Below are 44,916 nucleotides of genomic sequence, written 5' to 3' on the forward strand. Positions count from 1 at the left end.
GGTGTCACGCGCCCCGGTGTCCGGCACGCCGTTCAGCAGCACGTCCGGCACCACCTCGTCGGAGGCCACGTCGCGCACCCGCCCCCGGCCGTCGGACGCGGCGGTGACCACGGAGGTGCACAGGGCGGGCAGCCGGGTGGTGAGCACCAGGGCGCCGCAGCGCAGGGTCCGGTCGGCGAGCAGGTCCCGCAGCGGGCAGGGCCGGCCCTCCAGCAGGGTGGCGCCGTCCACGACCACCAGCAGCACCGGTCCGGCGTTGTCCTCCGTACGCCTGGGCGCGGCGGCGCGCAGGGCGCGGGCCAGCGTGTCCGCCTGCTCCGGTCCGGCCGCCACCAGCCGTGTGGTCCCCGACTGCGGATCCGCGCCGTGCGGCAGCCACTTCGTCCAGTCCCAGTCGGCCAGCCGCTCCGGGTCCACGAACACCGCGAGCGTCACATCCGCCGGCCCGCTGCCCACCACCGCCTGGCACAGCAGGGACCGGGCGACGGCGAGGGCCGCCCGCCGGTCCCCCTCGAACCCCACCGCCTCGCCCGCCGACATCCCGACCACCACCGGCACCTGCGGCAGCACACACCGTGCCGCCAGGATGCCCGCCACCTCCGGGGCGGGCCCCGCGGAGTCGGTGTCCAGGGGCGGGGCCCAGGGGAGATCGGCTGTGCCCACCACCGCCTTGAGGAAGTCCGGCGCGCCGGGGCGCCGCTCCCACAGGGCGACCCCCGGCACGGTCGCCCGGTGGACCACCTCCGCGGGGTCGGGGTGGGCGGCCCGGCGGTGACGGATCTCGGACGCGTGGCGCGCGGCCACGGTCTCCTCGAACTGTTCGACCCGGGCGGCGTGGTCCCGCATCCCGCGCCGGAAGCCGACCCGGCCCCGCAGGCGCTCCTCGGCGAAGTTGCCCACGAACATCAGGGGGGTGAGCGCCGCGATGGCCGCGTAGCGGACGTCGTGGGTGAGGGCGACGATCACCCCGGCGAGGACGAGCGGGCCGAGCATGCTGGAGATGGAGAACGGGGCCTTGTTGGCGCGCGGCGGCGGCGAGGGGGCGGCGAGCCGCGGCGGCTCGGCCGGCCTGCCGCCGCGTGGCGCGCGGTTGAACGGCAGGGTGCCGCCGGGCCCCACCTCGCGGACGGGGTTGACCCGCTGCACGGGGCCGAGGCGGTCCGGCGGCAGGACGCGCAGCAGCACCTCGCCGCCCAGCGAGACCAGGTCGTCCGGCTGCACCCGGGCGGCCTTGGAGATCCGCTCGCCGGACACGTCGGTGCCGTTGGCCGAGCCGAGGTCGGTGATGTGCGCCTGCCCGTCGGCCGACACCTCGAGCGCGGCGTGCAGCCGCGACACCCCCGTGGCCACGACCCGCACATCCGCCTCGGCGCCCCGGCCGATGACCGTCCTGCCCACCCGCAGCGGAATGCTCCGCCCGGCCTCCAGCCCGCCGACCACCCGCAGCACGGCCGCCGCCACGCGCGGCGCGCCGGCGGAGCCCCAGCCGGCGCGGGCCACCCGCGATCCATGGGCGAGACCGGACTCGGCCAACCCCGTCTCCGGCGGGGCCGTCCGCCCGTCGACGCTCAGGCCGCTCGCGGGGATGTCCAGGGCCGCGGCGAGATCGGCCAGCGTGGCGTTCGGCCGGCCGACGCGCAGTTCCATCTCCCGCTCGGTCTCGCCGTCGGCGTAGACGATCCGCACCGCGCAGTCCCTCCAGGGTGGGTCAGGGGACGAAGGGGCGCGTCGAGTCTGCCGCAGACCGGGCCGTCAGGCATTGACACCGGGTGCAGACCCGTTGACCGAGCGCGCAATGGCCGCACGCCGCGCCCCCGCCGGGGCCTCCGGGTTCGCGTGCGCCGGCCTCAGCGGGGTCTTGCCGGGTGGGTGAATCTCTCCTTCAATGAGGGGCCTCACCGTCCGTAGAAAGGGCTTTCCATGAGAACTCGCTTACGCGCTTCGGGGGTTGCGGCGGTCGTGGCGGTCGGGCTCGCGCTCGCCGTGGGGCCGGCGGCGGCCGCTCCGCACGTCGGGGCCAGTGGCTCCGCCGTCATGGACTACTACCAGTACCACGACCACTACGCGACGCATGAGGCGTGCGTGGCCGTCGGGGAGGAGTACCTGGAGCTGGGGGCCGACAACTACGAGTGCCGGGCCAAGGACGGCGGCTGGGACCTCTGGCTGATCTTCGCGACCTGATCCCCGCCGCCTGATCTCCGCCACCTGATCTTCGCCACCAGGGCGTACGGGGCCGCGGCGTACCGGGCCAGGTGGTGCGGGCACGGGGAGTGGATGCACGCTGGGGAGTGGATACGCGCAGGCACAGTCCGGAGGTGATCGTCATGCCACAGTCCACCGTGGGTTGGCATGTCGAATTGGAGTTTGACGAGGACAGCCGCCACACCCGCGCCGCCGCCCTGGTCCGGCTCGCCGACGGGAGCGAGGTACGGGGCCACGGCTCCGCCAGCCGGGCCCCCGCCGACTCCAACCAGCCGCGGGTCGGCGAGGAGATCGCGGGCGCCCGGGCGCTCAGCGAACTGGCGACGAAACTGCTCGACAAGGCACACGGCGAGATCGACGCGGCCTCCGGCCGCACGTCACACCCGCTGCACCTGAACCAGTGAAACGGCGGGCGCGCGGCGGCCGGTCAGCGCCCGGTCAGTGGGTGGCCTTCGGAGGCTCGACGCCCAGGGTGTGGCTGAAGATGTTCTTCGGGTCCCAGGCGGCCTTGACCTTCCGCAGCCTCGGGTAGTTGTCCTTGAAGTACAGCGTGGACCAGGGGACGCCCGAGGTGTTCACGGCGGGGTCGGCCAGGTCGTCGTCCGGGTAGTTGATGTAGGCGCCGTCCTTCGGGTCCGGCACCCCGTGGGTGTCGGCGTAGATCTCGCGGTACAGCCTGCGCAACCAGTCGACCTGCGCGGCGTCCCGGTCGGCGGCGGCCCACGCCGCCGTGTACTGGACGCGCATCACCGCGTCCCGGTGCGGGAAGGCGGTGGCGTCGGGGGCCACCGCGCTGATCCGCCCGCCGTAGCTGGCGATGCCCACCGAGCCGAAGAGCAGGGTCGGGTCCTGCTCGCGGGTCAGGTTCTCGTAGATCGCGGAGAGCTGGGCGTCGGAGAAGCCCTTGCGGAGATAGCCCGACTTGATCTTGAGCCGGTAGCTGTCGGAGTTCGGGCCGTCCAGCGCCGCCGCCAGCCACGGCTGCTCGGTCTTCACCACGTTGACCGGGGCGCCCACCCCGGCGCCGACGGCGCTCAGATAGTCCTCCAGCAGATCGGCGGCGTCGGCTCCGAACACCTGCCCGCTGGCCAGATTGAGGTCGTTGGCCTTGCGGCCCACCGTCAGGTCGGCGTACAGCCGGGTGGCGGGGGCGCCGACCGCGCTGTTGCGCTCGCACCAGTCCATGTGGTTGCGGATCAGCCGGGTGAACTTGGTCTTGTCCAGGTCCAGGGCCTGCCACGGCCACTGGGCGGAGAAGGCGATCGCGCTCTTGGGCGCCCGGGGCAGCAATTGCCCCGGGTCGGTGCCCTCCGCGCCCGGTGTGCGCAGCCAATAGCGGGTCACCACGCCGAAGTTCCCACCGCCGCCCCCGGTGTGGCCCCACCACAGCTCGCGGTTGGGGTCGGACGCCTCACGCGTGGCCACCACCGCCCGCGCCCTGCCGTCCGCGTCGACCACCACCACCTCGACCGCGTAGAGGTGGTCCACCACCAGCCCCATGGCCCGGGACAGCACACCGTAGCCGCCCCCGCAGATGTGGCCGCCCGCCCCGACACCGGGACACCACCCGGCCGGGATCGTCACCCCCCAGCCGAGCACCAGCCGCCGGTAGACCTCGCCCAGGGTGGCGCCGGGCTCCACCGCGAAGGCGCGCCGCGCCGGGTCGTACCCGACCTGCGTCATCCCGGACATGTCGATGAGCACCCGCACGGCCGGGTCGTCCACCCACCCCTCCGCGCAGTGTCCGCCACTGCGCACCGCCACCCGCCGGCCGGAGTCCACCGCCTCCTGGACCGCGGCCACCACCTGCTCGGTCGAGCCGACGACCCACACCTGGTCCGGGGTGCCCACCCAGCGCTTCTGGCCGCGCCGCACCAGATACGCGTAGCGCGAATCGTCGGGGCCGGCCTTGACCGGGCCGAGCGGGGGCGCGCAGTCCGCCCGCCCGGTGCCCTCGGCGGCGCCGGCGGGGGTCTGGAGGGATAAGCCCCCGACGACCCCGGACGCGGCGACGGTGGCGCCCCGCAGCAGTTGACGGCGGTTGACCCCGGACATGGTCATCTCTCCTCGGGAGGCTCGGTGGGGGGTTGGGGGCGGGGGTGGTGTGCGTGGACGGGGTGGCCTAGAGGACCGGTGCCCGCGGCCCGTCGGGCGCCGTGTGACGCCCTTCGACGACGGCCCGCGCGACCGCGGCGACCTCCTCCTGGCCGAGCCGCCGGTACCCGTCCTCGGTGACGAGGGCGACGAGGGGGAACAGCCGCCGGGTCAGATCGGGGCCGCCCGTGGCCGAGTCCTCGTCCGCCGCGTCGTACAGCGCCTGGACGACGGCGGTGACGATGTCGCCCTCCGGCATGCCCTCCCGGTAGAGCTTCTTCAGCGAGCCGCGGGCGTGGACCGAGCCCGAGCCGGTGGTGGCGAAGCCCGACTCCTCCGAGCGATTGCCGGTGACGTCATAGGAGAAGACGCGGCCCCGGCCCTTGTTCAGGTCGTAGCCGGCGAAGAGCGGAACCACCGCCATGCCCTGCATCGCCATGCCGAGATTGTCCCGGACCATCTTGGTGAGCCGATTGGCTTTGCCGTCCAGGGACAGGGGCGTGCCTTCTATTTTCTCGTGGTGCTGGAGTTCCAGTTGCAGGAGCCTGACGAGTTCCACCGCCAGGCCCGCGGTGCCGGCGATGGCGACGGCGGAGTGTTCATCGGCCGGGAACACCTTGTCGTATTCACGGTGCGCGATGAGATTGCCCGAGGTGACGCGCCGGTCGCCGGCCACCAGCACGCCGTCCGCATAGGTCGCCGCGATGACGGTCGTGCCGTGGGGCGCCTGGAAGTCGCCCCGGGCGGGCGGCAGATGACGCCCGGCGGGCAGCAGATGAGGAGCCTGCGCGCTGAGGAAATCCATGAAGGAGGAGGTCTCGCGAGACAGGAAAGCGGGTGGCAGAGCGCCGGGCTTTCGCGAGTCGAAGGTCATGCGCGTTCCTTCCCGAGAGGCGTCGGCGGCTCCTGCTGGCCGCACATTACCCCACCCCCGCCCCGGGCAATCCATGAAGAGAGTCACGCCGGGCCGTGGTCGAAAAACACCGCCTGATGAGGGGCGTTGGAGAGAATCTGGCATTTGGCTGCCAACCCCGAGGTGTTGACCTCGGGCACCCGGCCGTACGAGGGTGTGGGTGATTTCCGAAGTCCGGCACGTGGGGGAGCACCGGGCTGAGCTTCGCCCACCCGCTCCGGTTCCCGACGCGCGTAAACCTGTCCGGTTCTGCGATCCGTTTCCCCCTTTCCTCTTCCCTGTGATCCGTCGCCGAGCGCGCGCCCGCGCGATGGCTTGATCATGCCTTTTGCCAGGAGGATGCCTCATGTCTCGTCCGCTCAACGCCATGAACGTGCCGGGAAGGACCAGCTTCCTGGAGGAGATCCTCCGCGGTGCGCTCCGACTGGACCTCGTGCATCCGTTTCCGGCGCAGCCGGAGAGCGACCGCAAACAGGGCGACACGCTTGTCGCGGATGCCAAGGAGTTCGCCCGCGGCTTGGTCGACCCCGCCCTTGTGGAGAAAACGGGGGAACTGCCCCGGGAAGCCGTCAAACGGCTGCGGGAGAGCAGTTACGTGAAACTCCAGAGCCCACGGGAGGTCGGCGGCCTCGAACTGTCCGATCTCAATACCTTTCGCGTCGTTCAGGCCATTTCCAGCTGGTCGCTTCCGCTCGGCCTGGTGGTCGCGGTACAGAATTCCATCGGCTTCGCCCCGCTGCTCCGGCTTCTTCCCGAAGGCCCGTTACGCGACATGCTCACCGAGCGGGTCGCGCGCGGGCTGATATCCAGCTTCGCCGATACGGAACCCTCCGGCGCGGCCAATCACCGGCGGGAGACCGTCGCGGTCCCCACCGAGGACGGGCACGCCTACCTCGTCAGCGGCGAGAAGGTCTTCAGCGGCAACGCGCCCTTCGCGGAACTGCTCGGGGTGGTCGCCACCGTCCAGGAGGACGGCCGGGAGATACGCCGGCTCGTGGTCGTCGACCCGGACGCGCCCGGGGTGCGGCGGTCGGCCGAGCACGAGTTCATGGGCATCAAGGGCTTCCCCAACGGGGGGTTCACCCTCGACCGGGTGCGCGTGCCCCGGGACCACGTCTTCGTGGAGAAGCCCAGCGCCCACGACGTACGGATCACCGCCCAGGCCGGCGGGCTGGCGATCCTGGGCCGGATGTACCTCGTCGCCGCGCCGTCCCTGGCCATCTCCAAGCTGTGCCTGCAGTGGTCCCGCGAATTCGCGGTGCGCCGCCGCGTGGACGGTGTCCCGCTGGCCGAGTACGAGGAGATCCAGCACCTGATCGGCCAGTCCCTCGCCGACACCTTCGCGCTCGAGGCCATCGCCGAGTGGAGCCTGCTGTGCGAGGACGCCGGCCTCAACCCGCTCTTCGAGCAGGCCGTCGCCAAGAACCTGTGCTCCCTGCTGTGCTGGGGCGTCGTGGACCGCACCATGTCGCTCTACGCCGCGGAGGGCTATGAGACGGCGGCCAGCAAGGCCCGGCGCGGCGCCCCGCCCGTACCCCTGGAGCGCTCCTTCCGTGACGCCCGCAACCTGCGGATCTCCGGCGGCGTGGACTTCCAGCTGGACTACTGGCTCTCCAAGCTGGCGATCTTCTCCTACCACCGCGCGGACGCCCTCGACGACGGCGAGGGGGCCCGGCAGGCCGCCGGGGCGCGGCAGCGGCTGGCCGCCGCGCTCACCCCGCGCAACCAGCGCCACCTGGACCGACTGCACCAGGCCGTGGAGGAGTTCCGCGACTGCTGCGCCCGGCTGGCCGAGACCTACCCGGACGACGAGGCGCTGTTCGCGCAGGAGCACACGCTGATCGCGGTCGCCCGCTGGGCCACCGAGGCCATGGCCGCGAGCCTGGTCCTCGCGCGGGCCGCCCGGCGCGCCGGGGAACACGACACCGAGGCGCAGGACCTGGCCGACATCTACTGCACCGGGGCCCTGCGCCGGATCGCCGGGTACGCCCGCGAGGCGCGGGAGGAGGAGCGGCCCGACACCGGGCGGGTGGCCCGGCGGTGGGTCACCGGAGACGGCCACGGCGGGCTGCTCGACGACATCGTCACCGACGGGTCGTAAAGACGGGTCGTAAAGAGGGGTCGTAAACCTCCCCACCAGGGCACGCAGGCCCAGGCACCCGCACCCCGGCGCGCGCAGGAAGAGGAAGCAGGAACAGTCATGGCTGCCCGTCCGTCCCACCCCCTGTCCCCGTCCCAGTCCGGCATCTGGTACGCGCGGAGCCTGGATCCGGCCAGCCCCGCCTACAACTGTCTGCAATACCTCGACATCCAAGGAGCGGTGGACACCGGTCTGCTCCTCGACGCCATCGGACGCGTGGTCGTGGAGGTGGACGGACTGCACGTCCGCTTCGACGGCCGGTCCGACCCACCGCGTCAGATCCCGCTGCCACCCACCGCGCCGGACATCCCCGTGCACGACCTGACCGGCGAGCCCGAGCCCCTGGCCGCGGCGCACACCTGGCTGCGGCGGTTCCTGCGCGTCCCCTTCGACCTGGAGGCCGGCCACGTCGCCGACTTCGCGGTCCTGGAAGTCGCCCCCGGACGCACCTTATGGGCGCAGCGCTACCACCACGCGGTCACCGACGGCCACGCCTTCAACCTGATCACGCACCGGGTCGCCGAGGTGTACCGCGCGCTGAGCACCGGCGGCCCGGTCCCCCCAGCGCGGTTCCAGAGCCTCGGCGACGCCCTGGCCGAGGTGGCCGACTACCGCGCCTCGGACCGGTTCGCCGCCGACCGGGCCTACTGGCTCGACCGCTTCGCCGACCGCCCCGCTCCCCTCGACCTGACCGAGGGGAGCGGGGCGGCCGTGGCCGCGCACGAGGTGCGCCGACTGGCCTTCACCCTGCCCGCCGCACGGCACCGGGCCCTGCGCGCGGCCGCCCGGGAGGCGGGCACCAACTTCCCCCGCGCCCTGATCGCCACCATGGCCGCCTACACCGCCCGTATGACGGGCCGTGAGGACGTCGTGGTGGGCCTGGGCAGCCGCAGCCGCGCCACCCCCGGCTCCGAGCGGTTCCCCGGGATGATGTCCGACGTCCTGCCGCTGCGGCTGAGCGTCACCGCCGACACCACCTGGTCGCGGCTCCTCGCCGACACCCACGAGGCCGTGGCCCAGGCGATGGCCCACCACCGCTACCGCAGCGAGGACCTGCGCCGGGAACTGGGCTGGCCCGAGCGCAGACGCTCCGCCGGGCCCCTGGTCAACCTGATACCGCCGCTGGGCACGGCCGACTTCGGCGGCGCCTCGGGGACGCTGCACAACCTCTCCGTCATGCCGACCGAGGACCTCACCCTGTGCTGCTACCAGCAGACCGGCGGCGAGGACCTGCGGCTCACCCTGGACGTGCACCCCGACCGCTGCGACGACACCGCGCTCGCCGACCACCACGAGCGCCTGACCACCCTGCTGCACGGGCTCGGCCCCGACACCGTCCACCGCCCGGTGGCGAGCGGCGAGTGCACCGGTCCCCGCGAGCGCGGCCGGCTCCTCGACACATGGAACGAGGCGCCCCGGCCGCTCCCCGAGCCGTCGCTGGGCGAGCTGTTCCGGCGGCAGGCGGCCCGGACCCCGGACGCGGTGGCCGTGGCCGGCGGCGACACCGAGCTGAGCTACCGGGAGCTGGACACGCGGTCCGACCGGCTCGCCGGGCTGCTGCGCGAGCGCGGCGCCCGCGCCGGCGCCACCGTCCTGGTGTTCATGGAGCGGTCCGTGGAACTCCTGGTCACCCTGCTCGCCCTCGTCAAGAACGGCGCCCCCTACGTGCCCCTGGACGAGCGGCAGCCCCCCGCGCGCCTGCGCACGCTGATCTCCGAGGCCGACGGCGACCTGCTGCTCGTGGACGGCGCCACCCGCGAGCTGCCCCTGGTGCGCGAACACGCCGCCGCCGGACGGCCCGTGGCCGATGTGGCCGAGCTGGAACGGACCGCGCCCCCCGTGCCGCCGGCGCCGGACGAGCCGGTGGCCCAGGACGCGCCGGCCTGCGTGATGTACACCTCCGGCTCGACCGGAGTGCCCTCCGGCGTCCAGCTCACCCACCGCAACATCGTCGCCCTCGCGTACGACCGCTGCTGGTCCGGCGGCGCGCACCAGCGGGTCCTGTGGCACTCGCCGCACGCCTTCGACGCCGTGCTGTACGAACTGTGGGTCCCCCTGCTGTCCGGGGGACGGGTCTGCGTGGCCCCGCCGGGAGCCCTGCTGCCCGCCACGCTGCGCACGGCGATCGCGCGCCACGGCGTGACCGCGGCATGGCTGACCGCCGGGCTCTTCGCCGCGCTGGCCGAGGAGGAGCCGGACTGCCTGCGCGGCCTGCGCGAGGTGTGGACCGGCGGCGACGTGGTGTCCCCGACGGCCGTGGCCCGGGTGTTCGACGCCTGCCCCGGCATCGTCGTCGTCAACGGCTACGGGCCCACCGAGACCACGACGTTCGCCACCCGCCACCGCATGACCCGGCCACCGCGCGGCCCGGTCCCCATCGGCCGGGCGATGGACAACACCACCCTGTACGTGCTGGACGCCGAGGGGCGCCCCGTGCCCCAGGGCGCGCCGGGCGAGCTGTGGGTGGGCGGCGCGCACGTGTCGTCCGGCTACGTCAACCGCCCCGAGGCCACCCGCGAGCGCTTCCGCGACAACCCCTTCCACCCCGGCCGCATGTACCGCACCGGTGACCTGGTGCGGCTGGCCTCCGACGGCACCCTCGCCTTCCTCGGCCGCGCCGACGACCAGGTGAAGATCCGCGGCTTCAGGGTCGAGCCGCACGACATCGAGCTGAGCCTGGAGCGCCACCCCGATGTGGCCCGGGCCGTGGTGGTCCCCCAGCCGGCCCCCGGCGGCGCGAAGCGCCTGGTGGCCTACCTCCTGCCCGCGGCGGAGCGGGACTCGGCGGAGCGGGACTCGGCGGAGGGGGGTACGAACGAGCGGGACGCGGCCGGGTGGGACGCGGCCGGGCGGGGCACGGCCGGGCGCGACACGGATGAGCGCGAGCGTGTCCGCGAGTGGCAGGACATCTACGAGGACATGTACCGGGAGGGCGACCGGGCCGCGCTCGGCGAGGACTTCGGCGGCTGGATGGACAGCTACCACGGCACCCCCCTCCCGCGCCACGAGATGCGGGAGTGGCGTGACCGCACCGTCGCCCGGATCCTCGCGCTGCGCCCGCGCCGCGTCCTGGAGATCGGGGCCGGCAGCGGACTGCTCCTGGCCCGGCTGGCCCCGCACTGCGCCGAGTACTGGGCCACCGACTTCTCCGAGCGCGCCGTCTCCCGGCTCGAGGCGGGCGTACGCGAGGACGACCGGCTCGCGGGCCGGGTAAGGCTGCTGCGGCGCGAGGCCCGCGACCTGTCCGGCATCCCCCTGGACCACTTCGACTGCGTCGTCGTCAACTCGGTGGTGCAGTACCTGCCGAGCGCCGCCTATCTGTCCGCGGCGCTGCGCGGTGCCCTGGGCACGCTCACGCCCGGCGGACACCTCTTCGTCGGGGACGTACGGCCCAAGCGGCTGCTGCGGGAGTTCCGCACCGGAGTCGAACTGCGGCGCGACCCCGGTGACGACGGTGCGCCCGGAGACCTCGCCGGGCTCAAGCGCACGGTGGAGCGGGCGATGCTCCACGAGAAGGAACTCCTCGTGGAGCCCGAGTTCTTCACCGAACACCTGGGCGCGCTGCCCGAGGTCGCCGGTGTGGACGTACGGGTCAAGCGCGGCCGCGCGCACAACGAGCTCACCCAGTTCCGCTACGAGGCCGTGCTGCGCAAGGCGTCCGCCGGCGCCGAGCCGTACTCGTGCGCCGACGCCACGGTGGCCCGCTGGGGCCACGACGTGGCCGGCCTGTCCGATGTGGGCCGCTGGCTGCGTGACAAGCAGCCGGCCGCGCTGCGGGTCGCGGGCGTGCCCAACGCGAGGGTGCTCCCGCTGCTGCGGGCGGAACACGAGGTGTGCGCGGGTACCGGAGTGGCCGCGGCCCGCGACGCCCTCGACGGCGTTCGCGACACGCTCCCCGACGACGGTATCCTCGACGGCGGTGTCCCCGACCCCGAGGACTTCGCCGCGCTGGGCCGCGGCCTCGGGCTGCGCACCGTCCTCACCTGGGCGGACAACGCGGCGGACGGCAGCCTCGACGTGCTGTTCCTGGACCCCGCGGCGCTCCCCGCGAGCGCCGGGCCCACGGCCCCGGACTTCGTCGCCGACGTCTACCCCAGACGCAGGACACCCGCCGCGAGCACCCCGGCGGAGGCGTTCACCAACCAGCCGATCCGGCCCGAGCGCCATCCGCGACTGGCCGCGGCCGTCGAGGCGTACGCCCAGCGGCAGCTGCCCGACTACATGACCCCGTCCGCGTACGTGGTCCTCGACCACCTGCCGCTGTCCGTCAACGGCAAGGTGAACCGCGCCGAACTTCCGCCGGCCCCGGCCCCGGTCGCGGCCACGCCGGAGCCCGGCGCCGAGGTCTCCGGCGCCGAGGCCACCGCCACCCAGGTCACCGCCACCGAGCGGGAACTCGCCGCCATCTGGGCCGACCTGCTGCGGACCGAGGTCGATCCGGCCGCGCACCCCGACTTCTTCGCGCTGGGCGGCCACTCCCTCCTCGCCACCCGCCTGGTCTCGCGCGTCGGGGCCCGGCTCGGCGTGGAGATCTCCCTGCGCACCGTCTTCGAGAACCCACGCCTCACGTCCCTCGCCCGGGAGCTCGACGAGCGCCGCGCCCCCGCGCCACCCGCCGCCGAGTCGAAAACCGCCGAGGCGAAAACCGGGGAGGGAGACACCGGGGAGGGGGACATCGGGGAGGCCGACGGATCCTTCCCCGTGTCCGGCTTCCAGGAGCGGATCTGGCTGGACGAGCGGCTGCGCGGCACCGGCTCCTTCTACAACGTCCCGCTGGCCTGGCGGGTCCGCGGCGGCCTCGACCCGGCCGCCCTGAGCACCGCGCTCGGCCGGGTCGTGGCCCGGCACGAGGCGCTGCGCACCCGCTTCGTCGAACGGGAGCGGGACGGCAGACCGCGGCAGGTCGTCGCCGACCCGTGGATCCCTGAGGTGGCGCACCACGTCGCCGAGGGCGCCACCGCCGAGCACCGGATGGCCGACGCCCGCGCGGCGCTCGAGGCCCTTGCTCAGGAGCCGTTCGACATCGCCTCGGGCCGGCTGCTGCGCGTCATGCTGGTGGACCTGGAGAAGGACGGCCGGGACCAGCTGCTGATGTGCTGCCTGCACCACCTGGTGTGGGACATCGGCTCCGAACCGGTCTTCCTGCGGGACCTGGAACGGGCCTACGCCGAGTGCGCCCCGCGCGCGGAGCAGGCGGCGCCGTACCAGGAGTACCCGGCCACGCCGCACCAGCAGCGCATGGCCTTCGTCGAACACTTCGAGCGCGGCACGGTCTACGAGGACGCGCCCGTCTACCACAACGTGTCCCAGCTGCTCACCCTGGACACCACCCCCGGGGAGGCCGAGCTGCGCCGGGCGGTCGCGGCGGTCATGGACCGCCACCCGGCGCTGCGCACCACGGTCGAGCTCTCCGGCGGGACGTGCGCCCAGCGTGTCCACGAGCGGCTGCCCGTCGAGTGCGCCACCCTGCCGGACACCGGCCCCCAGGGGATCGCCGCCTGGCTGCGCCGCCCCTTCCACCTGGCCGAGGGGCCGCTGTTCCGGGCCGCGGTCGCCCCGCAGGGCCCCGATGGCGCCGACGGGTGCGCCCTGGTGCTCGTCGCGCATCTCGCGGTGGCCGACCGGGCCTCGCTGCGGACCGTCGGCCGCGAGATCCGGACCCTGCTGGCCGGTGGCCAACTGCCGCCCCCGCCGCCGTCGTTCGTCCAGTGGTGGCAGGCGCGGGACACCGACGCCCAGGAGCGGCAGACGGCCCGCCTCGCCGAGCTGCTGGACGGCGGCAGCGGCGCCCTGCGGCTGCCCGAGGACCGCCCCAGGGCCGCCGTCCACGTCTACGAGGAATACTCCCTGCCGGTCGCCGTCCCGGAGGACACGGGCCTCGCCGGGTTCGCCCGGCGCGAGGGCATCGGCACCGAGGCCGTGCTGCTCGCCGCGTACACCGCCGTGCTGATGTGGTACTCGGGGCAGACCGATCTCACCGTCGGCGTGACGAACCCGCGCCGCGACACCGCCACGGCCCACCTGGTGGGCCCGGTGGACGACTTCCTGCCGCTGCGCCTGCGCGGCGGCCACGACCAGTCCTTCGCGTCCTGGGCGCGGGCCTGCGAGGCGGGCCTGAGGGAGGTGCGCGCCTGCGGTCTCGCCCCGTTCGACGACGTGGCGCGCCGCGTCGCCCCGCCCAAGGACATGAGCCGCACTGCCCTCTTCGACGTGGTGTTCGACCTCGACCGCGACGCGCCCGCCGGCGGGCCGCCCACGCCCCTGGCGGGCCTGGGCAAGTGCGATCTGATCCTGACACTGCGGGAAGCCGGCGGCGGTGGCGCCGACGGGCGGCTGGTGTTCAACGGCCTGTACTACGCCCCGGACCGGATGCGGCTGTTCGCCGAGCACTGGCGGCGCCTGCTGCGGGACGCGGTCACCCGGCCCGGCACCCCCCTCGGCGCCTTCGAACCGCTCACGGACGCCGAGCGCCGCCGCCAGATCGAGGAGTGGAACGACACCGCCGCCGACTACCCGCACACCACGCTCTCCCGCCTGGTGAGCGAGCGCGCGGCGCGGCAGCCGGACCGGGTGGCCCTGGTCGGCGAACGGCCCGGCGGGGGCGGCACGCTCACCTACCGGCAGTTGGCCGAGCGCGCCGAGCGGATCGCCCACGCCCTCGCCGACCTGGGCGTACGGCCCGGCGACACCGTCGGGCTGCGCCTCCGGCGCGGGCCGGCGCAGGTCGAGGCCGTCCTGGCCGTACTGCTGGCCGGGGCGGCGTACGTCCCGATCGACCCGGCGGCCCCCGCGGACCGCGCGGCCTTCATCCTCGACGACAGCGCGGCGACCCTGCTGCTCACGGACGATCCCGACACCGCCGACCCCGCACCCGCCGACCCCGACACCGCCGACCCCGCACCCGCTGACCCCGACACCGCCGACCCCGGCTTCGCGGGCCGGACCGTACGCCTCGGCGACCTCGACCTCGGCCTCACCGCCGTGTCCCCGGACCGGGAACCCCTGCCCGAACCCGCCCCGGACGACCTCGCCTACATCATCTACACCTCCGGCACCACCGGCCGGCCGAAGGGCGTGCGGGTCACCCACCGCAACGTGGTGCGCCTGGTGACGGGCGACCGCCTGCCGTTCCGCTTCGGGCCCGAGGACGTGTGGGTCCTCGCCCACTCGTACGCCTTCGACTTCTCCGTCTGGGAGATCTTCGGCTGTCTGGTCCACGGCGGGCGGCTGGTGCTGCCGGGCGGCCCCGAGCTGCGCGACCCGCGCGGCCTCGCGGAGCTGGTCCGCCGCCACCGGGTCACCGTCCTCAACCAGACCCCGGGCATGTTCGCGCAGCTCGTCCGGGTCACGGACACCGAGGAGCGGCGCCTGGCGAGCCTGCGGTACGTCATCCTCGGCGGGGCCAGGTTCGCCCCCACCACCCTCGGCCACTGGCCCGCCGCGCACCCCGGCACCGAGGTGGTCAACATGTACGGGATCACCGAGACCACCGTGCACGTCACCGCCCGCACCATCACCCCCGAGGACATCGCGGCCGACCGCAGCCCCATCGGCACACCCCTCCCGACCACCACCGTCCGTCTCCTGGACCCGCACCTCACCGCCGGGCGCCACCGGCTGCTGCCGGCCGGCGCGGTGGGAGAGATCTGCGTCGGCGGGGAGGGAGTGGCGGCCGGGTACGTGGGACGGCCGGAGCTGGAGCGCGAGCGGTTCGTGCCCGACCCGTACGGATCCGGCCGCCTCTACCGCAGCGGGGACCTGGGCCGCTATCTGCCCGACGGCACCCTGGAGTACCTGGGCCGGATGGACGACCAACTCCAGGTGCGCGGCTATCGCATCGAGCCGGCCGAGGTCGAGAGCTGCCTGACCGGACACCCGGAGGTGGCGCAGGCCGTCGTCACCGTGGACGAGGCGGACCCCGACCGCCTGGTGGCCCACGTCTGGTGCCCCGCCGCGGTGCCCGGCGCGGGCGAGCTGCGCGCCCGGCTCGCCGAGCGGCTGCCCGAGTACATGGTGCCCTCGGTCTTCAAGGTGGCGGACCGCATCCCCCTGTCGGTGAACGGCAAGGTGGACCTCGCCGAGCTGGCCGCCGCGAGCACCGTCCTCACCGACGGGGCCGGCAGCGCCCCGCGCACCGAGACGGCCAGGGCCCTCGCCCTGCTGTGGGGCGAACTGCTGCCCGTACCGGAGATCTTCGCGGACACCTCCTTCTTCGAGGCGGGCGGACACTCCCTGCTGGCCGCCACCCTGCTGTCCCAGGTCTCGACGCGCTTCGGCGTGGATCTGCCGGTGCGCACGGTGTTCGAGAACCCGCGGCTGAAGGATCTGGCGGACCGCGTCGACGAGGCGCTCGCCGAGCGCGGACACCGTCTCCCGACCCCGGACACCTCCCAGGACGGACCGCGGGCGGAGCCCGCGGCGGACGGGGAGCTGGTGCCCGCGTCGGACTTCCAGCGCCGCATCGCCCTGGACCAGCAGCTCTCCTCCGGCCCCGACCGCTATGCGATGCCCCTGGTGTGGCGGGTGCGCGGCGGGCGCCTGGACCCCGGGCGGCTGCGCCGGGCCCTGGCCGCCGTCGTGGCGCGCCACGAGGCGCTGCGCACCGGGTTCGTGGAGCGCGGCGGGCGCCTGTGGCAGCGGATCGGGGAGCCCTGGGCGCCGCCCCTGAAGGAGGTTGACCTGTCGGGACAGCCTCCGGCCGAGCAGGAGGCGCGGTGGCGGGAGTCGGTGAGCGAGATCGCCGGCGCCCCCTTCGACCTGGCCTCGGGCCGGCTGCTGCGGCCCGCCCTGATCGACCTGGGCGAGCAGGGGCAGCTGTTCCTGCTGTGCCTGCACCACCTCGTGTGCGACGGCCCCTCGCTGGTGCCGCTCGTACAGGACCTGAGCGCCGCGTACGAGGGCGCGGAACCCGGCGCGGAAGCGGTGCAGTACCGGGAGTTCGTGCGGGAGCAGGCGGAGCTGGGGGTGTCGGTGGCGGGTCGTGCGGGGGTGGAGCGGTGGTGTGGGCGGTTGGCGGGTGCGCCGGCGTATGTGTCGTGGCCGGGGTCGGGGGGTGTGGAGCCGTCGGGGGTGGTGGAGGTGCCGTTGGGGGTGGGTGTGTTGGAGGGGTTGCGTGGGGTGTCGGAGCGGGAGGGTGTGTCGTGGTTCATGGCGGTGGCGGCGGCTTTCGCGGGGGCGTTGCATCGGTGGAGTGGTGAGCGGGATGTGACGTTCGGGTGTCCGGTGGCGAATCGTGGGGGTGAGCGGTTCGGTTCGGTGGTGGGGCCGTGTACGAACACGGTGGTGATCCGGTCGGTGGTGGACGGGGGCACGACGGTGGCGGGGTTGTTGCGGGGGACGCGGGAGCGGGTGCTGGAGGCGTTGGAGGACCAGCATGTGCCGTTCGACCAGGTGGTCGCCGCGCTGAATCCCGAACGCCGCTACGGCGTCACCCCGTACGCGGCCGCGGTCCTCAACCTGGCGCCGATGGACGACGGCTACCCCCTCGGCGGGACCGTCCTGACCCCGCTGATGAGCAGCCAGCTCGCCGCCGAGCAGAAGTTCCCGGTCACCGTCACCGTCTACCGAGAGGACGGGCGGGACCGCGTGGGCCTTTCGTACCGCGGCGACCTGCTGACCCGGCGGCACGCCGAGGAACTCGCCGGACTGCTGCGCGAACTCCTGGCCGCCCTGTCCGCCCTGTCCGACACCGCCCACGACCCCGTCCTGCCCCAGGGCGCCGCCGGGGTGGCCCAGTACCGGGAGTTCGTGCGGGAGCAGGCGGAGCTGGGGGTGTCGGTGGCGGGTCGTGCGGGGGTGGAGCGGTGGTGTGGGCGGTTGGCGGGTGCGCCGGCGTATGTGTCGTGGCCGGGGTCGGGGGGTGTGGAGCCGTCGGGGGTGGTGGAGGTGCCGTTGGGGGTGGGTGTGTTGGAGGGGTTGCGTGGGGTGTCGGAGCGGGAGGGTGTGTCGTGGTTCATGGCGGTGGCGGCGGCTTTCGCGGGGGCGTTGCATCGGTGGAGTGGTGAGCGGGATGTGACGTTCGGGTGTCCGGTGGCGAATCGTGGTGGTGAGCGGTTCGGTTCGGTGGTGGGGCCGTGTACGAACACGGTGGTGATCCGGTCGGTGGTGGACGGGGGCACGACGGTGGCGGGGTTGTTGCGGGGGATGCGGGAGCGGGTGCTGGAGGCGTTGGAGGACCAGCATGTGCCGTTCGACCAGGTGGTCGCCGCGCTGAATCCCGAACGCCGCTACGGGGTCACCCCGTACGTCGACCTCGCCCTGACCCCCGTCGTCCCCGAGACCCGGGCGCCGTCGCTCGGCGGCCACCCCCTGCGGCGGTTCCCGCTGAGCGGCGAGGGCGCCGACTGGGCCGCCAAGGGCGCCGTGACCGTGTCCTTCCAGGAACAGAACGGCAGTTTGCGGGGCCTGCTGGCCTACCGCGGCGACCGCGTCGGCCGCGCGGAGGCCGAACGCCTCGCCGCCCTGACCGCGGCCGTGCTGGCCGACCTCGTGGACCGGCCCGACCGCCCGCTGGCCGCGCTGCCCCGCCTGGGCGCCGACGAGCGTGCCGCGCTGGCCGCCCTCGAGGAAGGCCCGGCCGCCGCGCCGCCCACCACGTTGCCCGAGCTGATCGCCGCGCGGGTGAGGGCGACACCGGACGCCACGGCGATCGACACCCCCGAGGGCCCGATCGGCTACGCGGAACTGGACGCCAGGGCCCGCCGGCTCGCCGCTCGCATCACTCGCATCAAGCGATCGGCCCCCGTCGAGCGGCCGGCGGACACCGAGCGACCGGCCGACACCGGGCGCTCCGCGCGTCCGGACGGCCCGGAGCCGGTGGCAGTGCTGCTCGACCGGGGGCCCGAGCTGGTGGTGGCGATGCTGGCGGCCTGGTACGCCGGTCGCGCGTACTGTCCGATCGACCCCGGATACCCGCCCGCGCGCATCGCGTACCTCCTCGAAGACCTCGGCGCGCGCGTGGTCCTCACCGACGGCGGACACCCCCTGCCGGACGCGGTGGCGGACACGGTCACCGTGCTCGATGTCACCCAGGGCGCGGCCGACGGCGACACGCCCGCCGCCGCAGCGGAGCCGCCCGGCGCCGACGACCCCGCGTACATCGTCTACACCTCGGGATCCACCGGACTGCCCAAGGGCGTCGTCGTCCGCCACGCGGGGCTCGCCCAGCACGCCCTGTGGTTCGCCGACCTGCTCGCCCTGAGGCCGGCCGACCGGGTCGGCCAGCTCGTCAACGTCGGCTTCGACGCGGCCGTCTCCGAGATCTGGCCCACCCTGGGCGCGGGCGCGACACTCGTCCCGCACCCGGGCACCGTGTTCCCCGGAGAGGTGTCCCGGTGGCTGGACACCCACCAGGTGACCGTCGCCGTCCTTCCCGCGGCCCTCGCCGAAACCCTCTGGTCCCACGGCGAGCCGCCCCGGGCGCTGCGCCGGCTGGTCTACGGCGGCGCCGCGCTCGGCTCCGCCCCGCCGCCCGGCCTGCCGTACGGGCTGGTCAACTGCTACGGGCCGACCGAGGCGACCGTCACCGCGACCGCCCATGTACTCGCCCCCGGCGAGCCGGACTTCCGCCCGGGGCGCGTGGGCCGCCCGGCCGCCGGGGTCCGGGTGCACGTGGTGGACGAGCAGGGCCGGCGCTGTCCTGTTGGCGCCACCGGCGAGATCGTCGTCGGGGGCGCCGGCGTGGCGCTCGGCTACTGGCGACGCCCCGGGCCGACCGCGGAGAAGTTCCTCCCCGACGGCCCCGAGGGCGCCCCCGGACCCGTCTACCGCACCGGAGACCTGGGGCGCTGGCTGCCCGACGGCACCCTGGAGTTCCTGGGCCGGGCGGACCGGCAGCTCAAGGTGCGCGGACACCGCATCGAGCCGGAGGAGATCGAGGCCCGGCTCGCCGCGCACCCGCTGGTCGCCCGGGCCGCCGTGCGCGCCTTCGAGGCCGCGTCCGCGCGCCTGGTGGCGTACGCGGTGCCCGGCGGCGACGGCGACACCGATCCCGGCACCGCGACCGCGACGGTGCTCGGTGCGCTGCGCGAGACGCTGCCGCCCCCGCTGGTCCCCGACGCGCTGGTCTGGCTCGACGAGCTGCCGCTGACCCCCCACGGCAAGGTGGATTACGCGGCCCTGCCCCGGCCCGGGCGCGAGGACCTGGTGGGCGCGGCACCGGCCGTGGCGCCTCAGGACGACCGGGAGCGGCGGGTCGCCGCCCTGTGGCGCGAGGTGCTGGGCGTCGACACCGTCGGCGTGCACGACAACTTCTTCGACCTGGGCGGCGACTCGCTGCGCCTGGCCACCCTCCAGCGCCGGCTGGAACGCGCCTTCGGTATCGAACTGCCCGTCCAGCGGCTCTTCGAGCACGCCACCGTCCACGCCATGGCCCGGGCGATCGGCGGGCCGGACGAGCGCGAACACGCCGTGTCGGCGGCGGAGGACTTCAAGGAGCGGGCCCGGAAGGGACGGCGGGCCAGACAGCGCGACCGGCGCCCGGCCACCGGCCGTAAGGAGGGCGACGATGCATGAGGACGCCGTGGCCATCATCGGCATGGCCTGTCGGCTGCCGGGCGCCGGGGACGTCCGCGCGTTCTGGGAGAACCTGGTGGCCGGCCGGGACACCGTCTCCCGCTTCACCTCCGACCAGCTCGCCGCGGCGGGGATCGACCGACGGCTCGCGGAGCGGCCGGACTTCGTGGCCGCGCGCGGCGTGGTGGCCGGCGCCGACCGGTTCGACTGGTCGTTCTTCGGCTACAGCCTCGGCGAGGCCCGGGGCATCGACCCGCAGCAGCGGGTGTTCCTGGAGTGCGCGAGCACCGCGCTGGACGACGCGGCCGTGGACCCGCACCGCTTCCCGGGCCCCATCGGGGTGTTCGCGGGCTGCGACGCCGTGCCCCTGGGCTCCTCCCAGGAGGAGCTCGTCGCCCAGACCCTCGGCCGCGACAAGGACTTCCTCGCCACCCGGGCCGCGTACAAACTCCGGCTCACCGGGCCCGCGCTGACCGTGCAGACCGCCTGCTCCACCTCGCTGGTCGCGGTGCACCAGGCCGTGCAGAGCCTGCTCGGATACGAGTGCGACGCCGCCCTCGCGGGCGGGGTGGGGCTCTTCTTCCCGCAGGTGACCGGCTATGTGTACGAGGAGGGCGGCATCCTGTCGCCCGACGGCCACTGCCGCCCCTTCGACGCCGACGCCGCCGGCACCGTCTCCAGCTCGGGCGCGGGCGTGGTGGTGCTGCGCCGGCTGGAGGACGCGCTGCGCGACGGGGACCGCGTGGTGGCCGTCATCCGCGGCACCGCGATCAACAACGACGGGGGAGGCAAGGCCGGATTCACCGCGCCCTCGCCGGGCGGGCAGCGCGATGTCATCCTGGCGGCCCTCGGCCGGGCCGACGTGGACCCGGCGGACATCGGCTACGTCGAGGCACACGGCACCGCCACCCGGCTGGGCGACCCGGTCGAAGTGGCCGCGCTCACCGCCGCGTTCCGCGCCACCACGGACGCGGTCGCCTCCTGCGCCCTGGGCGCGGTCAAGGGCAACATCGGGCACACCGGCTCGGCCTCCGGCGTCAGCGGCCTGATCAAGACGGCGCTGACCTTGTGGCACCGGGAGCTGGTGCCGACCGCGCACTTCCGGCGGCCCAACCCGCTGATGAAACTCGACACCACCCCGTTCACCGTCGTCGACCGCCACGGCCCCTGGCCCGAGGGCCGCCCGGCACTCGCCGGGGTGAGTTCCTTCGGCGTCGGCGGCACCAACGCGCACGCCGTCCTGGAGGCCGCCCCGGCACCGCGCCCCACCCGCGCGGGCGCGCGCGGGCCCCGGCTGCTGGCGCTGTCCGCCGCGTCCCCCGAGGCGCTGCGGCGGGCCCGGACCGACCTGGCCCGGCGGCTGCGGGACACCCCGGCCCCGCCGCTGGACGAGGTGGCGCGCACCCTGGCCGACGGCCGCCGCCGGTACGCCCACCGCGCCACCGTCGTCGCCCGCGACGTGGAACGGGCCGCCGGGGCGCTCGAAGAGCCCGGGACGGACGGCTCGGCGGAGGCGGTGGAGTCGGCGGGGTCCGCCGGCGTGGCCTTTCTGTACCCCGGGCAGGGCACCCTGCGCCCGGGCGGAGCCGCCGCCGGGGCGTACGCCGTGCTGCCCGCGTTCGCCGAGGCCTTCGACGAGGTGCGCGCCTGGGCCCTGCGGGAGACCGGCACGGACCTGTCGGCACTGCTGCGCCCGGGGACACCACCGGACTGGTACCACGACCCGGTCCACCAGCAACTCGGGCTGTTCGCCCTCGGACACGCGCTCACCCGCACCCTGGCCGGCTGGGACATCCGGCCCACCGCCGTGATGGGCAACAGCATCGGCGAGTACGCCGCCGCCCTCGCCGCCGGGGTGTGGGAACTGCCCGACGCGCTGGAACTCGTGCACACCCGGGCGCTGGCCACCCGGGACACCGCTCCCGGCCGGATGCTCGCCGTCGAGCTGGTACGGGACGGCGCCCGCGAGGCCGTCACCGAGGCGCTGGCCGGGCTGCCGGAACCCCGGCCCACGCTCGCCGTGGACGGCCATGACCGCCTGGTCCTCTCCGGCTCGCCCGAAGCGGTCGGGCGGCTCGCCGAGCGGCTGGACGGCCTGCCCACCCGGATGCTGGAGACCCGCAGGGCCTTCCACTCCGCCAGGATGGCACCGGCCGCCGCCGCGCTGCGCACCCGCGTGGCGCGGGTGACGGCCAGGGCGCCGCGGGTGCCCCTGGTGTCCAATGTCACCGGCGGCTGGGCCACCCCCGGCGAGGTGGCGTCGGCCGACTACTGGGCCGCCCAGCTGACCGGCACCGTGCGCCTGCAGCAGGGCCTGGACACCCTGCTGTCGGGCGGCGCCGAGGTGTTCGTCGAACTCGGCCCGGGCGCCTCCATGAGCCGGGCGGTGCGCGACCACCCCGGCCACGCCGGGCGGCCCACCACGGTCCCCCTGCTCGACGGAGCGACGGACGACGCCGAAGCGCGGGTCCTCGAAGCGGTCGGCAGGCTCTGGGAGGCCGGACTGGACGTCGAGGTCGGGCAGTTCGCGGGGGAGTCCCGGCAGCGCTGCTCGCTGCCGCCTCACCCCCTCGACTCCCGGCCCTGCGGCACCGGCACCGACCGGCCCGCCGGCCACGTCCCCCCGGCCCCGGCCCCGGCCCCGACTCCGGCCCCGACCGCGCCGCCCGCCCCGCACCGGACCACCGCGCGGCGGATCGCCGACGCGCTGCCCGACCCGCCGCCCCCGGACCGCCCCACCCTGCCCCAGCGGCCCGGCCTGGTGCGCCGCCTCGACGCGTACACCGCGGCCCTGGCCACCCGGCTCGGCCTGCGGATCGGCCGCCTCGGGCCCGGCGACGCGGTGTCCGCCCGGGACTTGACGGACCGCCTGGCCGGGGGCGGGAAGCTGACCGGACCGGCCCGGCTGATGGTCCGGGCCATGACCGAACACGGCTTCCTCACCGAACACCCGACGGACACGGAAGGCGTGACGGGCGGCACGGACGTGGCCCGGGGCGGCGGCCGACTGCTGGTCCCCGACGACATCGAGGAGCGGCTGCGCGCCGCGCTCGACCCCTCGGGTCTCGAGGAGGTGCGCGGCCTGCGCCGGATGCTCGACCACTGCGCGGACATGTATCCGGAGGTGCTGGCCGGCCGCCGCGAGCCCGTCTCCGTGCTCTACCCGGACGGCGACGACACGTTCCTGCGCGCCTGCCTGACGGACAACTCGGTCGATGTCGCGGACGCGGGGCCCTGCCTGGACCAGCTCGCCGCCGCCGTGGCCGCCGCCCGGAGCCCGGGCCGGGCGGACCGTCCGCTCCGCGTGCTCGAGGTCGGCGGCGGAAGCGGCGAACTCACCGGACGCGTCCTGGAGTCCTGGCCGGCCCACCCCCAGGACCTCTACACCTTCACCGACATCAGCTCCCTGGCCCTGAGCCGGGCCCGGGAGCGCGCGGCCGGACCGGCCTGGCGGCAGGTGCGGTGCGCGCGGCTCGACCTCGCGCGGGACCCCGGCCCCCAGGGCTTCCCCGCCGCCGGCTTCGACGTCGTACTCGCCTACAACGCCCTCCACGTGGTGCCCGACCTGCCCGCGACGCTGCGCCGGCTCAGGGGGCTGCTGGCCTCGGGCGGCTGGCTGGGGGCGGTCGAGGTCACGCGGGTAGCGCTGTGGACCCACTTCATGTGGGGCCTGGCGCCCGGCTGGTGGGACTTCGCCGACGACCTGCGCGCCGACTCCGTCCACCTGCCCGCCGACGGGTGGCGGCGGGCGCTCCGCGACGCCGGGTTCTCCGAGGTCGCGGTGGTGGAGCGGCCCCCGGCCGACCACGCGGTCCTGCTGGCCTCGGTCGAGGAAGCGGCGGCCACGCCCGACGGGCCCCACCCGGCCCCGGAACCCCCGCAGGCGGTAACCCGGGCCGGGGCCCCGGCCCGGGCCCCCGCCCCAGCCCCCGCCCGGGCCGCGGCGCCGGACGGCGGCCGCGCGGCGCTGGCCGCCATCTGGACGCGGCTGCTGGGCACGTCCTCGGCGCGCGACGAGGACGACTTCTTCGCCCTGGGGGGCGACTCGCTCATGGCCGTACGGCTGCGCGGCCGTATCCACGAGGAGCTCCGGATCGCCGTCCCCCTGACGGAGTTCCTGGAACGGCCCACCTTCGGCAGCCTGGTCGCGCTGGCCGAGCACGGCGAAAGGGCCGACAGCACCGACAACGCCGACACCGCGGAGAGGGCCGGGGGCGCGCGACCGGTGCACGTCCCCGCGGCCCCCCGGGAACTGGTCCGCTTCCAGGAGGGCGGCCCGGGCGTGCCCCTCTTCCTCGCCGCCCCCGCCGCCGGAAGCGCGCTGTGCTACCGGGAGTTCGCCCGGGCCCTCGGCGGGGACCGCCCTGTGTACGGGATCGACGCCCCGGGGCTGCTGGGCGGCGCGCCCACCCCCGACCGGGTCGAGGACCTGGCCGACCACCACATCCGGGTGCTGCGCGCGGTGCGGCCGAACGGACCGTACGCGCTGGGCGGCTGGTCGGTGGGCGGGCTGGTGGCCCATGAGATGGCGGCGCGGCTGGAGCGGGCCGGCGAGCGGGTCGAACTGCTGCTGTTCCTGGACGGCTTCGCGCCGGACAGCGGCGGCCGCCCCCTGGGGTCCGCCCCCCAGCACCTCGCCGCGGGCCTGTGGCACCAGGCGCTGGTCGCGCTCCAGGTCGGGCCCGCGGGCCGGGCGGTGCGGTCGGTGCCCGGGGTGAGCAGGGTCTTCCGGGCCTATCTGCGGGCCATGCTGCGCTACCGGCCGAGGCCGGTGTCCTGCCGTACGGTGCTGTTCAAGGCCGGGCTCACGCACCGCACCGAGGCGCGGCTGCGCGCCTCGCTGAGCGCCCTGCACCCCGGCGGGCTGACCGTGCTGCCCTGCTCGGGCCGGCACTGGACGCTGCTGGCCGAGCCGCACGCCTCGGCCCTGGCGCACCAGGTGCGCCGGGCCCTGGACGACCCGGAGCGCTGACCGCCACCCGGGCGCCCGCCGCCGAGCGGGTGCCCGGGTCAGGGCAGGCGGCTCGCCCCGAGCACGGCCCGCACCAGGTCCGCCACGTCGCGCGAGGCGGCGTCGACGCGGAAGCCGCCGTCCAGCACGGCGGTTCCGGCCGTGAAGCCCCAGACACCGGCGTCCCGCAGCGCGGAGATCCGTGCCACCCGGTCGACGCTGCCCGCGGCCAGGACCGGCGCATCGACGGCGGCGACCACGGCGGCGGCCAGGGCGGCGGCGTCGCCCCCGAATCGGTAGGCGAGCAGGTCGAGGCCGTGCACCCCCGGCGTCCCGGCGAGCCGCCGGGCGCTCGCCACGACGTCGGCGGCGGTCCCGCGCAGCACGCTGGGGTGACCCTCGACGCGGCCGGGGAACGGCCAGTACTCGACGGGCGCGCCGTCCAGCACCCTGACGCCCTCGGCGACGTGGGTGCCGCCGAGGACCACGTCCACGCCGAGGCCCACCGCGGCCTCCAGGCTGCGCAGTTCGTCGGCGGCGTCGACGCTGACGACTTCCAGGTACGAGCGGGCGCCCAGGTCGTGGACGCGGTCGGCGAGGGCGCGCAGCTCCCCGAAGGGCAGGCCGACGTCCTTGAAGCCGATGTGGCGCAGGCCGACGTCGCCGACCCGGTCCAGCACGGCGTGGGCGTCGGCGACGGTGCGGTCGTCGCGGGTGAGCATGAAGACGAACTCCAGGCCGGCGGTCATCGCGCCCTCCCGCCGGACTGCCCGCGCCGGGCGCGTACGAGGTCGAGCGCGCTGCGGATGGCGTAGCGGAGGCTCCCCGCGTCGGCGCGGCCGGTCCCGGCGAGGTCGAAGGCGGTGCCGTGGTCGACGCTGGTGCGGACGAAGGGCAGGCCCAGGGTGGCGTTGACGCCTTCCTCGATGCCGAGCAGCTTGACGGGGATGAGCCCTTGGTCGTGGTACTGGGCGACCACGATGTCGAACTCGCCGCGGCGGGCGCGCATGAAGACGGTGTCCGGCGGATGCGGCCCGGAGGCATCGATGCCCGCGGCCCGGGCCGCCTCGACGGCGGGGGGATGGCCAGGACCTCCTCGTCGCCGAACAGGCCGCCCTCGCCCGCGTGCGGGTTGACCCCGGCGACCGCGATACGGGGCGAGGTGATGCCGAGGGCGCGCAGCTCGTCGTGGGCGAGTTCGACGATGCCCAGGACCCGCTCGGCGGTGATCTCGGTGAGCGCCTTGGCCAGGGGCAGATGGGTGGTGACGAGAACGGTCCGCAGCTCGTCGTTGGCCAGCATCATGGCGTGGCGCGGGGCGCCGGTGAGCGCGGCCAGGGTGGAGGTGTGGTCGGGGTGGGCGATGCCCGCCGCGTGCCAGGCCTCCTTGTGGATCGGGGCGGTGACGATGCCGTCGAGCCTGCCGTCCAGCGCGAGGCGTACGGCGGTCTCGACGTAACCGTACGAAGCACGGCCGGCGTCGGCGGACACCTGGCCGAAGGGCAGGTGGTCGGTGGGGCCGCCGGTCTGCAGCACCCGTACGGCACCTTCCGCACCCGCACCCGCACCCGCCCCGGGGTCCTCGACGGTCTCGACGGTCTCGACGGTCTCGACGGCCGGCGTCAGGCCCAGCAGCCGGGCGGCCTGCCGCAGCCGGGCGGCATCGCCGACCACGACGATGTCGGCGTCCTGGTCCCGCGTCCGGATGCCGGCGAGGGCGGCGGCGGTGATCTCGGGTCCGATGCCCGCCGGGTCGCCCATGGTGACGGCGAGCCGTGGCCGGGCCGGTGCGGCGGACACCTGTGTGGACGTCATGCGGTCCTCCGGGTGAGTGCGGCGACGGCGGCGATCAGGGTCTCCGGATCGCCGAAGCCGCCGGCCTTGCTGATGACGGGGTGGGGGCGGGCGCCGCTCAGGACGCCGAGCGGGATGCCCGGGGCGAGGGTGCCGACCGCGTGGAGGGCGGGGGCGCCGAGGACTTCGCAGACCTCGCGCGCGGTGTCCCCGCCGCTCAGCACGAGCCCGAGGCCGGGCAGGGCGCGGGCGCAGGCGGCCCCGAGGGAGGCCAGCTCCCGCAGGTGCCGGGCCGCGGCCTCGGGGCCGTCCGCCAGGGCCTCGGGGGTGGTGAGCGCGACGGCGGAGTGGGTGTCGAGGAGCCGGGTGAGGTGTCCGGCCGGGTCGGGCCGGCCCGCGAGGTCGGTGGTGGCGAGGACGGGGACGCCGTCCTTGCCGAGCCGGTCGAGCTGTTCCCGGGTGGTGGGGTGACGGCTGCCGACAAGGACGAGCGCCCGCCCGGCAGACCCGGCCACGGGGGCGGCCCCGGCCCCGGCCACGGAGGCAGCCACGGACCCGGCCACGGAGGCGGCCACGGACTCGGCCACGGAGGCGGGCGCGGGGTTGGGCGAGGGGGAGCGCCCCGGGCCGGGCGGGACCACCGCCTCCCACAGGCCGGGGCTGCCGCACAGCACCACCTCACCCAGGTGTCCGGCCACCGCCGCGGCGATCCGGTCCAGGTCCTCGCCGGTGGCGGCGTCCACCACGAGGGCCCGCCCCGGCGCGGTGCCCCCGGCCGGTGGCGCGGGGGAGGCGAGGGCGGGGGCCAGGGTCGCGGCCAGGGCGTCGGCGGTGGGCGCGACGACGGTGACGCGCAACCCCGCCCCGGACAGCGGGGCGAGCACCGAGGAGTCCGTCACGGGCCCCACCGGGTCCCGCCCGGCCGGCCCCCGGTGCACCGGCACGCCGCCGGCGTACTGGTGGCCGCCCACCGTGTGCCGGCCGTACGCGGGGCAGGCGGGCGCCACCACGGCCACGGCGCGGCCGGACGCCCGCATGACGGCGGCCAGTTCGGCGGGCCAGTTGCCGCGCAGGGAGCTGTCCATCGTCTTGTAGACGCCGAGCGGGTGGCTCCGGGCCGGCATGAGCAGCCGCGTGGTGGCGCGCCGGTGGCGGAGGGCGGCCTCGTCCGGTGGCAGGTGGCGGCTGTCGAGGTCGACACACGGCCATGAGTCGCCGTCCGTGGCGGACGGGTCGTCGAGGTCCAGGACGACCGAGGCGGCGCGCCCGGTGTCGGCGAGGTGGCCGGCCGCCTCAGCCGCGCTGGTCAGATCGTCGGCCAGCACGACGAACCGGGGGCCCGGTGGCGCGGGGGTCGAGGGGGCGGGCGTCGTGCTCGTCATGCGGTGTCCGTTCTGTGCTGGTGCCGTGTCGGGCCTTGGCCGGCGGGGCGCCGGGCGCCGGGTGGCGGGTGCGGTGGCGCGTTCAGTCTCGGCCGGGCCGGTACGCTGCGACAGGGCCACTTCGCCCCGGACGTCGCGGACCACTCACTCGGAGGCCGTGCTGAAGCCACACGCGGACCAGCCGCACACCGACCCGCCGCACGCGCACGAGCCGCACATCGACCCGCCACCCGCGACACATGCGAACGGCCTGCCGGGCCGGGAGCACGCCCCGGGGCGCGCCGCCCCGGCGGGAGGTCACGGGCGCGGCAGGGGCGCCGCCGAGCGCGGGCGGGTCCGCGCCGAGCGGGGCCTGGAGTCGGTGGCCGCCGCCGGCATCCCGCTGCCGCTGCCCCGGGACGGGGAGGAGAGCCTGGCCGACTGCCTGGTCCGCCTGCTGGCCGCCGCGATCGAGGGCGGACGGCTGGCCCCGGGCACCCGGCTGCCGTCCTCCCGGGCGCTGGCCACCGCCGCCGGTGTCTCGCGCAATGTGGTGCTCGCCGCCTACGCCGTGCTCGCCGAACGCGGCCTGGCCACCGGGCGGCACGGCAGCGGCAGCTACGTACGCGCCGACGGCCGGCCGCGCCGGGCCCGGCCGGTGCCGGAGACCGCGCCCTGGCTGGAACGGCTGACGCCGGCGCCCGAGGGGCCGGGCGGCCCGGAGCCGGTCCTCGACCTGCGGCTGCGCGCCCGCCCGGCAGCGGTGCTGCCCACGGTGGTCTGGCGCCGGGCGTGGCAGGCGGCGGCCCAGCGGCGGCTGCCGAGCGGCTACGGGGACCCGGCCGGGGACCGCCGGCTGCGCGCGGCGCTCACCGACTACCTGGTGGCCGGCCGGGGCGTGGCCGCCGCGCCCGCCGATGTGGTGGTGACCAGCGGCGCCGCCGAGGCGCTCGGGCTGCTGCTGCGGGCGGTGATCCGGCCGGGCGACCGGGTCGCCGTCGAGGACCCCGGCTATCCGCCGTTCGCCCGCATGGCCCGCGAGCGCGGCGCCGTCGTGCAGCCGGTCCCGGTGGACGGCGACGGGATCCGCGTGGAGGTGGTGCGGGGCCTGGACCCGCCGCCGCGGATGCTGCTGCTCACCCCCGCCCACCAGTTCCCGACCACCGCCCCGCTGTCGGCCGGCCGGCGTCGGGACCTGCTGTCCTGGGCGCGCGAGCAGGGCGTGCTGCTGGTAGAGGACGACTACGGCGGCGAGTTCACCGCGGCCGGCCCGCCCGCCCTGGCCGCCTCGGACGACCATGGTGTCGTCGCCCATGTCGGCTCCCTCTCGCGGTTGCTGGCGCCGTCGCTGCGGACGGGGCACCTGGTGGCGCCGCGCCCCCTGGCGGCCGCGGTGGCGAGGCTGCGCGGGGAGACCGACTCGTACCCCAGCCTGCCCGTCCAGCAGGCCGTCGCCGAACTGCTCACCACCGGCGAGCTCACCCGTCAGCTGCGGCGGGCCCGCGCGCTGGTGGCCGAACAGCGGGCGGCGCTGCGGGAGGCGGCCCCCCTGCTGCCGGTGCGCGGGCTGGACGGCGGGCTGCATGTGCTGCTGGCCACCGCGGACGCCCGGGCCGAGGCCGAGTGGGCCGAGGAGCTGCTGCGGGACGGGATCCTCGTCGACCGGCTCAGCGCGTACGGCCATGGCCCCCCGGCCGCGACGGGCCTGCTGCTCGACTACGCGGGCGTGGCCCCCGCCACCCTGGCCCGGGTGGCGGCCCGCCTCGACGGGCCGGTCACCCGAACAGGGCGGCCGCGATGAACAGGGCGACGGAGCGGGCGACGAGCGCAGAAAGGTCTTTCCGGCGGGGACGGGCAGTACACAAGGGGCGGCTGGTCAGGAGGCGGCGCCGAACAGTTCGGCGAGCAGGTCGGCCCCGTCGGCGGGAGCCCGCACCTCCAGGGACAGGCGGGGGCCGTGGAGGTGGACGCGGAAGTCGAAGAACGGGCAGCATCGCTGCTCGGCGGCGGCCAGCTCGGCCAGAGCGGCGGCCCGATCGGCGGGCAGGGTCAGCTTCAGCCCGTCCGGGATCGGCTCCCGCCGCGCGCCGTCGAGGGCCGCGTGCCAGGCGCCGACGCGCTCGGCCACGCCGTCGCCGGTGAGCGAACAGGCCACCGGGGCACCGCGCCACCGCTCGGCTCCCCGCCCGGCGGCCTGGCGGCGGGGCGCGCGGAGCACGTCGGCCGGCCCGGCCGCACGCGCGGGCACGGGCACGGGGGCGGTGGGGAAACCGCACCGCGGGTCGCAGCGGCCCAAGCGGTCCGGCAGCGCGTCCAGGTGCTCCAGCGCGGCGTGCAGCGAGGCGGCCGCCACGGCTGTCCCGGTCCCCGGTCGGCCGGGGAAGGTCCTTGAAGGTCCGTCATGCCCCCGGATCTTGTTCACAAACGATTCTCAGAAGGGGGTCACTCGCCAGACTGCGTGAGAACGGGTTCTGAGAACCGATCCGGGATCGGCGGCGGCCCGGCGGCCCGTTTCCGATCTTGCTCCGGGAAAGGAACGTTTGTGAGAGTAACCGCGCGTACAGCCCTGGGCTTCACTCGTCGCGAGGGAAGATCGCCAGCGGGCGGCCGGGGCACATTCACGGCCATCTGTTCTGAACTTCGCAAGCAGGAGCCGGAAGTCGGTGGCGGAGCCTCAGCCGACGGCTCGGAGCCGTTCGAGGAGTTCGTCAACGCCGGCCGTGTGCGCGTACGGCGCGAAGACCGGCTCCGCCGAGGTCGACGGCCAGGCCACACCCAACGGCTGGTTCACCGCCTACCGTGGCGGCGTGGCCGCCGCCGGCCTGGTCCTTCAGGGCGGCCACGGCGGCGATTCGGCGGGGCCGATCGTGGCGGCGGTGCTCAAGGCGTCGTGACGGCCGGCCGCGGAGCGCGAGACATGGAACACCGGTCCATCAGGGGGACACGCTCCGGGCCCCGTCGGCCGTAGCGAGGCGGGCGAGCAGCTCCGGATGGTCTGCCAGGCCCTTCTCGGCCGCCGACCTGATCACGGACTCCATGAACGCGCGGTCCACGCGATCCCAGTCGATCGGGCCGAGCGGCGGCTGCGGGTCGTACTCGATGGCGGCCTGGATCATCCGGGCGGCATCCTCGCCCACCAGTTCGGTGACCAGGTGCAGGGCCATGTCGATGCCCGCCGCCACTCCGGCGGCCGTGAGCACGCGCCCGTCCGCGACCCAGCGCCGGGACACGGGTGTCGCGCCGAAGGCGCGCAGGATCGGCATGGCAGCCCAGTGGGTGACCGCCTCACGGCCCTCGAGCAGACCGGCGGCCCCGAGGATCAGCGAGCCGGTGCAGACCGAGGCCACCACCTCGGCGCCGCGGGCCGCCTGCCGGACGTAGCCGGTCAGCTGTTCGTCCGCGAGGGCGGCGAAGGTCGGGGCACCGCCGCCCGGGACGATCAGGCCGTACGGCGCGGGCACCTGCTCGAAGGTGTGGGAGGCGGTTACGGACACCGAGCTGTCCGTCGGCAGCGGCTGGCGGGCCGCTGCCACCGTGACGGCCTCGAAGCCGAGTCCGAGTTCCTGCAAGCCGCTGATGACCTGGAGCGGCCCGACGAAGTCGAGGGCGGTCAGGCCGGGGTAGAGCACGAACGCGATGGTCCTGGTCGTTGTCATGCCACCAGCTTTGCCGGGGTGAGCGGCCGTCGCGCGGACCGTGTCTGGAATCCTGTGATCCCTGTCTTCCGGACGCCAGGAGTCGCTGATGCGCCGTGTGGTCGTGATCGGTTACCCGGACACCGAGCTGCTCGACATCTCCTGCCCGACAGGCGTGTTCGACACGGCCACGCGCGGGGGCGCGGAACCCGGATACCGGGTCGAGCTGGTCTCGCTCGGTGGCCTGCCGGTGCGGACGAGCTGCGGCCTCACCCTCGCCGCCGACGCCCTGGAGCGGGTCGGCGGCCGGTTGGACAGCGTGGTGGTGGCGGGCGGGCCGGGGCATCAGACCGCTGCCGAGGACGCCCGGCTGCTCGTCCACCTGCGCCGGCTGGCCGGGCTCAGCCGCCGGGTGGTCTCGGTGTGCACGGGCGCCACCCTGCTGGCCGCGGCCGGCCTGCTGGACCGGCGCCGGGCGACCACGCACTGGACGTGGGCGGCGGAGCTGGCCGCCCGGTACCCGGCCGTCACCGTGGACCCCGCGTCGCTGTTCGTCTCCGACGGCAATGTCCATACCTCGGCGGGCGTCACCAGCGCGATCGACCTCACGCTCGCCCTGGTGGAGCAGGACCACGGCCCGGCGCTGGCCCGCGAGGTGGCCCGGTTGCTGGTCGCGTACCTGCAGCGGCCGGGCAACCAGGCGCAGGTGAGCATGCACGTGGCGGCGGCGCCGCCCGACCACCGGCTGGTCCGGGAGGTCTGCGAACACATCACCGCCCACCCGGACGCCGACCTCGACGCTGCCACGCTGGCGCGATTCGCCGGGGTGAGCCCGCGTCACCTCACCCGGCTGTTCGCCGCGGAGCTCGGCACCACGCCCGCCCGGCACGTGCGCGCCGTGCGCGCCGAAGCCGCCGCCCAGCTGCTGGCCGCCACCAGCCTGCCGCTCACCGCCATCGCCCGCCAGTGCGGACTGCGAACCACCGAGACGCTGCGGCAGGCCTTCGCCGATCTGTTCGCGACCACGCCGTCGGCGTACCGGCGGGCGGCCCGGCACGGCTGAAGCTGTTGCGCCTGGGCGCGGGGTGGCGTCGGCGGCTGACCCGATGGGGGGATTCACCGGCTCACAAACGAGGTGCGCGGCGACCGGGGCCCCGGCCAGCGTAGCTAGCCCCCGTGGTCGCATGGCCACCACGCGCAAGCCGGGCAGGGACTGGCCCTGGTCCGGTTCTTCGCCGCGGCCTCCTTGCGGATCGACTGCTCGGCGATCCGCCGGGCCTGCGCCTGGTCGTACGCCACGCCGACCCGCGCCGGCAGATGTTCGTCCCCGTCCGTCGCCCCGGCCGCCCACTCCAGCTCATCGCCAGTCGGCGAGCAGAACAGATGCAGCTCATGCGCGGTGATCAGCCGCTTGAACCGCGGATACGCGGTCCGTTCGATCGAGGTCACAACCCACCTCAGGCCCCAAGATGATGGTCAACATCACCACCAACGACGCTGAGTCGAACGAGTGACGGGCCAGACGTTCAGGGCTTCAAGATCAACCCATTGCCCCTTCGACGCGTATCTGGGTCACACCCCTCACCCGGCCCCGCCGGCACGGAGGCGCGCCGGTGGTGGCGCCGTGCTGCCGCGCAGGACGAGGCGGGTGGGGACCAGCGTGGTGCCGGGCTCCGTCACGTCCTCGCGCATCTGCCTCAGCACCCCCTCGACACAGCGCCGCCCCACCTCGGCGAAGTCCTGGTGGACGGTGGTCAGGGGAGGCAGGAAGGAGCCGGCCTCGGGGATGTCGTCGAAGCCGATGACGCTGACGTCCTCGGGCACCTTCCGGCCGCGCTCGTGCAGGGCGCGCAGCAGTCCCAGCGCCATCTGGTCGTTGGCGGCGAACACCGCCGTGCAGTCGGCCTCTTCGGCCAGGCGCAGCCCGGCCCGGTAGCCGGACTCCGCCGACCAGTCGCCCCGTACCAGCGGCGGCGGGGTGCGGTCCGCGTCGGTGAGGGTGGCGCGCCAGGCGTCGGCCCGGCGCTGCGCGGCGAAGGACTCCTCGGGGCCGGCCAGGTGCCACACCGTGCGGTGGCCGAGGTCGAGCAGGTGGCGTACGGCGGCGCGGGTCCCGCCCGCCTGGTCGGTGTCGACCACGCTGTAGCGGTCGCCGGCGTCCGAGTCGGCCACCACCACCTGGACGCCCGGCGGCAGCGAGACGGTGGCCGCGTCGAGCAGGTGCACCTCCATGATGACGATGACGGCGTCGACGGCGAGTTCGCCCAGGCGGGAGAAGGCCCCGCGCACCTCGTCCTGGGTGGGGACCGCCACGGGCAGGAGCGTGACGGCGTAGCCCTCCTGGGCCGCGGAGGTGGCGATCGCCTCGAGGGTGCGCACATTGCCCGTGGTGGCGAGGGAGAAGGTGATGACGCCGATGGTGCGGAACTCGCCGCGCTTGAGCGCCCGGGCGGCGCTGTTGGGCCGGTAGCCGAGTTCCTTCATCGCGGCCAGCACCTGCCGCCGGGTCTCCTCGGTCACGCCGGAGTAGCCGTTGGAGACCCGGGAGACGGTCTGGGAGGAGACGCCGGCCAGGCGGGCGACGTCCGCCATGGAGGCGCGCTGGACCCGTCGGTCGGCGCGGGCCCCGGCCCGCACCCGCCGTGTCCGTGGTGTGCTCGCCGAGGCGCTACTGTCCGCTTTATCCACCCATGCCCCCTCTCGCCCGCAGATTCGCGGTTTCTTCGGACGGTGACCCTTGACCGTCGACATTCGGGCAGTGTAGACATGCCGCCACCGGATGTTTACGTAAACATAACACCCATCAAGGCCTTTTGTCGGGCGCGGTGTTTGCGTGAACATCGCGTGGGCGCCGGGCCGTAGGCCCGAGAGGGACGAACGAGGAACGCAATGACGACGCTGCAACCGCCGGCGGCCGTGGACCGCACCGCACGGCCTTCACTGAAACGGGACCGCCGGTCCTGGACGGGGTGGGGGTTCGTCGGCCCCTTCGTGGCGGTCTTCGCCCTTGTCTTCCTGGCCCCCATCGGCTATTCGATCTACCTCAGCCTCTTCCGGGACAGGCTGATCGGCGGCAACACCTTCGTGGGTCTCGACAACTACCAGCAGGCCCTCCAGGACGACCAGTTCTGGGCCGGTGTGACCCGCGTGGGGCTGTTCCTGCTGGTCCAGGTGCCGATCATGCTGGGCATCGCCCTGCTGGTCGCGCTGGCCCTGGACAGCGGACGGCTGTACGGCAAGAACTTCTTCCGGATCTCGATCTTCCTGCCCTACGCGGTGCCCGCCGTGGTGGCCACCCTCATGTGGGCCTTCATGTACGGCACCCGCTTCGGCCTGGTGGGGGACATCAACGACGCCTTCGGCGTCTCGCTGCCCGACCCGCTCTCGCCCGACCTGATCCTGGCGTCGATCGGCAACATCGTCACCTGGGAGTTCGTCGGCTACAACATGCTGATCTTCTACTCGGCGCTGCGGGTGATCCCGCACTCCCTGTACGAGGCCGCGGAGATCGACGGCGCCGGACAGCTCCGCGTCATCACCGCCATCAAACTCCCCGCGATCCGCGGGGCCCTCGTCATCGCGACCATCTTCTCGATCATCGGCAGCTTCCAGCTGTTCAACGAGCCGAGCATCCTCAAGCCCCTGGCGCCGAACGCGGTCACCACCGACTACACCCCCAACTACTACACCTACACGCTGTCCTTCAACGGCCAGCAGCACAACTACTCCGCGACGGTCGCCATCGTCATGGGGCTGATCACCATGGTCATCGCCTATGTCGTCCAGCTGCGCGGCATGCGCAAGGGAGCGTGAACCATGAGCAGCCCCGCCACCACCGCTTCCAAGCCCACACCCGCGCCGCCCGGCCCGCCCGGCCACGCGCCCCGGCTGCGCACCCCCCGCAAGGCCGCCGACCGGCGCCGCCCCCGCCGCAGCGTGCTGCTGACCGGGCTCACCGGCCTGGTGCTGGTGTACACCCTGGTGCCGCTGATATGGCTGGTCATCAGCTCCACCAAGACCCAGGAAGGCCTCGCGGACTCGCCCGGGCTGTGGTTCGGCGACCACTTCGCCCTGTGGGACAACATCCGTGAGACCTTCACCTACAACGACGGGGTCTTCGTCCGCTGGCTGCTGAACACCCTGCTGTACGTGGTGCTCGGCGCCGGTGGCGCCACCTTCCTCGCCGTCCTCGGCGGCTACGCCTTGGCGAAGTTCACCTTCCCCGGCAAGCGCGCCGTCTTCGCCGTCGTCATCGGCGCCGTGGCCGTGCCCACCACCGCCCTGGCGGTCCCCACCTTCCTGATGTTCAGCAAGATGGGGCTCACGAACACCCCCTGGGCGGTGATCCTCCCCTCGCTCATCTCGCCCTTCGGCCTGTATCTGATGTGGGTCTTCGCCACCGAGGCCATCCCCACCGAACTGCTGGAGGCCGCCCGCATCGACGGGGCGGGCGAGCTGCGCACCTTCTTCCGGGTGAGCCTGCCGCTGCTGGCGCCGGGCATCGTGACCGTGCTGCTGTTCACGATGGTCGCCACCTGGAACAACTACTTCCTGCCGCTGATCATGCTCAAGGACCCGGACTGGTATCCGCTGACCCTGGGGCTGAACAGCTGGAACGCCCAGGCCCAGACGGCCGGTGGCGAAGCCGTCTTCAACCTGGTGATCACCGGCTCGCTGATCACCATCCTCCCCCTGATCGCCGCCTTCCTGCTGCTCCAGAAGTACTGGCAGTCCGGACTCGCCGCCGGAAGCGTCAAGGAATAACCAGCCTCAAGGGACAACCCCCACCCCACCACGAAGAAGTGGAAGCACCTCCATGTCCAACAACACCCGCCGCCTGCTGCGCGGCATCGGCCTCGTCTGCGCCCTCGCCCTGGGAGCCACCGCCTGCGGTGGCTCCGACGACGGCGGCTCCGGTGACAAGAAGGTGTCCGCCGGGGACATCCAGGCGGCCCTGAAGAAGGGCGGCTCGATCACGGTCTGGGCCTGGGAGCCCACGCTCAAGCAGGTCGTCGAGGACTTCGAGAAGGACCACCCCAAGGTCCACGTCAACCTCGTCAACGCGGGCACCAACAAGGACCAGTACACCGCCCTGCAGAACGCGATATCGGCGAAGAAGGGCGTCCCCGACGTCGCGCAGATCGAGTACTACGCGCTCGGCCAGTTCGCGCTGACCAAGTCCCTGGACAACCTCTCCGGATACGGCGCCGACAAGCTCGCCAAGACCTACTCGCCCGGCCCGTGGAACTCGGTGAAGACAGGCGACGCCGTCTACGCCCTGCCCATGGACTCCGGCCCGATGGCGCTGTTCTACAACAAGAAGGTCTTCGACAAGTACAAGATCGCCGTGCCCACCACCTGGGACGAGTACGTCGAGGCGGCGCGCAAGCTGCACAAGGCCGACCCCAAGGCGTACATCACCAGTGACACCGGCGACGCGGGCTTCACCACCAGCATGCTGTGGCAGGCCGGCTCGCGCCCGTACAAGGTCTCGGACGACGGCACCAAGGTGGGGATCAACTTCTCCGACAAGGGCGCCGCCACCTACACCAAGACCTGGCAGAAGCTCATCGACGAGAAGCTCCTGGCGCCCGTCAACGGCTGGACCGACGACTGGTACAAGGGGCTGGGCAACGGCGACATCGCTACCCTGGTCACCGGCGCCTGGATGCCCGCCAACTTCGTCTCGGGCGTCAAGAACGCCTCCGGCGACTGGCGCGTGGCCCCCATGCCACAGTGGACCAAGGGCGACAAGACCACCGCGGAGAACGGCGGCAGCTCGCTGGCCCTGCCCGCCGCGGGCAAGAACAAGGAACTCGCCTACGCCTTCGTCGAGTACGCCAACGCGGGCAAGGGCGTGCAGACCCGCCTCAAGGGCGGCGCCTTCCCGGCCACCACGAAGGACCTGCAGTCCAAGGCGTTCCAGGACACCGAGTTCCCGTACTTCGGCGGGCAGAAGGCCAACAAGATCTTCGCCGACTCGGCCGCCAACGTCGGCCGGGGCTGGTCGTACCTGCCCTACCAGGTGTACGCCAACTCGATCTTCAACGACAGCGTCGGCAAGGCCTACGTCTCGCACACCCCGCTCGCCAAGGGGCTGAAGGCCTGGCAGGACGCCTCCGTCAAGTACGGCAAGGAGCAGGGCTTCACCGTCTCGCAGTAGAGCACCACCGCACGAACCCCGCGCCGCCCCGTGCGGTACACCGGAAGGACCACCATGATCTCCACCCTCCTGTCCCGGCTTCCGCACGGGTCGGACGGTGACCCCGCGACCCCCCGCCTCGCGTTCGGCGCCGACTACAACCCCGAGCAGTGGCCGCGCGAGGTGTGGGAGGAGGACATCCGGCTGATGCGCCGGGCCGGCGTCAACATCGTCTCCGTGGCGATCTTCTCCTGGGCCCGCATCCAGCCGGCCCGGGACCGGTGGGACTTCGGCTGGCTCGACGAGGTCATGGACCTGCTGCACGCGGGCGGCATCGGGGTCGACCTGGCCACCGCCACCGCGTCCCCGCCGCCCTGGCTCACCACGGCCCACCCGGAGATCCTCCCGGTGACGGCCGCCGGCGAGACGGTGTGGCCGGGGGCGCGGCAGCACTGGCGCCCCACCTCGCCCGTCTTCCGCGAACACGCGCTGCGCCTGGTCACCGAGATGGCCCGGCGCTACGCCGACCACCCCGCCCTGGTGGCCTGGCACGTGTCCAACGAGCTGGGCTGCCACAACGTCTACGACTACTCCGACGACGCGGCGCGCGCCTTCCGCGGCTGGCTGCGGGCGCGCTACGAGACCCTGGACGCCCTCAACCACGCCTGGGGCACCGCCTTCTGGTCCCAGCGCTACAGCGACTGGGAGCAGATCCTGCCGCCCCGGCTGGCCGCCTCCCACCCCAACCCCACCCAGCAGCTCGACTTCAAGCGCTTCTCCTCCGACGCGCTGAAGGAGTACCTGCGCGCGGAGCGGGACGTCCTGCGCGAGATCACCCCCGGCGTGCCGGTCACCACCAACTTCATGGTCATGGGCGAGACCAAGGGGATGAACTACCCCGACTGGGCCGACGAGATCGACTTCGTCTCCAACGACCACTACGTCCACCCCGGCCCCCAGGACCGCGACGAGCTGTCCTTCTCCGCCAACCTCACCAGCGGCATCGCCGGCGGGCGGCCGTGGTTCCTCATGGAGCACTCCACCAGCGCGGTCAACTGGCAGCCGGTCAACGTGGCCAAGCGCCCGGGGGACCTCGCGCGCGACTCCCTGCTGCACGTGGCGCACGGCGCCGACGCGGTCTGCTTCTTCCAGTGGCGGCAGTCGGCGGCCGGGGCCGAGAAGTACCACTCGGCGATGGTGCCGCACGCCGGGGCCGACAGCGAGGTCTTCCGCGCGGTGACCGAGCTGGGCGCCACCCTCCGGGCGCTGGCGCCGGTCGCCGGGTCCGAGCGCGAACCGGCGCCGGTCGCGATCGTCTACGACTGGGAGTCGTGGTGGGCCAGCGAGCAGGACTCGCACCCCAGCTCCCGCCTCAACTACCGGCAGGAGGCCCTCGACTGGTACTCCGCCCTCCTCGCGCTCGGCATCCGCGCCGATGTCGTCACCACCCGCGCCGACCTCGGCGCCTACCGGCTGGTGATCGCGCCCGTGCTGCACGTGGTCCCCGGGCCGCTGGCCAAGGAGCTCACCCGGTACGTCGAGACGGGCGGGCACCTGGTCACCACCTACTTCTCCGGGGTCGTCGACGAGAACGACCACATCTGGCTGGGCGGCTACCCCGGGGCCCTGCGCGAGCTGCTGGGCATCCGCATCGAGGAGTTCGGCCCGCTGCTCGCCGACGACACCGTCGAACTGGACGGCGTCGGCTTCGGCTTCGGCGACGCGGGTGGCCCGGCCACCGGCACCCTGTGGACCGACCGGATCACCGTCACCGAGCCGGACGTGGACACCCTCGCCCACTACCGCACCGGCGCCTACGCCGGCCGCCCCGCCGTCACCCGCCGCCCGGTGGGCCAGGGCTCGGCCGCGTACGTCTCCACCCGGCTGGGCGCCGACGGCCTCGCCCGCCTCCTGCCGGACCTGCTGGCGGCGGCCGACGTCCACAGCGACCTGCCCGCCGAGGCGCGCGGACGGGTCGAGACGGCGGCCCGCCGCGACGCCGACGGCCGCTATCTGTTCCTCGTCAACCGCACCGACGAGCAGGTGAGCCTGTCCGGCGTGGCCGGGGAGCCGCTGGCCGGCGGCACCTTGGCCGCGGACGGCTCGCTCACCCTGCGCCCGCGGGAGGTCGCCGTGGTGCGACAGCCCGCCTCCTGACCCCACCCCCCACCCGGCACGGCCGCCGGCCGTGCCGGACCACCGAAGCGACCACCGAAGAGTTGGGAGCACACGTTGGCACGCCGTACCCGCACCAGACGGCTCCTGGGGACCATCGGCATCACAGCCCTGGCCACGGGCGCCGCCCTGATCACCGCCCCCTCCCCGCAGGCGGAGGCGCAGGAGCAGGCCCAGGCCGTGACCGTCCGGCCCGACCCCTCCTACCAGCAGCAGAAGTTCGAGGGCTGGGGCACCAGCCTGGTGTGGTTCGCCAACGTCACCGGCGGCTACCCCGAGGAGATACGCCAGAAGCTCGCCTCGCTCCTCTTCGACGACGACGGCCTCGCCCTCAACATCGCCCGCTACAACATCGGCGGCGGCAACGCCCCCGACGTCAAGGACTACCTCCGCGCCGGAGGGGCGGTCCCCGGCTGGTGGAAGGCGCCCGAGGGCACCACCCGCGAGGACACCGACTGGTGGAGCGCCGACGACCCCGCCGACTGGAACCCGGACGCCGACGCCAACCAGCGCTGGTGGGTGGACCGGATCAAGGGCGACATCGACCACTGGGAGACGTTCAGTAACTCGCCGCCCTGGTTCATGACCACCAGCGGCTATGTCTCCGGCGGCTTCGACGCCACCGCGGACCAGCTCAGGGCCGACTCCGTCGACGACTTCGCCGCCTACCTGGCGGGTGCCACCAAGCGGCTGGAGAAGGCCCACCACATCAAGGTCGACACCGTCGACCCGTTCAACGAACCCAACACCAACTACTGGAGCACCCGCCTGGGAGCCGACGGACAGCCGGTCGGCGGCCGCCAGGAAGGGGCCCACATCGGCCCCGAACTCCAGCAGAAGGTGATCCTCGCGCTGGCCCCGGCCCTGAAGAAGGCCAGGACCGGCGCCAGGATTTCGGCGATGGACGAGACCAACCCCACCACCTTCGCCCGGAACTGGAACACCTACCCGCAAGCGGTGCGCGACCTGGTCGGGCAGATGAACGTGCACACCTACGGCACCGGCGGCCGCACCACCGTGCGCGACCTGGCCAAGGCGGCGGACAAGCCGCTGTGGATGAGCGAGGTCGAGGGCGACTGGGGCGACGGCCAGAGCTTCCAGGACATGCGGCCCGGTCTCGGAATGGCCCAGCACATCGTCGACGACCTGCGCGAACTCGAGCCCCGGGCCTGGGTCTTCTGGCAGCCCGTCGAGGACTACGACAACATGAAGCCCGGCGGGGAGTCCGCCAAGGGCGGCAACTGGGGCAGCATCCAGATCCCCTTCAGCTGCACCTCCCGGGACACCCTGAGCACCTGCCCGATCCGCACCAACACCAAGTTCGACACCGCCAGGAACTTCACCCACTACATCAAGCCCGGCGACCGGCTGGTGAAGGTGGACGACACCTCCAGCGCCGCCGCCGTCTCCCGGCGGGGCGACGCCGCCACCGTCGTCCACGTCAACAGCACCACCGCCGAGCGCGCCGTCACCCTCGACCTGTCCAAGTTCGCGAGGGTCGCCCGCGGCGCCACCGTCACCCCCGTGGTGACCAGCGCCGACGGCAAGCTCGTCAAGCACCGGCCGATCGCGGTCAGCGACCGGCGCGCCACCTTCACCGTGCCGGCGCAGTCGGTGACCTCCTTCCTCGTCAGCGGGGTCGCCGGCACCGCGAAGGACGCCCCGCTGCTGCGCGAGGGCCACACCTACCGGCTGACCGGCGCCCAGAGCGGCAAGGCGCTCACCGTCGCCGACGGCGGCACCGGCCTGGTCATCAGGACCGCGTCCGCCGACGCCGCGGACGCCGCCCAGCAGTGGCAACTCCGCCAGATCAGCGGCGAGGGCAACCGGCAGCGGTACGTGTTCACCAACCCCGTGGACGGCAAGCGCCTCGCGGTCCGTGACGGCGCCGCGGTTCTCGAAGCGGACCGGGGCACCCGTGACAAGGCCACCCAGTGGATCATGTCGACGACCGGTGACTCCACCTGGACCCTGGTCAACGCCGCCACCGGCACCCTCCTGGAGGTCTCGGGACAGGCCACCCACGACGGGGCCGCCGTCTCCGTCTGGCAGCCGAACTCCGGGGCCAATCAGCGCTGGAAGGTGACCGATGTGACGGCCGGCCGCTCCGGCTCGGCCGGCTAGGGGGTGTCTCCCCGGTCTCTGTGGATCAGCCCGCGGCGTCTGGTGCGTGCGATCGCAAGGCGGAGGGTCGCCCTCGTAGTGGGCCTACTTGGGCGGGCCCGACAACGCAGCGAGCGTGCGTGCCAGGCGTCGCGGGCCCGCAGAGATCGGGGAGACACCCCCTAGCGCCGCACTCGGGCCCCCGCCGCTCCGGCACCGCTGCCCCTGCCACGGTCCGACCGTGGCAGGGGCAGCGTCATGTGCGCGGGGTGAGCGCCGCCGGGTCCCCGTACGCGGCGGCGGGCTCGGCGGCGGACTCGGTGGCTTCGGCGGGGGCGTCGGTCAGGCCGAGGCGGAGGTGTTCGACGTGGTAGAGGGCCTGGTCGAGGAGGGCGGCCACGTGGTTGTCGTGCAGCGCGTAGACCACCGAGCGGCCCTGCCGGGTGCCGGTGACCAGGCCGAGGTTGCGCAGCAGCCGTAGCTGGTGGGAGCAGGCGGACTGCTCCATGCCGACGGCGGTGGCCAGCTCGGTCGCCGCGCAGGGGCCTTCGCGCAGGCGGGCCAGGATCAGCAGCCGGGACGGGGTGGACAGCGCCTGGAGGGTCGTGGCGACCTGGGGCGCGTTCTCCGCGGTCAGACGGGTGCGCGGCGGGGTCGCGCCGCTGTCGGGGGTGCTCGCTCCGTGGCCCATGGCCCCATCCTACGGACCCCAAGCATGAACGCATGTTCATGCGTTCCTGTACGGTGGAGAGGGTCAGCGCCCCTACCGCACCCCCCAACTCGTCCCCGACTCCCGAACTCGTCCCGCACTCCGCCCCGAACTCCTCCCGTGAAGGACTCCCTCGTCATGGCCTCCACCCTGACCGAGACCGCCCCGCCACCCGTGCGGCCCGCCGCCGCGCCCCCCAGGCGCACCCGCGTCCTGGCGCTGCCCGAGGCGCGCTGGGCGCTCGCGGCGCTGGCGCTGTTCCTGGTCGCGCTGCCTGCGGACCTGCTCGGCGCCCCGGCCTGGGCCTGGGGCCCGCTGTACGCGGCCACCTACGTCACCGGGGGCTGGGAGCCGGGGTGGGCCGGGCTGAAGGCGCTGAAGGACAGGACCCTCGACGTGGACCTGCTGATGGTGGTGGCCGCCCTGGGCGCCGCCGCGATCGGGCAGGTCCTGGACGGCGCGCTGCTGATCGTCATCTTCGCCACCTCCGGGGCCCTGGAGGCCCTCGCCACCGCGCGCACCGCGGACTCGGTGCGCGGACTGCTCGACCTCGCCCCGGCCACCGCCACCCGGCTGACGGCCGGCGGCGGGGAGGAGACCGTCCCCGCCGACGCGCTGGCCGTGGGCGAGGTGATCCTGGTCCGCCCCGGGGACCGGATCGGCGCCGACGGCCGGGTCCTGGACGGGGAGAGCGACGTCGACCAGGCCACCATCACCGGCGAGCCGCTGCCGGTCGCCAAGCGGGCCGGGGACGAGGTGTTCGCCGGCACGGTCAACGGCACCGGCGCGCTGCGGGTCCGCGTGGAGCGCGACCCCGCGGACTCGGTGATCGCCCGGATCGTGAAGCTGGTCGAGGAGGCCGCCGAGACCAAGGCCCCCACGCAGCTGTTCATCGAGAAGGTCGAGCAGCGCTACTCGATCGCCATGGTGGCCGCCACGCTCGCGCTGTTCGCGATCCCCCTCGCGCTCGGCGAGGAGCTGCGGGCCACGCTGCTGCGCGCGATGACCTTCATGATCGTGGCCTCGCCGTGCGCGGTGGTCCTGGCCACCATGCCGCCGCTGCTGTCCGCCATGGCCAACGCCGGCCGCCACGGCGTACTGGTGAAGTCGGCGGTGGTCATGGAGCGTCTCGGCCAGGTGGACGCCGTCGCCCTGGACAAGACCGGCACCCTCACCGAGGGCACCCCCCGGCTGACCGAGCTGCGCCCGCTGTCCGGCCCCGGGCTTCCCGGGGTGTCCGAGCGGGAGCTGCTGACCTTGGCCGCGGCGGCCGAGCACCCCAGTGAGCACCCGCTGGGCCGCGCGATCGTCGCCGCCGCCCGCGCCCGCAGCCTCCCGCTGCCGGACGCCGAGGACTTCGCCTCCACCCCGGGCCTCGGCGTCACCGCCACGGTGGGGGGCCGCGTCGTACGCGTCGGCGCCCCGGCCCGGCTGCTGGACGGGTCCGCCGCGCCGGCCGATGCCACACGGCGGGACGCCGCGCGGGACGCGGTGGCCGAGCTGGAGGGCGCGGGCCGCACCGCCGTGGTCGTCCTGGCCGACGGCGTCCCGGTCGGCGTGCTGGGCGTGGCCGACCGCCTCCGCCCCGACGCCGCCGGGACCGTCGCGGCCCTGACCGCCCTGACCGCCGCCGCCCCGGTGCTGGTCACCGGGGACAACGAGCCCGCCGCGCGCCGGCTGGCCGCCGACACCGGCATCACGGACGTGCGCGCGGGGCTGCTCCCCCAGGACAAGGTGACCGCCGTGCGGGAGCTCCAGGCGGCCGGACACCATGTGCTGGTCGTCGGCGACGGCGTCAACGACGCCCCCGCCCTCGCGGCCGCGGACACCGGCGTCGCGATGGGCAGGGCCGGCTCCGACCTGGCCCTGGAGACCGCCGACGCCGTGGTGGTGCGCGACGAACTCGCCGCCGTCCCCACCGTCGTGGGCCTCTCCCGCGCCGCCCGCCGGCTGGTCGCGCAGAACCTGGTCATCGCCGGCGCCTTCATCGCCGTCCTGGTCGCCTGGGACCTGCTCGGCACCCTCCCGCTGCCGCTGGGCGTCGCTGGACACGAGGGCTCGACCGTCATCGTCGGTCTCAACGGGCTGCGCCTGCTGGCCGAGACGGCCTGGCAGCGGGCCCGTCCCGCCGACGCCCCGTGAGCGGCCGCGCGGACACCGCCGTAAACGCCGCGCCGACGCCCC

General features: G+C 74.5%; 24 protein-coding genes and 1 pseudogene. 14 read left to right on the top strand and 11 right to left on the bottom strand.

All coding sequences use genetic code 11. The features are described from left to right. A partial coding sequence (locus BBH68_RS27480; RefSeq protein ID WP_141713059.1) for an FHA domain-containing protein occupies positions 1–1,686 on the bottom strand: 1,686 nt, incomplete at its 3' end. Between the two features lie 234 nt (positions 1,687–1,920). Here BBH68_RS27480 and BBH68_RS27485 point away from each other — a divergent pair. Both BBH68_RS27485 and BBH68_RS27490 read left to right on the top strand, forming a co-directional pair. Next, positions 1,921–2,181, top strand: a complete 261-nt coding sequence (locus BBH68_RS27485; RefSeq protein ID WP_141713060.1) for a hypothetical protein — start codon at positions 1,921–1,923, stop codon at positions 2,179–2,181. A 143-nt stretch (positions 2,182–2,324) separates the two neighbouring features. Continuing rightward, positions 2,325–2,606, top strand: a complete 282-nt coding sequence (locus tag BBH68_RS27490; protein ID WP_065966411.1) for a DUF1876 domain-containing protein — start codon at positions 2,325–2,327, stop codon at positions 2,604–2,606. 34 nt (positions 2,607–2,640) lie between these two features. On the opposite strand, the gene BBH68_RS27495 is transcribed toward BBH68_RS27490, so the two are convergent. Both BBH68_RS27495 and prcB read right to left on the bottom strand, forming a co-directional pair. Continuing rightward, positions 2,641–4,257: an FAD-binding oxidoreductase gene (locus tag BBH68_RS27495; RefSeq protein ID WP_065966412.1), complete on the bottom strand. Its 1,617-nt coding sequence runs from the start codon at positions 4,255–4,257 to the stop codon at positions 2,641–2,643. A 67-nt stretch (positions 4,258–4,324) separates the two neighbouring features. Continuing rightward, positions 4,325–5,170, bottom strand: coding sequence for a proteasome subunit beta (gene prcB, locus BBH68_RS27500; protein ID WP_065966395.1), 846 nt, complete (start codon positions 5,168–5,170; stop codon positions 4,325–4,327). Between the two features lie 385 nt (positions 5,171–5,555). Here prcB and BBH68_RS27505 point away from each other — a divergent pair, with 385 nt between their 5' ends. From BBH68_RS27505 to BBH68_RS27515, 3 genes are all read left to right on the top strand, one after another. After that, positions 5,556–7,310, top strand: a complete 1,755-nt coding sequence (locus tag BBH68_RS27505) for an acyl-CoA dehydrogenase family protein (protein ID WP_079151228.1) — start codon at positions 5,556–5,558, stop codon at positions 7,308–7,310. A gap of 99 nt (positions 7,311–7,409) precedes the next feature. Further along, positions 7,410–19,862, top strand: coding sequence for a non-ribosomal peptide synthetase (locus tag BBH68_RS27510; RefSeq protein WP_065966397.1), 12,453 nt, complete (start codon positions 7,410–7,412; stop codon positions 19,860–19,862). After that, entirely contained in the window at positions 19,855–24,834 is a 4,980-nt protein-coding gene (locus BBH68_RS27515; RefSeq protein WP_065966398.1) for a type I polyketide synthase, read from the top strand. Before BBH68_RS27510 ends, BBH68_RS27515 begins: the two co-directional genes overlap by 8 nt. A gap of 38 nt (positions 24,835–24,872) precedes the next feature. Here the strand turns inward: BBH68_RS27515 and BBH68_RS27520 are convergent, their stop codons facing one another. From BBH68_RS27520 to BBH68_RS27530, 3 genes and pseudogenes are all read right to left on the bottom strand, one after another. Continuing rightward, the gene (locus tag BBH68_RS27520) at positions 24,873–25,562 is read right to left on the bottom strand and encodes a 4-hydroxythreonine-4-phosphate dehydrogenase (RefSeq protein ID WP_065966399.1); all 690 of its coding nucleotides are present in this window, start codon (positions 25,560–25,562) and stop codon (positions 24,873–24,875) included. Then, positions 25,559–26,628: pseudogene (gene pdxA, locus BBH68_RS44565) on the bottom strand (4-hydroxythreonine-4-phosphate dehydrogenase PdxA). Before pdxA ends, BBH68_RS27520 begins: the two are co-directional and overlap by 4 nt. Then, a complete protein-coding gene (locus BBH68_RS27530) occupies positions 26,625–27,989 on the bottom strand; it encodes a four-carbon acid sugar kinase family protein (RefSeq protein WP_065966400.1) in 1,365 nt (454 codons plus the stop codon). Before BBH68_RS27530 ends, pdxA begins: the two are co-directional and overlap by 4 nt. 157 nt (positions 27,990–28,146) lie before the next feature. Here BBH68_RS27530 and pdxR point away from each other — a divergent pair, with 157 nt between their 5' ends. After that, positions 28,147–29,769, top strand: a complete 1,623-nt coding sequence (gene pdxR, locus BBH68_RS27535) for a MocR-like pyridoxine biosynthesis transcription factor PdxR (protein ID WP_079151229.1) — start codon at positions 28,147–28,149, stop codon at positions 29,767–29,769. A 75-nt stretch (positions 29,770–29,844) separates the two neighbouring features. Here pdxR and BBH68_RS27540 read toward each other — a convergent pair whose 3' ends face one another. Then, entirely contained in the window at positions 29,845–30,321 is a 477-nt protein-coding gene (locus BBH68_RS27540) for a hypothetical protein (protein ID WP_065966401.1), read from the bottom strand. Between the two features lie 367 nt (positions 30,322–30,688). Here BBH68_RS27540 and BBH68_RS42140 point away from each other — a divergent pair, with 367 nt between their 5' ends. After that, complete coding sequence (locus tag BBH68_RS42140; RefSeq protein ID WP_158080400.1) at positions 30,689–30,862, top strand: hypothetical protein; 174 nt, start codon at positions 30,689–30,691, stop codon at positions 30,860–30,862. 39 nt (positions 30,863–30,901) lie between these two features. On the opposite strand, the gene BBH68_RS27545 is transcribed toward BBH68_RS42140, so the two are convergent. Next, positions 30,902–31,624 (bottom strand): DJ-1/PfpI family protein, encoded by a 723-nt coding sequence (locus BBH68_RS27545; protein ID WP_065966402.1) that lies wholly within the window; start codon positions 31,622–31,624, stop codon positions 30,902–30,904. Between the two features lie 88 nt (positions 31,625–31,712). Between BBH68_RS27545 and BBH68_RS27550 the strand changes: the two genes are divergently transcribed. Then, the gene (locus BBH68_RS27550; RefSeq protein WP_065966403.1) at positions 31,713–32,666 is read left to right on the top strand and encodes a GlxA family transcriptional regulator; all 954 of its coding nucleotides are present in this window, start codon (positions 31,713–31,715) and stop codon (positions 32,664–32,666) included. A 104-nt stretch (positions 32,667–32,770) separates the two neighbouring features. On the opposite strand, the gene BBH68_RS43410 is transcribed toward BBH68_RS27550, so the two are convergent. Together BBH68_RS43410 and BBH68_RS27560 are read right to left on the bottom strand one after the other, a co-directional pair. Continuing rightward, on the bottom strand, positions 32,771–33,052 hold the full coding sequence (locus tag BBH68_RS43410) for a hypothetical protein (protein WP_245738336.1): 282 nt from the start codon (positions 33,050–33,052) through the stop codon (positions 32,771–32,773). A 132-nt stretch (positions 33,053–33,184) separates the two neighbouring features. Next, positions 33,185–34,195, bottom strand: coding sequence for a LacI family DNA-binding transcriptional regulator (locus BBH68_RS27560; RefSeq protein WP_065966414.1), 1,011 nt, complete (start codon positions 34,193–34,195; stop codon positions 33,185–33,187). Between the two features lie 297 nt (positions 34,196–34,492). On the opposite strand from BBH68_RS27560, the gene BBH68_RS27565 reads away from it, so the two are divergent. The 5 genes from BBH68_RS27565 (at position 34,493) to BBH68_RS27585 (ending at position 42,044) form a co-directional block, all read left to right on the top strand. Further along, on the top strand, positions 34,493–35,416 hold the full coding sequence (locus tag BBH68_RS27565; protein ID WP_065966404.1) for a carbohydrate ABC transporter permease: 924 nt from the start codon (positions 34,493–34,495) through the stop codon (positions 35,414–35,416). A gap of 3 nt (positions 35,417–35,419) precedes the next feature. Continuing rightward, a complete protein-coding gene (locus BBH68_RS27570) occupies positions 35,420–36,367 on the top strand; it encodes a carbohydrate ABC transporter permease (protein WP_065966405.1) in 948 nt (315 codons plus the stop codon). A gap of 52 nt (positions 36,368–36,419) precedes the next feature. Next, positions 36,420–37,766 (top strand): ABC transporter substrate-binding protein, encoded by a 1,347-nt coding sequence (locus BBH68_RS27575; RefSeq protein WP_065966406.1) that lies wholly within the window; start codon positions 36,420–36,422, stop codon positions 37,764–37,766. A gap of 54 nt (positions 37,767–37,820) precedes the next feature. Then, complete coding sequence (locus BBH68_RS27580) at positions 37,821–39,902, top strand: beta-galactosidase (protein ID WP_065966407.1); 2,082 nt, start codon at positions 37,821–37,823, stop codon at positions 39,900–39,902. A gap of 75 nt (positions 39,903–39,977) precedes the next feature. Further along, on the top strand, positions 39,978–42,044 hold the full coding sequence (locus tag BBH68_RS27585) for an RICIN domain-containing protein (RefSeq protein WP_065966408.1): 2,067 nt from the start codon (positions 39,978–39,980) through the stop codon (positions 42,042–42,044). A gap of 235 nt (positions 42,045–42,279) precedes the next feature. On the opposite strand, the gene BBH68_RS27590 is transcribed toward BBH68_RS27585, so the two are convergent. After that, the gene (locus BBH68_RS27590; RefSeq protein WP_065966409.1) at positions 42,280–42,714 is read right to left on the bottom strand and encodes an ArsR/SmtB family transcription factor; all 435 of its coding nucleotides are present in this window, start codon (positions 42,712–42,714) and stop codon (positions 42,280–42,282) included. Between the two features lie 156 nt (positions 42,715–42,870). Between BBH68_RS27590 and BBH68_RS27595 the strand changes: the two genes are divergently transcribed. After that, positions 42,871–44,874, top strand: coding sequence for a heavy metal translocating P-type ATPase (locus tag BBH68_RS27595; RefSeq protein WP_065966410.1), 2,004 nt, complete (start codon positions 42,871–42,873; stop codon positions 44,872–44,874). Positions 44,875–44,916 lie beyond the last annotated feature (42 nt).

It is taken from the genome of Streptomyces sparsogenes, assembly GCF_001704635.1.
Lineage (GTDB): Bacteria > Actinomycetota > Actinomycetes > Streptomycetales > Streptomycetaceae > Streptomyces > Streptomyces sparsogenes.

Excerpts from the sequence above, each read along its gene's own strand:
- BBH68_RS27595 (WP_065966410.1), top strand. The coding sequence starts at position 42,871 with ATGGCCTCCACCCTGACCGAGACCGCCCCGCCACCCGTGCGGCCCGCC.
- BBH68_RS27515 (WP_065966398.1), top strand. The coding sequence starts at position 19,855 with ATGCATGAGGACGCCGTGGCCATCATCGGCATGGCCTGTCGGCTGCCG.
- BBH68_RS27530 (WP_065966400.1), bottom strand. The coding sequence starts at position 27,989 with ATGACGAGCACGACGCCCGCCCCCTCGACCCCCGCGCCACCGGGCCCC.
- BBH68_RS27560 (WP_065966414.1), bottom strand. The coding sequence starts at position 34,195 with ATGGCGGACGTCGCCCGCCTGGCCGGCGTCTCCTCCCAGACCGTCTCC.
- BBH68_RS27510 (WP_065966397.1), top strand. The coding sequence starts at position 7,410 with ATGGCTGCCCGTCCGTCCCACCCCCTGTCCCCGTCCCAGTCCGGCATC.
- BBH68_RS27495 (WP_065966412.1), bottom strand. The coding sequence starts at position 4,257 with ATGTCCGGGGTCAACCGCCGTCAACTGCTGCGGGGCGCCACCGTCGCC.
- BBH68_RS27565 (WP_065966404.1), top strand. The coding sequence starts at position 34,493 with ATGACGACGCTGCAACCGCCGGCGGCCGTGGACCGCACCGCACGGCCT.
- BBH68_RS27550 (WP_065966403.1), top strand. The coding sequence starts at position 31,713 with ATGCGCCGTGTGGTCGTGATCGGTTACCCGGACACCGAGCTGCTCGAC.
- BBH68_RS27505 (WP_079151228.1), top strand. The coding sequence starts at position 5,556 with ATGTCTCGTCCGCTCAACGCCATGAACGTGCCGGGAAGGACCAGCTTC.
- BBH68_RS27580 (WP_065966407.1), top strand. The coding sequence starts at position 37,821 with ATGATCTCCACCCTCCTGTCCCGGCTTCCGCACGGGTCGGACGGTGAC.
- BBH68_RS27485 (WP_141713060.1), top strand. The coding sequence starts at position 1,921 with ATGAGAACTCGCTTACGCGCTTCGGGGGTTGCGGCGGTCGTGGCGGTC.
- BBH68_RS27575 (WP_065966406.1), top strand. The coding sequence starts at position 36,420 with ATGTCCAACAACACCCGCCGCCTGCTGCGCGGCATCGGCCTCGTCTGC.
- BBH68_RS27490 (WP_065966411.1), top strand. The coding sequence starts at position 2,325 with ATGCCACAGTCCACCGTGGGTTGGCATGTCGAATTGGAGTTTGACGAG.
- BBH68_RS27570 (WP_065966405.1), top strand. The coding sequence starts at position 35,420 with ATGAGCAGCCCCGCCACCACCGCTTCCAAGCCCACACCCGCGCCGCCC.
- BBH68_RS27545 (WP_065966402.1), bottom strand. The coding sequence starts at position 31,624 with ATGACAACGACCAGGACCATCGCGTTCGTGCTCTACCCCGGCCTGACC.
- BBH68_RS27590 (WP_065966409.1), bottom strand. The coding sequence starts at position 42,714 with ATGGGCCACGGAGCGAGCACCCCCGACAGCGGCGCGACCCCGCCGCGC.
- BBH68_RS27520 (WP_065966399.1), bottom strand. The coding sequence starts at position 25,562 with ATGACCGCCGGCCTGGAGTTCGTCTTCATGCTCACCCGCGACGACCGC.
- prcB (WP_065966395.1), bottom strand. The coding sequence starts at position 5,170 with ATGACCTTCGACTCGCGAAAGCCCGGCGCTCTGCCACCCGCTTTCCTG.